At 66.6% G+C, this 57,142-nt stretch carries 49 protein-coding genes (2 of these 49 running past the window's edge); 29 read left to right on the top strand and 20 right to left on the bottom strand.

What is annotated here, in order from left to right; genetic code table 11:
• On the top strand, window positions 1–412 hold the 3' portion of the coding sequence (locus tag LFT44_RS16960; RefSeq protein WP_236799583.1) for a hypothetical protein. Its footprint begins 257 nt before the window's first position; the window shows 412 of its 669 coding nt (coding positions 258–669); its start codon lies beyond the left edge, outside the window; the stop codon is at window positions 410–412.
• On the opposite strand, the gene LFT44_RS16955 is transcribed toward LFT44_RS16960, so the two are convergent.
• The 5 genes from LFT44_RS16955 to acs all read right to left on the bottom strand — a co-directional run bounded on the left by LFT44_RS16955 (window position 409) and on the right by acs (window position 6,757).
• Entirely contained in the window at window positions 409–1,194 is a 786-nt protein-coding gene (locus LFT44_RS16955) for a DeoR/GlpR family DNA-binding transcription regulator (protein ID WP_236799582.1), read from the bottom strand. The two genes, LFT44_RS16960 and LFT44_RS16955, sit on opposite strands and share 4 nt — an antisense overlap.
• 59 nt (window positions 1,195–1,253) lie before the next feature.
• On the bottom strand, window positions 1,254–2,168 hold the full coding sequence (locus tag LFT44_RS16950) for a carbohydrate ABC transporter permease (protein ID WP_236799581.1): 915 nt from the start codon (window positions 2,166–2,168) through the stop codon (window positions 1,254–1,256).
• Window positions 2,165–3,133, bottom strand: a complete 969-nt coding sequence (locus LFT44_RS16945) for a carbohydrate ABC transporter permease (RefSeq protein ID WP_236799580.1) — start codon at window positions 3,131–3,133, stop codon at window positions 2,165–2,167. Before LFT44_RS16945 ends, LFT44_RS16950 begins: the two co-directional genes overlap by 4 nt.
• Before the next feature lie 83 nt (window positions 3,134–3,216).
• Window positions 3,217–4,527, bottom strand: coding sequence for an ABC transporter substrate-binding protein (locus LFT44_RS16940; protein WP_236799579.1), 1,311 nt, complete (start codon window positions 4,525–4,527; stop codon window positions 3,217–3,219).
• Between the two features lie 208 nt (window positions 4,528–4,735).
• Window positions 4,736–6,757 carry an acetate--CoA ligase gene (acs, locus tag LFT44_RS16935; protein ID WP_236802937.1) on the bottom strand — a complete coding sequence of 674 codons (2,022 nt, stop codon included), beginning with the start codon at window positions 6,755–6,757 and terminating at the stop codon, window positions 4,736–4,738.
• A gap of 407 nt (window positions 6,758–7,164) precedes the next feature.
• Here acs and LFT44_RS16930 point away from each other — a divergent pair, with 407 nt between their 5' ends.
• Genes LFT44_RS16930 through LFT44_RS16920 form a run of 3 tightly spaced genes read left to right on the top strand, consistent with a single transcriptional unit; the run spans window position 7,165 to window position 10,135 of the window.
• On the top strand, window positions 7,165–8,622 hold the full coding sequence (locus LFT44_RS16930; RefSeq protein WP_236799578.1) for a hypothetical protein: 1,458 nt from the start codon (window positions 7,165–7,167) through the stop codon (window positions 8,620–8,622).
• 44 nt (window positions 8,623–8,666) lie between these two features.
• Entirely contained in the window at window positions 8,667–9,461 is a 795-nt protein-coding gene (gene nth, locus LFT44_RS16925) for an endonuclease III (protein ID WP_236802936.1), read from the top strand.
• Window positions 9,458–10,135 carry an NUDIX hydrolase gene (locus tag LFT44_RS16920; protein ID WP_236799577.1) on the top strand — a complete coding sequence of 226 codons (678 nt, stop codon included), beginning with the start codon at window positions 9,458–9,460 and terminating at the stop codon, window positions 10,133–10,135. Before nth ends, LFT44_RS16920 begins: the two co-directional genes overlap by 4 nt.
• Window positions 10,136–10,137: 2 nt before the next feature.
• Here LFT44_RS16920 and LFT44_RS16915 read toward each other — a convergent pair whose 3' ends face one another.
• Complete coding sequence (locus LFT44_RS16915; RefSeq protein WP_142132665.1) at window positions 10,138–10,326, bottom strand: YegP family protein; 189 nt, start codon at window positions 10,324–10,326, stop codon at window positions 10,138–10,140.
• A 158-nt stretch (window positions 10,327–10,484) separates the two neighbouring features.
• Window positions 10,485–12,221, bottom strand: coding sequence for a bifunctional 3'-5' exonuclease/DNA polymerase (locus LFT44_RS16910; RefSeq protein ID WP_236802935.1), 1,737 nt, complete (start codon window positions 12,219–12,221; stop codon window positions 10,485–10,487).
• Window positions 12,222–12,321: 100 nt separating this feature from the next.
• On the opposite strand from LFT44_RS16910, the gene ssd reads away from it, so the two are divergent.
• From ssd to LFT44_RS16875, 7 genes are all read left to right on the top strand, one after another.
• Window positions 12,322–13,632, top strand: a complete 1,311-nt coding sequence (gene ssd / locus LFT44_RS16905; protein ID WP_336885533.1) for a septum site-determining protein Ssd — start codon at window positions 12,322–12,324, stop codon at window positions 13,630–13,632.
• Complete coding sequence (locus tag LFT44_RS16900; RefSeq protein ID WP_373462127.1) at window positions 13,629–14,933, top strand: TadA family conjugal transfer-associated ATPase; 1,305 nt, start codon at window positions 13,629–13,631, stop codon at window positions 14,931–14,933. The genes ssd and LFT44_RS16900 overlap by 4 nt, the downstream gene beginning before the upstream one ends.
• On the top strand, window positions 14,930–15,730 hold the full coding sequence (locus LFT44_RS16895; protein ID WP_236799576.1) for a type II secretion system F family protein: 801 nt from the start codon (window positions 14,930–14,932) through the stop codon (window positions 15,728–15,730). The genes LFT44_RS16900 and LFT44_RS16895 overlap by 4 nt, the downstream gene beginning before the upstream one ends.
• Complete coding sequence (locus tag LFT44_RS16890) at window positions 15,727–16,326, top strand: type II secretion system F family protein (protein WP_236799575.1); 600 nt, start codon at window positions 15,727–15,729, stop codon at window positions 16,324–16,326. The genes LFT44_RS16895 and LFT44_RS16890 overlap by 4 nt, the downstream gene beginning before the upstream one ends.
• A 228-nt stretch (window positions 16,327–16,554) precedes the next feature.
• Window positions 16,555–17,070 carry a DUF4244 domain-containing protein gene (locus tag LFT44_RS16885; protein WP_236799574.1) on the top strand — a complete coding sequence of 172 codons (516 nt, stop codon included), beginning with the start codon at window positions 16,555–16,557 and terminating at the stop codon, window positions 17,068–17,070.
• A gap of 176 nt (window positions 17,071–17,246) precedes the next feature.
• Window positions 17,247–17,654, top strand: a complete 408-nt coding sequence (locus tag LFT44_RS16880) for a TadE family type IV pilus minor pilin (RefSeq protein ID WP_236799573.1) — start codon at window positions 17,247–17,249, stop codon at window positions 17,652–17,654.
• 299 nt (window positions 17,655–17,953) lie between these two features.
• Window positions 17,954–18,244 (top strand): Rv3654c family TadE-like protein, encoded by a 291-nt coding sequence (locus tag LFT44_RS16875; protein ID WP_336885532.1) that lies wholly within the window; start codon window positions 17,954–17,956, stop codon window positions 18,242–18,244.
• Between the two features lie 20 nt (window positions 18,245–18,264).
• On the opposite strand, the gene LFT44_RS16870 is transcribed toward LFT44_RS16875, so the two are convergent.
• Both LFT44_RS16870 and LFT44_RS16865 read right to left on the bottom strand, forming a co-directional pair.
• Entirely contained in the window at window positions 18,265–20,640 is a 2,376-nt protein-coding gene (locus LFT44_RS16870; protein WP_236799572.1) for a DEAD/DEAH box helicase, read from the bottom strand.
• A 71-nt stretch (window positions 20,641–20,711) separates the two neighbouring features.
• Window positions 20,712–21,404 (bottom strand): GNAT family N-acetyltransferase, encoded by a 693-nt coding sequence (locus tag LFT44_RS16865; protein ID WP_236799571.1) that lies wholly within the window; start codon window positions 21,402–21,404, stop codon window positions 20,712–20,714.
• A 142-nt stretch (window positions 21,405–21,546) separates the two neighbouring features.
• On the opposite strand from LFT44_RS16865, the gene trhO reads away from it, so the two are divergent.
• Complete coding sequence (trhO, locus tag LFT44_RS16860; protein ID WP_142132672.1) at window positions 21,547–22,443, top strand: oxygen-dependent tRNA uridine(34) hydroxylase TrhO; 897 nt, start codon at window positions 21,547–21,549, stop codon at window positions 22,441–22,443.
• A 9-nt stretch (window positions 22,444–22,452) separates the two neighbouring features.
• On the opposite strand, the gene LFT44_RS16855 is transcribed toward trhO, so the two are convergent.
• Both LFT44_RS16855 and LFT44_RS16850 read right to left on the bottom strand, forming a co-directional pair.
• On the bottom strand, window positions 22,453–23,013 hold the full coding sequence (locus LFT44_RS16855; RefSeq protein WP_235009390.1) for a hypothetical protein: 561 nt from the start codon (window positions 23,011–23,013) through the stop codon (window positions 22,453–22,455).
• Between the two features lie 50 nt (window positions 23,014–23,063).
• Complete coding sequence (locus LFT44_RS16850; RefSeq protein ID WP_236799570.1) at window positions 23,064–23,561, bottom strand: hypothetical protein; 498 nt, start codon at window positions 23,559–23,561, stop codon at window positions 23,064–23,066.
• Window positions 23,562–23,604: 43 nt separating this feature from the next.
• Here LFT44_RS16850 and LFT44_RS16845 point away from each other — a divergent pair, with 43 nt between their 5' ends.
• The 5 genes from LFT44_RS16845 (at window position 23,605) to proC (ending at window position 30,700) form a co-directional block, all read left to right on the top strand.
• Window positions 23,605–25,260, top strand: coding sequence for a N5-glutamine methyltransferase family protein (locus LFT44_RS16845; RefSeq protein WP_236799569.1), 1,656 nt, complete (start codon window positions 23,605–23,607; stop codon window positions 25,258–25,260).
• A 129-nt stretch (window positions 25,261–25,389) separates the two neighbouring features.
• The gene (gene topA / locus LFT44_RS16840; protein ID WP_236799568.1) at window positions 25,390–28,116 is read left to right on the top strand and encodes a type I DNA topoisomerase; all 2,727 of its coding nucleotides are present in this window, start codon (window positions 25,390–25,392) and stop codon (window positions 28,114–28,116) included.
• A 57-nt stretch (window positions 28,117–28,173) separates the two neighbouring features.
• On the top strand, window positions 28,174–28,593 hold the full coding sequence (locus LFT44_RS16835) for an SseB family protein (protein ID WP_236799567.1): 420 nt from the start codon (window positions 28,174–28,176) through the stop codon (window positions 28,591–28,593).
• Window positions 28,594–28,600: 7 nt separating this feature from the next.
• Window positions 28,601–29,590 (top strand): Ppx/GppA phosphatase family protein, encoded by a 990-nt coding sequence (locus LFT44_RS16830; protein WP_236799566.1) that lies wholly within the window; start codon window positions 28,601–28,603, stop codon window positions 29,588–29,590.
• Between the two features lie 276 nt (window positions 29,591–29,866).
• Window positions 29,867–30,700, top strand: a complete 834-nt coding sequence (gene proC, locus LFT44_RS16825; protein ID WP_142132678.1) for a pyrroline-5-carboxylate reductase — start codon at window positions 29,867–29,869, stop codon at window positions 30,698–30,700.
• Here proC and LFT44_RS16820 read toward each other — a convergent pair.
• Both LFT44_RS16820 and LFT44_RS16815 read right to left on the bottom strand, forming a co-directional pair.
• Window positions 30,697–31,383 carry a potassium channel family protein gene (locus LFT44_RS16820; RefSeq protein WP_142132679.1) on the bottom strand — a complete coding sequence of 229 codons (687 nt, stop codon included), beginning with the start codon at window positions 31,381–31,383 and terminating at the stop codon, window positions 30,697–30,699. The genes proC and LFT44_RS16820 overlap by 4 nt on opposite strands.
• A complete protein-coding gene (locus tag LFT44_RS16815) occupies window positions 31,376–32,809 on the bottom strand; it encodes a TrkH family potassium uptake protein (RefSeq protein WP_236799565.1) in 1,434 nt (477 codons plus the stop codon). Before LFT44_RS16815 ends, LFT44_RS16820 begins: the two co-directional genes overlap by 8 nt.
• A 104-nt stretch (window positions 32,810–32,913) precedes the next feature.
• Here LFT44_RS16815 and LFT44_RS16810 point away from each other — a divergent pair, with 104 nt between their 5' ends.
• Together LFT44_RS16810 and LFT44_RS16805 are read left to right on the top strand one after the other, a co-directional pair.
• Window positions 32,914–34,125, top strand: a complete 1,212-nt coding sequence (locus LFT44_RS16810) for an acetoin utilization protein AcuC (protein WP_236799564.1) — start codon at window positions 32,914–32,916, stop codon at window positions 34,123–34,125.
• A 66-nt stretch (window positions 34,126–34,191) separates the two neighbouring features.
• Window positions 34,192–34,788 (top strand): ArsR/SmtB family transcription factor, encoded by a 597-nt coding sequence (locus LFT44_RS16805; RefSeq protein ID WP_236799563.1) that lies wholly within the window; start codon window positions 34,192–34,194, stop codon window positions 34,786–34,788.
• A 4-nt stretch (window positions 34,789–34,792) separates the two neighbouring features.
• On the opposite strand, the gene LFT44_RS16800 is transcribed toward LFT44_RS16805, so the two are convergent.
• Together LFT44_RS16800 and LFT44_RS16795 are read right to left on the bottom strand one after the other, a co-directional pair.
• Window positions 34,793–36,130, bottom strand: a complete 1,338-nt coding sequence (locus tag LFT44_RS16800; RefSeq protein WP_142132683.1) for an alpha-hydroxy acid oxidase — start codon at window positions 36,128–36,130, stop codon at window positions 34,793–34,795.
• An 87-nt stretch (window positions 36,131–36,217) separates the two neighbouring features.
• Window positions 36,218–37,252, bottom strand: coding sequence for a LacI family DNA-binding transcriptional regulator (locus LFT44_RS16795; protein ID WP_236799562.1), 1,035 nt, complete (start codon window positions 37,250–37,252; stop codon window positions 36,218–36,220).
• Window positions 37,253–37,600: 348 nt separating this feature from the next.
• On the opposite strand from LFT44_RS16795, the gene LFT44_RS16790 reads away from it, so the two are divergent.
• From LFT44_RS16790 to LFT44_RS16770, 5 genes are read left to right on the top strand one after another with little or no spacing between them, the layout of a single operon-like run.
• On the top strand, window positions 37,601–39,040 hold the full coding sequence (locus LFT44_RS16790) for a Gfo/Idh/MocA family protein (RefSeq protein ID WP_236799561.1): 1,440 nt from the start codon (window positions 37,601–37,603) through the stop codon (window positions 39,038–39,040).
• Between the two features lie 9 nt (window positions 39,041–39,049).
• A complete protein-coding gene (locus LFT44_RS16785) occupies window positions 39,050–40,009 on the top strand; it encodes an NAD-dependent epimerase/dehydratase family protein (RefSeq protein ID WP_236799560.1) in 960 nt (319 codons plus the stop codon).
• The gene (locus LFT44_RS16780; RefSeq protein ID WP_236799559.1) at window positions 40,006–40,911 is read left to right on the top strand and encodes a 5-dehydro-4-deoxyglucarate dehydratase; all 906 of its coding nucleotides are present in this window, start codon (window positions 40,006–40,008) and stop codon (window positions 40,909–40,911) included. Before LFT44_RS16785 ends, LFT44_RS16780 begins: the two co-directional genes overlap by 4 nt.
• Window positions 40,911–42,017: a mandelate racemase/muconate lactonizing enzyme family protein gene (locus LFT44_RS16775; protein ID WP_236799558.1), complete on the top strand. Its 1,107-nt coding sequence runs from the start codon at window positions 40,911–40,913 to the stop codon at window positions 42,015–42,017. Before LFT44_RS16780 ends, LFT44_RS16775 begins: the two co-directional genes overlap by 1 nt.
• 42 nt (window positions 42,018–42,059) lie before the next feature.
• Complete coding sequence (locus LFT44_RS16770) at window positions 42,060–43,511, top strand: aldehyde dehydrogenase (NADP(+)) (protein ID WP_236799557.1); 1,452 nt, start codon at window positions 42,060–42,062, stop codon at window positions 43,509–43,511.
• 64 nt (window positions 43,512–43,575) lie between these two features.
• Here the strand turns inward: LFT44_RS16770 and LFT44_RS16765 are convergent, their stop codons facing one another.
• Genes LFT44_RS16765 through LFT44_RS16750 form a run of 4 tightly spaced genes read right to left on the bottom strand, consistent with a single transcriptional unit; the run spans window position 43,576 to window position 49,245 of the window.
• Window positions 43,576–44,691, bottom strand: a complete 1,116-nt coding sequence (locus LFT44_RS16765) for a M24 family metallopeptidase (protein ID WP_236799556.1) — start codon at window positions 44,689–44,691, stop codon at window positions 43,576–43,578.
• Window positions 44,688–46,727, bottom strand: a complete 2,040-nt coding sequence (locus LFT44_RS16760) for a DUF6807 family protein (protein WP_236799555.1) — start codon at window positions 46,725–46,727, stop codon at window positions 44,688–44,690. Before LFT44_RS16760 ends, LFT44_RS16765 begins: the two co-directional genes overlap by 4 nt.
• 43 nt (window positions 46,728–46,770) lie before the next feature.
• On the bottom strand, window positions 46,771–47,892 hold the full coding sequence (locus tag LFT44_RS16755) for an acetylxylan esterase (RefSeq protein WP_236799554.1): 1,122 nt from the start codon (window positions 47,890–47,892) through the stop codon (window positions 46,771–46,773).
• A 57-nt stretch (window positions 47,893–47,949) separates the two neighbouring features.
• Window positions 47,950–49,245 carry an ABC transporter substrate-binding protein gene (locus tag LFT44_RS16750; protein ID WP_236799553.1) on the bottom strand — a complete coding sequence of 432 codons (1,296 nt, stop codon included), beginning with the start codon at window positions 49,243–49,245 and terminating at the stop codon, window positions 47,950–47,952.
• 292 nt (window positions 49,246–49,537) lie between these two features.
• On the opposite strand from LFT44_RS16750, the gene LFT44_RS16745 reads away from it, so the two are divergent.
• The 3 genes from LFT44_RS16745 (at window position 49,538) to LFT44_RS16735 (ending at window position 53,034) form a co-directional block, all read left to right on the top strand.
• Window positions 49,538–50,482, top strand: coding sequence for a carbohydrate ABC transporter permease (locus tag LFT44_RS16745; protein WP_236799552.1), 945 nt, complete (start codon window positions 49,538–49,540; stop codon window positions 50,480–50,482).
• Complete coding sequence (locus LFT44_RS16740; protein ID WP_236799551.1) at window positions 50,472–51,416, top strand: carbohydrate ABC transporter permease; 945 nt, start codon at window positions 50,472–50,474, stop codon at window positions 51,414–51,416. Before LFT44_RS16745 ends, LFT44_RS16740 begins: the two co-directional genes overlap by 11 nt.
• 244 nt (window positions 51,417–51,660) lie before the next feature.
• A complete protein-coding gene (locus LFT44_RS16735; protein ID WP_236799550.1) occupies window positions 51,661–53,034 on the top strand; it encodes an ABC transporter substrate-binding protein in 1,374 nt (457 codons plus the stop codon).
• Window positions 53,035–53,194: 160 nt separating this feature from the next.
• On the opposite strand, the gene LFT44_RS16730 is transcribed toward LFT44_RS16735, so the two are convergent.
• Window positions 53,195–55,210, bottom strand: coding sequence for a beta-galactosidase (locus LFT44_RS16730; RefSeq protein ID WP_236799549.1), 2,016 nt, complete (start codon window positions 55,208–55,210; stop codon window positions 53,195–53,197).
• Between the two features lie 174 nt (window positions 55,211–55,384).
• On the opposite strand from LFT44_RS16730, the gene LFT44_RS16725 reads away from it, so the two are divergent.
• Together LFT44_RS16725 and LFT44_RS16720 are read left to right on the top strand one after the other, a co-directional pair.
• Window positions 55,385–56,674: an ABC transporter substrate-binding protein gene (locus LFT44_RS16725; RefSeq protein ID WP_236799548.1), complete on the top strand. Its 1,290-nt coding sequence runs from the start codon at window positions 55,385–55,387 to the stop codon at window positions 56,672–56,674.
• 51 nt (window positions 56,675–56,725) lie between these two features.
• A protein-coding gene (locus tag LFT44_RS16720) for a carbohydrate ABC transporter permease (RefSeq protein ID WP_236799547.1) crosses the window boundary here: on the top strand, window positions 56,726–57,142 show its start. The gene runs 537 nt beyond the window's last position; 417 of the gene's 954 nt are visible here — the first part of the coding sequence; its start codon is at window positions 56,726–56,728; its stop codon lies off the right edge, out of view.

Below are 57,142 nucleotides of genomic sequence, written 5' to 3'. Positions count from 1 at the left end.
GCCCTGGGAATCGGAGTCGGTCTACTTCGAAGGCCCGGACCGGATGATTTTGGAATTAATCTCCCGGCAGCAGTTGGACAACGCTTCCTCCGCGCCGTTTTCCGGCGCAAGCCTCTTATGTATCAGCGAAGTAGGGCTTGCCGTGCCGGATGTCGCACGCTCCATACAGGAGATAGGGGATGCGTTCGGGATTCAGTCTTTCGCCGGCGACGGGCAAAGCTTCCATGCGATGGGGAACCATGACGGGCTCCTCATTCTCGTGCCCGCCGGCCGGCGCTGGTTCCCAACCTCCGATGCCCTGTCGTCGTTCGGACAGCTCACTGTGGACATCGCGGGCACGCCCCGTTCCGGGACCTTTGATTCCGGGGTGGGATGGCGGCTCAGATCAAGCGAAGCCGTGAAGAAGCCCTAGGCAGGGACCACCCGCAGTTTGGCCCGTTCGCCGAGTACCCGGCGCGCCTCGGTGCTGAGCCCGACGTCGCTGATGACCTCGTCCACGTCATCCAAGGCGGCGATGGAGCTGATCCCCAGCATGCCCCACTTGGTGTGGTCAGCCAGCACCACTGTTTTCCGCGCAGCCGCCACGAACGCACGGTCCGTTTCGGCCTCCAGCAGGTTGGGCGTGGTGAACCCGGCATCGGCATCCATCCCGTGGACGCCCAGGAACAGGACATCCAGGTGCAGTTGCTTGAGTGCGCCCGTTGCGATTGGGCCCACCAGGGCGTCCGACGGCGTGCGCTCGCCGCCCACGAGAATGACGGTTGACGGCTGGCGGGCTGAGCCGGAGGAAGCAGCGTGGTGGAAGAGGTCTGCGATCCTCACCGAGTTGGTCACCACGGTGATCCGGGGGCCATCGACCAGTTCCTTGGCGAGCGCCCATGTAGTGGTTCCGGCACTTAGGCCAACAGCCATCCCTTCCTGGACCAAAGCGGCTGCCTCTACGGCTATGGCGCGCTTTTCCAGCGTCAACTGCGTGGACTTCAGTTCAAACCCGGGTTCATGGGTGCTGGCATCGCCGGGAAGCTTGGCCCCGCCGTGGATGCGCTCCAGCTTCCCGCCTTCTTCCAGCAACTCGATGTCCCGGCGGACGGTCATCAGTGAAACACCCAGCTGCTGGGCCAGGTCCGAGACACGGACAACCCGTTCGCGCCGGACAACGTCCACGATGGCCTGGTGGCGTGCGGCAGGGAGCATGGGGGTCCTTTCGTGCTGCTCGAGCCGGAAAGCTATGTTCCGTCTTGTTCCATAATGGTCTATCCCTTGCTGGAACCGAGAGTCAGCCCCGCAACAAACTGCCGCTGGAGGAGCAGGTAGATGATCAACGTGGGGATAACGGTGATCACCGCTCCTGCCGCCAGGAGGTTGTAGTTGTTCAGGAACTGGCCCTGCAGGTTGTTGATGGCGGTGGTGATGGGGAGCCGGTTGCCGCTCTGGATGAACAGGAGGGGCCAGAAGTAGTCGTTGTAGATGAAGATGACTTCCAGGGTGCCCAGCGCGGCGAACGCCGGGCGGCACAGCGGCAGGATGATCTCGCGGTACTGCCGCCAGATGCTGGCACCGTCCACCAATGCCGCCTCGGTGAGGTCGGCGGAAAGGGCCTTCATGTAATTCGAGAGCACGAAGGTGCAGAACCCCATCTGGAACGCCGTGTCCACCGCGATGACGATGATGTAGGTGTTGAGCATGTTGCCGGAATCGCTGAAGGAGTAGGGCACCTGGAAGTGCTTGGCCATCTCGAACAGGGGCGCAGCGAGAACCTGTGGGGGCAGCAGGTTTCCCGCGGTGAACATGATCAGCAGGGTGATGTTGAATTTCCAGCTGACGCGGCTGACGGCGAAGGCCATGAGCGAGGCGAGGAACAGGGTCAGCAGGACCGCAGGCACGGTGATGATGACGGAATTCCAGAAGTAGGTGGCAAAACCTCCCTGCGTCCAGGCCTGGACGAAGTTGTCGAAGTTGAACTCGCCGGCAACGCTGAAATATCCGTGCTCGTTGGTGGACGCCACCGGCCGCAGTGCGGTGAAGACGGACCAGCCCAAGGGAACCAGCCAGACGGCGGCCATCACCACCAGGAAGATGTGCGTCCCGTAATGGCGCTTGGGGCGGCTTCCGGACCGGCCGGTGGCTTCTGCGGAAGACCCGTTGGCGCGGGCTGTGGCGATGCTCATGCTTGGTTCTCCTTGCCAAAAGTGCGGCTGAGGTAGAAGACGATGGGAACGAGTGAAATGACCAGCAGCACCACAGCGAGGGCGGAGCCGACGCCGATCACCTGGCCTTCGCCCACGAGGTTCTGGATCACCAGGGCGCTGAGCATTTCCAGGCCGTTGGTGCCGCGGTTGATCACATAGACGACGTCGAAGGCGCGGAGGGACTCGATGATGGTGATCACGACAATCACGATGTTGATGGGCCGCATGGCCGGGAAAACCACCCGGAAGAAGGTCTGCACGGCGGAGGCGCCGTCAATGGCTGCGGCCTCCTTGAGGCTGGGGTCCACGCCCTTCAGGCCTGCCAGGTAGAGCAACATGACGTAGCCGGCGTGGCGCCACGTGGCCGCAATCATGGCCGCCCAGATATTGACCGACGAATCGCCGAACCAGTCAACGGCCTGCGGCGTGCCGGCAGTGCCCAGGAGGAAGTTGAGCAGGCCGTTGTCCCGCTGGTAGAAGAGCTGCCAGATGATGCCGATCAGGGCTAGCGACAGCATGACGGGTGCGAAGAAGATGCTTTGGTAGATCTTGCTTCCGCGGATGTTCTGGTCCAGCAGCACCGCGAGCAGCAGGCCCAGGGGCGTGGCGATGAGGGCCAAAAACAGCAGCCACAGCATGTTGTGTTGAACAGCCGGCCAGAACGGGGGGTAGTCCTGGGCGATGAACTGGTAGTTTGCGGTGCCCGCCGGGCGGATGTCCGCAAGGTCCAGGCCGTTCCACCGGGTGAAGCTGAGCCCCACCGACATCAGCATGGGCAGCCAAACCATCGCCAGTTCGATCAGCGTGGGGATGCCCACCATCAGGGACAGGACCACTTTGTCGCGTCCGGACAGGCGGCGGACGCGGCCGCCTTTGGCCCGGCGGACAGGTGCGGCCGGCTCCCGCGCCTCCGGCGGAATCAGTTCTCGTGCGGTGCTGCTCATGGCGTGTCTTTCCTTGCTGTTGGATGCAGGAGGCAGGACGACGGCGGGAGCCCCGTGCCGCCGTCGTCCTTCCTTTGGCGGGGCTACTGCGCTGCGTAGAGGTTCTTGGCCTGGGCCTCAAGGTTCTTGACGTCCACGCTGCCGTCCTTGATGAAGCTCTGCAGCGCCGGGATCATCACGTTGTTGGCCATGGCCGGCAACGCGTCGCGGTCGAAGAACTGGCTGATGTATTTGGCGTTCTTGATGGTGTCTGCGCATGTCTTGTTGAGGGGTGTGAACTTCGAGGTGTCTGCACCCTTTGCGGTGGCGATGTTCGAGTTATCGACCTTGGCATAGGCGTCCTGGGCCTCGGGCGTGCCCATGAATGCCATGAAGTCGCGGGCCGCCTTGTTGTCCCCGCCTTTCTTGGACAGCAGCAGGCCGTCAATGGGGGCTTCGACTGCGTCCCGGCCCTCCATGGCGATCTCCGGGAAGGGGAAGAAGTCGATGTCCGACAGCACCGCCGGGTCGGTGAACTGCTGGGTGACGAAGGAGCCCAGCAGGTACATGCCGGTCTTCTTGGCTTCCAGCGCCTTGGCCGCGTCCTGCCATGTTTGGCCGAGGGCGGCGGGATCCTGGAAGGGCAGTAGCGCCTTCCAGGTGTCGAAGACGGACGTTACTTTCTGCTGGTCCCAGGATTCCTTGTGTGCGCAGAGGTCCACATGGAACTGGTAGCCGTTGAGCCGCATATTGATGTAGTCGAAGGTGCCCATGGCGGGCCAACCGTCCTTGTCGGCAAAACCGATGGGAATGATGCCGTCTGCCTGCATTTTCGTTGCCAGGGCCTTGAGCGCATCAAAGGTGGCCGGCACCTGGTACCCCTTCTCCGCCCACAGGCTCTTCCGGTAGAAGAAGCCCCATGGGTAGTTGTAGTTGGGGACGAAGTACATCTTGCCGTCCGGCCCCGTGGATGCCTTCTTCAGGGCATCGGAGTAGTTGCCGCCAATGGTCTGCCAGACATCATCAATGGGTGCGAGGAGGCCCTTGCCCGCGTAGTACTGCATCCGGTAGCCGGCGAACCAGGTGAAGGCGTCGTCGGGAGAGCCCTGCAGGTAGGAATTGATCTTGTTCTGGAAGTCGTTGTGGGGCACCACGTTGGTGGTGACCTTTTTGCCGGTCTTGGCTGTGAAGGCATCGGTGACCGCCTGGTACGCCCGCTTGGGGACGTCGTCCGAGGAACCTGAACCGAACGTGAGGCCGGAAGAGTCGGAACCTGTGCCGGACGGAGCGCTTCCGCCGGTGCAGGCCGCGAGGAACGGGATGCCGGCCAGGCCCATTGCGCCAACACCGACGGTCTTGAGGATGGTCCGCCTGCTGGGGAAAGCAGTTGCCGACGCATCAAACTGTGAAGCCATGGTCTCTCCCTTGAGTTCTAGCCGCATGTGAGGCACCTCACATTAGCTCCGACTATAACTTCGCAAAACAGAACATGGAACAACGGTAAATAACACTTTGGGTGTCGATGCCATTTGAATCGTCACAACACCGAAATGGCCCTGCTTCCCTGTAATAGCAGGGAAGCAGGGCCATCCTGCAGCATGGTGGACAGGTACTAAGCCTGTGTTACTTTCTGAGCGACTGGGCGATCTGCTGCATGATCGTCGGGTCGGACAGGGTAGTGGCGTCACCCGGGTCGCGGCCCTCTGCGACGTCCTTGAGGAGGCGGCGCATGATCTTCCCGGAGCGGGTCTTGGGCAGTTCGGGCACCACCAGGATGTTCTTGGGCTTGGCGATGGGTCCGATCTCCTTCCCCACATGGTTGCGCAGTTCCAGGACGGTGGCGTCGCCGTTGTTCACGGCGTCACCGCGGAGGATGACGAACGCGACGACGGCCTGGCCGGTGGTTTCGTCCGTGGCACCCACGACGGCGGCCTCCGCCACGGCGGGGTGGCTCACCAGTGCCGATTCGATCTCAGTGGTGGAGAGCCGGTGCCCGGAGACGTTCATGACGTCGTCCACGCGCCCGAGCAGCCAGATGTCGCCGTCCTCGTCCTTCTTGGCACCGTCCCCGGCAAAGTACATGTTCTCGAACCGCGACCAGTAGGTGTCCTTGAACCGCTCCGGGTCGCCCCAGATGCCGCGGAGCATGGAGGGCCACGGCTCCCGGATCACCAGGAAGCCGCCGTGCCCGTTGGGGACCGATTCGCCCATTTCGTCGACCACGTCCACGGCGATGCCGGGCAACGGCACCTGCGCCGATCCGGGCTTGGTGGCCGTGACGCCGGGCAGCGGGGCGATCATCTGGGCGCCGGTTTCGGTCTGCCACCAGGTGTCCACGATGGGGGCTTTGTCGCCGCCGATGACCTTGCGGTACCACATCCAGGCCTCGGGGTTGATCGGTTCGCCCACCGAGCCCAGCACGCGGAGCGAGGAGAGATCATACTTCGCCGGAATCTCCGAGCCCCACTTCATGAAGGTGCGGATGGCGGTGGGGGCGGTGTAGAGGATGGAGACCTTGTACTTTTCCACGATCTCCCACCAGCGGCCCTGGTGCGGGGAGTCCGGGGTGCCTTCGTACATCACCTGGGTGGCGCCGTTGATGAGCGGCGCATAGGCGACGTAGGAGTGCCCGGTGACCCAGCCGACGTCGGCCGTGCACCAGTACACGTCCGTTTCCGGGTGCAGGTCAAAGACCGCCCTGTGGGTGTAGGCGGTCTGCGTGAGGTAGCCGCCGGTGGTGTGCAGGATGCCCTTGGGTTTGCCGGTGGTACCGGAGGTGTAAAGGATGTACAGCGGGTGCTCGGAGTCATGGCCCACGGCGCTGTGCTCGGCGGACGCGGTCTCCACGGTGTCGGCCCACCAGTGGTCCCGGCCTTCCTTCCAATCCACGTCCTGGCCGTTGCGCTTGACCACCACCACGTTCTGCACCGTGTGGCCATCGTGCGCCAGGGCGTCATCCACGGCCGACTTCAGCGGGCTCGGCTTGCCACGGCGGTAGGTGCCGTCTGCGGTGACAACGAGCTTGGCCTCGGCGTCGTCGATCCGGGAACGCAGGGCCTCGGCGGAGAAACCGCCGAACACCACCGAGTGGACCGCGCCGATCCGGGCGCAGGCCAGCAGCGTGATGACGGCCTCCGGGATCATGGGAAGGTATACCGCCACCCGGTCGCCCTTGGCCACGCCCAGGGATTCGAAGGCGTTTGCTGCCTTCTTCACCTCTTCAGTCAGCTGCGCGTAGGTATACGTCCGGGTGTCCCCGGGCTCGCCCTCGAAGTAGATGGCAACCCGGTCGCCTTTGCCGGCTTCGACGTGCCGGTCCAGGGCGTTGTAGGCGGCGTTAAGCTCACCGCCGACAAACCACTTGGCGAACGGTGGATCGGACCAGTCCAGTGCCTGGGTGAAGTCCTTGCTCCAGGTCAGCAGCTCCCGTGCCTTCTTGGCCCAGAAGGCGGGCCGGTCAGTACTGGCTTCGTCGTACTCTGCTGCGGTGACAACGGCGTCCGCTGCGAATTCCGGGCTGGGCGGGAAGGCCCGCGTCTCGCTCAGCAGGTTTTCGAAGGCGTCGCCCTGGTGGCCCTGCTGGCCTGCCGGCTGGTCGGAACCGGACGGAACGGTGGCGGTGGAGCTGGGAGTGTCCTGGGACATGTGAACCTCATCATTCATCGATCTTTGCCGCGCGGGATACCGCCACCGCAGGGCCCGCCGCTCGCACGGCGCTGGGCTCCAGCCGGGACGGACATACCGCAAAGAGCTGTTCCGAAACCAAGCCTAGTGCTTGCCGCCCATCCTCTGTGCGCCCCGTCACAGAAGTGCCAGCGAGCGGCATTTTTTAAGCGGTGAATGGCGTCTTGATCGCTCCGGCGGCGCTCCCGAAGGCTCGCCTCAGCTAGTGATCAGCTTGGCTGTTGACTAGGCTGAGATGGAATTGTGACTTCACTTCGGACCACTCCGGCAACGTGCTGATCGCGCAGCGCCGGGCCGGAACCGCATGTCAAGACGGCACAGTTTTCGGGGCCTCAAGGACCCGGTGCCGCCACGCTAAGGAGAGCAGAATGAACCAGCAGAGCTTCGGCCAGCGAAGGGCCCCGGACACCGATGCGGGGCCCGGAGGCTCCGGAACAACGGCCGGGGGACCGGGGCAGCCAGCTGCTGCCGGCGGTGCCGCCAAGGGACCGGCTGCAGGACAAAAGGCCGGTGCCGGAAAGCTGGATCCCCAGGCCAACCAGGCCGTGCTCGGTCCGTTCACCGTGCGCGACCTGGCCGTCTTCGCCGGTACCCTGATCCTCTTTGTGGCGTCCCTGCTGCCCCTGTTCGGTACCCGGTACAACCTGTGGAACCTGAACAACCTGTTCTTCCTGGGATTGGGCATCATCCTGCCGCTGATCACCAGTGCCCTCTTTGCCGCCCGCCGCCTGGCCCCTGCCACGAAAATCCGGGTTGGTTCGCTCTCGATCGACCAGTTCGCGTCCGTGGTGGCCTCCTTCGCGGTTGCCTTCTTCTTCCTGTCGGTTGCCGGCGGCTACGTGGCCAGCCTGTTGGTGGGACTGATCGGTTCGCTCGTCCTCTTCGCCGCCACGGTGCTGGGCCGCTTCCTGCCGTACCTCTCGGGCGACTTCAAGGACCGGCCCGAGGCACCGGCGCACCTCGTGGCACGCGAAGCCGCGGTCCCGGTACGCAAGCCGCGCGCCCCCAAAGCACCCAAGCCGGAAGTCGGCCCCAGCCAGTCAAAGGGCGGCCTTAAGGGCGCCGGCATCTTCGGCGGGGCGGGTGCAGGCTCTTCCGCCGTCCAGCCCGGTTCCTCCGCCCAGCCCGGGTCCGTTAACCAGCCGGTGCCCTCTGCCCAGCCGGCCGGTCCTGAGCCTGTCCGGTCAAACCACACGCCTGCCACCGCTGCAGTCCCCGTTGCCACAGCAGGAGGATCGGCCGCTGCGGCTGCCGGTGCCGGGAGCAGCAGCACCCCGGCTTCCACCCCGGATGCCGGCGCGGCCACTTCCGGCGCCGCAGCCGCCGGCGCGGCACCTGCCAGCGCTGAAGGCGCTGCCTCCCCGACGCCCGTCTCAACCGCCCCGGAAGTCTCCGACCGGATCCCTGAAGTGGAAGCCGGTCCGCCCACCCAGGCAGCGGACGTCGTCCGCCCTGCCTCTGCGCCGGCCGCCGAGGAGACCCAGTACGCAGACGTCCCCGCAGCCAATGCTCCGCAAGCGGCCTACGAGCCGCCGGCCGCCACCGCCGTCCATCAGCAGGTCCGCGCCGAGCAGCCCATCGGCGCAACCGTGGACCCGGCCAGCCGCCATGACGAAAATGACGGCCAGCCGATCCACGAGGCCTTCTGGTTTGCGGTTGCGCAGCACCGCACAGCCTTCGATCCCCGCACTGGCGCCCCTGCCTTCGTGATCGAACCCGGCGGCTGGGTGCTGGCACTCGAGGACCGCGGCCACGAGTTCCTGGTCCAGCACACCGACGGGCGGCTGGGCGTCCTGCGCGACCTCAGCAACATCGAGCGCGGCTGACGCCGGTGGCCGGGGTCCGCACCAAAGCCGGCCAGGCCGCCGGGATGCCGGTGGTCTCGTCCGAATCAGTCCTGGCACTGAAGCGGCGGGCACGGCGCATCCACCGGGCCCTGGCCGAGAAATACCCTTACGCCCACGCGGAACTCGACTTCAGGAACCCGTTCGAACTGCTGGTGGCTACCGTCCTGTCCGCCCAGACAACCGACGTCACGGTCAATCAGGTCACCAAAGTGCTGTTCGCGCGCTACCCCAACGCGCGTTCGCTGGCCGAGGCGGATCCTGCCGAGCTTGAAACGATCCTCAAGCCCACCGGGTTCTTCCGCGCGAAAGCAAGGAATGTCCTTGCCCTGTGTACCCGCCTGGTGGACGACTTTGACGGCGAGGTCCCGGGCCGGAGGGAGGACCTGGTCACGCTGCCGGGGGTGGGGCGGAAAACGGCCAATGTGGTGCTCGCGAACGCCTTTGGTGTTCCGGGGATCTCGGTTGACACGCACTTCGCCCGCCTCGCCAAGCGGTTCGGGTGGACCCAGTCCGAGGACCCCGTGCAGATTGAACAGGACGTGGCCGAACTGTTCGAGCGCAAGGACTGGACCATGCTGTCCCACCGGGTCATCTTCCATGGCCGCCGCGTCTGCCATGCCCGCAGGCCCGCCTGCGGTGCCTGCCCCGTCGCCAACTGGTGCCCCAGTTACGGGCTGGGCGAGACTGATCCCGACAAAGCAGCCAAGCTCCTCAAATACGAACTTGCGCCCGGCAGCGAGGAATTGCTGGCGCAGTACCTGGCAGAGGAACACCGGGCCGCGGAAATCCGGATGGCCTCCCAGCTGAGGACACCGTGAGCGCACGCGAAGACCTGGCTGAGCTGATCAGGAGGGCGGAATCCGGAACGGCCGGGCCTCCCCACCCCCGCTGGGCCGCGCTCACGGTGGATGCCGCACATGCCCGCAGGGCCGCTGTCCTGATGCTTTTCGGTGTCCTTGACGACGTCCCGGCGGAGTCCGGCAAGCCATTGGCGCCGGCTGACCTGGACGTTTTGCTCCTCGAACGCGCCCACACCCTGGGGTCGCATCCAGGGCAGGTTGCGTTCCCCGGCGGCGGCATCGACAGGGGAGAAACCGCAGTGGCCGCGGCACTCCGCGAAGCAGAGGAGGAGACCGGACTGGACTCAGGCGGGGTTGAGGTCCTGGGCACGCTCCAGGAGCTTGGCCTGGCACACAGCAACTTCCTGGTGACGCCGGTGCTCGGGTGGTGGCATTCCCCGTCTCCGGTCCGGGTGGTGGACTACGCCGAATCCGCGCAGGTTTTCCGCGTTCCCGTCCGCGACCTGCTGGATCCGGACAACCGGGTCATGGCCACCGTGCACCGGGCAGGCCGCACCTTTGACAGTCCTGCCTTCACCGTCAACGGCGTAGTGGTGTGGGGCTTCACCGGCATTGTGCTGAGCGGCCTCTTCGACCAACTCGGCTGGTCGGTTCCGTGGGACCGGAACCGGCTGCATCCCATGGGAGTCTAGTTTCAGGCCTGCTGGCGCAAGTCCACCACGATTCCCGTGGCGGCGTTCTCACGCATGGCATTGATGCCATCGCGGAGCAGGCTCAGGGACCGAAAGGTTGGCGACACCGCAACCACATTGCCCTCGGCGTCGGTGAGCCGCAACCGGTACGACTCGTCGCCTGCACGGTGGATTTCAAATCTTCCCGCCATGGACGGGGACCTCCCTGGTATGCGTCATTGCATCAGCGTGCGGACCGATCTGCTTCAGTCGCCGCTACGACTGTAACGTCAGTCACCGGACCCGCATAGCTACCGCCGGGTAGATTACTTTGCGTCTCGAACGCAAGCTGTTGACGCGCCGGGGACTGTTATTTCGCGAGGTCGTAGGAGTCAACCACGGCGAGGCTGACCGGAAACTCCACAGGGATAGGACCGAACAACAGTTCCTTCGCAGCCCTGGCCGACTCCTCGATCGCCCTGATGCAGGCGTCGACGCCGTCCGCGGGCGCATGCACCATCACCTCATCGTGCAGGAAGAAGACCAGCTCAGCCAGGACAGCACCGCCACCTCCACCGGTGCCTGGCGTCCGCAAGGTGCGCAGCCGCCGTCGTAATTCCGCCAGCCAGCACGCCGCCCAATCCGCCGCCGACCCCTGGACCACGAAGTTCCTGGTGAAGCGCCCCCGGCTCCGGGCAATGGACTCCGCCCGGCGCTGCTCCTCCGCTGTTGCCGATCGCTGGCTTAGGAACCACCGTTCCGAAGGCGGGGGGCTGCTCCGGCCCAGCCGCGTGGTCACCGTCCCGCCGGCTTCGCCCGCCCTTGCTGCCCTCTCCACGAAGTCCACGGCGCGCGGATAGGTGCGCGCCAGCTGCGGCATGAGCCGACCTGCCTCACCCGAGGTGGCCCCGTACATGGCGCCCAGCAATGCCATCTTTGCCTTGGCCCGGTCGCCGCCGAAACCCTTGGCAGCGATGCCGGCATAAAGGTCCTGGTCCCGAGCCGCCTCCGCCATGGTGGAATCCTGGGCAAGGGCCACCAGGACGCGCGGTTCCAGCTGCGATGCGTCCGCAACGATGAGCTTGTGGCCTGGATCGGCGTGCACCGCGCCGCGGACCTGGCGCGGGATCTGGAGCGCGCCGCCGCCCCGGGACGCCCAACGCCCCGACACCACGCCGCCCACCACATACTCCGGTCGGAACCGGCCGCCGTCCACCCAGGCGTCCAGCCAGGACCAGCCGTTGGCGGTGTGCAGGCGGGAGAGTTTCTTGTACTCCAGCAATGGTTCGATAGCCGCGTGTGTGTACTCCCTGAGCTCCCACTTGCGGGTGCTTTTCACTTCGATCCCGTTGCGGTGGAGGGCACGCATCAGGTCCTGCGGCGAATCCGGGTTGAGCCCGGGAGCCTGGAGCAGGGAGCGCAGTTCCGCGGCCAGCGCTTCAAGCTTTTGCGGCCGCTGGCCGGCCGGCGGGCGCGGACCGAGATGGCTGACGAGGATCTGTTCGTGCAGGTCCTCCCGCCAGGGAACGCCTGCGTGCTGCATCTCAGCAGCCACCATGGCGGCAGCCGACTCCGCCGCGAGCAGCAGCTGAAGGCGCTTACGGCGGTTATCCTCCGTGTCCACCTCCGCCAGTGCGCCCTGCTGGGCAGCGTATTCGGTCCGAAGGTCCTCAAGGGCAACGCCCGGCGGCGGGCCGGTCGCGGGATCATCGAACAGTGCACCCTGGTCGGCCGGGGGACGGGGCGGCAGCAGCGCTTTCGGGGGAAGCACGGGATCCTCCACCGGGGTTCGGTCGGTGTTCCTGGCGTAGTCCGTGTGGGCGCTGAACTGGGAAAAGGCCAGGATGTTGCCGCAGAGTGTGAGGTCATAGCAGCGTTCCACTTCCACGCCGGAGGCGAGCAGCTGCGGGTACCAGTCCTGGGTCCGGTGCCAGATCCAGCGGGGCGGCAGGCCGCCCGGGCGCGTGGCTTCGAGTTCGCGGACGACGGCGGCGAGGTCGCTGAGTGCCACCACTTGGGGTTCGGGGTTGGCCGGCTGGGCATGCCCGGCCTGGGTCAGTTCCTGGAGGGCCGCGCCGCGGGGGTGGGCGGCGAGCAGCAGGTACATGCTCCCATTGTGCCCTGTCTGGAGATGACGCAGTTCCGGGTTGTCCACATACAGGATGTGCTCCCTTACCTGGGCGATGGTGCAGGAACAAAGTGGTTCCATGAGCAGGCACCAGTTGAACGCAGCGCCATCCGGGCAGGAAAAGACGGGAGCTTCCTCCTGGCCGCCAACGGATCCGGCCTCAGCACCACCGGGGAGTCCCTTGGCGCCCGGGGATCCCTTGTCCGTCGGGACGGGGGAACGTGGTGCCCCATGGCTTCCGGATGGCGCCGGTCACTATGGGGCCGGGCCATATGGTGCCGCCCGGCACGACGCATCGCTCGCCGATCCGGTGCCGGGTGCGTCAGTGGCGGTGGGTCCGGGCGAGGTACTGCTGGTCACCTCCTCCGGCGTCCTCCGCGCCGAAGTGGAGCGCATTGTGGCAGCCGCCGGCGCCCAGTTGCGCGTCGTCGAGGACGCGGTGGAGGGCGGGCCCTACTGGGATTCTGCATCGGCCGTCCTGGTGGGAAGCGACATTAGGGAACTGCCGCCCCGGCGGAGTACGCCCGCGGTCATGGTGGGCCTTGACGGCGAGGGGGACAGCCTTTGGCATCTTGCGGCTGCTCTGGGTGCCGAACGTGTTGCAGTGCTGCCTGACGCCGCAGCCTGGCTGGCGGACCATCTCAGCCGGTCGCGCTCGCCGGGTCCGGGCGGCCTGGTCCTCGGTGTTATCGGCGGCTGTGGTGGCGCCGGGGCCACTACCGCCGCCATCTGGATAGCGCAGGCCGCGGCAGGGCTGGGCGCCAGGGTTCTGTTGGTTGACGGCGACCCTTGGGGAGGAGGACTGGAACTGGCGCTTGCCGCCGAGGAGAGTCCCGGTCTGCGCTGGCCGGACCTCGCCGAGGCCAGGGGAAGCATTGACCCGCTGCAGCTCTCAGATTCCCTCCCGGTCGCCGGCGGCTTTTCCTTCCTGTCCTGGCCTGCCACCCGGGAACCGCCCGCTGCAGTCGCCGCCGCTGCCGCAGCCGGGGTTCTCGACGCCGCGCGGCGGGGATACGAACTGGTTGTCGTCGACGTGGGACGCGGTGCCGAGCCGCTCCACACAGTGGCATGGGACTGCGACCGCATCTTGCTGGTGGTGCGGGCCCAGCTGAAGGCGGCGGTGGCGGCCGTACGCCTGCTGCAGGAGCTTCCCCCGGTGGAGGGGGCCCTCCTGGTACGGGGGCGGACCGGCGCGGCGCTCGACAGTTCCCTGATCGCTGAGGCCGTGGGGCTGCCGGTGCAGGGCCGTATCCCCGAACTGCGTGCTGTCGCCGGGGCTATGGAATCCGGGCGGCTTTTGGACCTGGGTAAGCGGCGGAATGTGCGGCACTTCGGCGGAACCGTGCTCGACTGGCTCGGAGAGGATCTGCAGGCGGAGGACATGGCGTGAGGCGGGCATGGGGTACTCCGATAACGTCGGCCCCGGAAACGGGCAGGACCCCAGGGGCGGGCGGCCTCGGGGAACGGCGCAGCGCCCGGATCCTGGCAGCGAACCAGGCTGGACGCGCCGGGCGCGGCAGGGACACCGCCGGCACCGGCAGGGCCGTGGATTCCGGGCTGCTGGAATCCGTCCGCGAGTCGATGATGGCTGAGGCCGGAGCGGTGACGCCGTCCCGAGTGGCCGCGGCGGTCCAGGCCACGGGCAAATTGTTAGGTACCGCCGGATCGCTCGCAGCCGTGGAGCGGATCAGCGCCGAGCTCAATGGGCTGGGGCCGCTGCAGGAGCTGACGCGCGACCCCGGCGTCACAGACATCTTCGTCAACGCTCCCGACTCCGTCTGGGTGGACCGGGGGCGGGGCATCGAACGCGTTGCCGTCCTGTTCGACGGAGAGGCACAGCTGCGGGCACTGGCCTGCAGGCTCGTGGCTGCAGGCGGTCGCCGCCTCGATGACGGTTCACCCTGTGTCGATGTCAGGCTTGCCGGCGGTTACCGTGTCCATGCCGTGTTGCCGCCGGTATCCACGTCCGGGACGCTGCTGAGCGTCCGGATCCGGAGGGAACGTGTCTTCACCATGGCGGAGCTGGGCTCCGGCGGCATGTTCGTGCCGGGAGTGCGTGCGGTGCTGGAGAGGGTTGTCGCGCAAAGGTTGAGTTTCCTTATCAGCGGGGCTACGGGCTCCGGCAAGACGACCCTGCTGTCCACCCTGCTCGGCCTGTGTTCCGTGGAAGAGCGTTTGGTCCTGATCGAGGACGCGTCCGAACTGAACCCTGTCCACCCACACGTCGTCGCGCTCGAATCACGCCACGGAAACCTTGAAGGCGGCGGCGCGGTGGACTTGGGGGAACTGGTTCGCCAGGCGCTGCGGATGCGCCCGGACAGGCTGGTGGTGGGGGAGTGCCGGGGCGCTGAAGTACGTGAGCTCCTCACCGCGATGAACACCGGGCACAGCGGGGGCGGAGGCACCATTCACGCAAACACGGCAGCAGCCGTACCCGCCAGGCTCAACGCCCTCGGCGCGCTCGCAGGGCTCGGCCCCGAGGCGGTGCGGCTCCAGGCCGCCAGCGCGCTGGATGTGGTCATCCACGTCGGCAGGACGCAGCGGGGAAGGGAAGTCCTGTGCATTGGACTCATCAATGACGGCCCGGAAGGACTGACGGTGGTGCCGGCCGTTGGACAATCGGGGACTCCGGGCCCTGCATGGCCGGCGCTGGCAGCCCGGCTGGGGATGGACCCCGAGGGCGCGTTGTGACTCCTCTCTTCACCCTGGTGCTGTGCGCTGCTGTGCTGTTGCTCCTCAAGCCGCCCCTGGATGCTGCCTCCAGGCTGCGGGCAGCAACCAGGAGCAGTCCCAAATCGCCCGCGCTTCCAAGGATTCGGAAACTGCCGTGGGCCAGGGCGGCCGGCGGAAACGCCAAAACGACGAGACAGCCCGGCCTGACCCTGGTGGTGCAGCAGCTTGCGGCGCTGCTCAGGGGTGGACGAACACCTGGGCGTCTGTGGGACGAACTCTGGACGGTCTACGGCGTCCCCAACGGGAACGGGCAGCCGCATTGGGGGCCACTCCACGCCGGCTCGGCGCTCTCAGAGGGATCAGCTGCCGTACTCGCGTCCGCGCGGGCGGCTGCCGCAACGGGAGCTCCCGTAGCCGAAGCCATCCGGCGGGCACTGCCCACAGCCTTCAAGGGCAGGGACAGGGAGGCCCGGACCTGGTCCCAGCTCGCTGCCTGCTTCGACATCGCAGAAGCCAGCGGATGTCCGCTCGCCGACGTGCTGGCGCGCTTTGCGGCCCAGCTCGAAGCGGAGGATGACGCAGACGCGGCGCGGCAAACAGCCCTCGCCGGGCCCAAGGCAACCGTCCGGCTACTGACCTGGCTTCCATTGATGGGTCTTGGACTGGGTGCGGCCCTGGGGGTGGACCCACTGGCCACCCTGCTGGGAACACCTCCAGGACTGGCGGCACTGTTGGGCGGAGCAGTCCTCACGGTTGCGGGGAGGGCCTGGTCCGCGCGACTTGTAGCGGCCGCCGCCGGGTCAGGAACTCCATGAGCACGGGTTTGGGCCCGGGCCTCGCGCTCTTCCTGCTGCTCGCGGCCGGCGCCTGGCTCGCCTGTTCCAGCCATGACCGTTCCCGCCAACGGCTTCGCCGCCTGGCTCCTCCAGTGCCGGGTGCAAAGGCCACCGCTGGGCCCGGAAGCAGTCACGGCAGGGGCCTGAACGATACGGCGATGATGCTTGAACTCGTTGCAGCGATGCTCGACGCCGGGGCCGGGATTGGGCGATCGCTCGAGCTGGTGGCCGCCTCGGCGGCACCGGAGTACCGGGACTCGCTGCGGCCCGTGGTTTCGGCACTGGCCATCGGCGCCGACTGGGAGACCGCCTGGCGCAGCTCCGCCGTCCGCAGCACCGGGATCCTGGAGCTCCGTGATGCCCTGGCGTTCGCAGCCCTCACCGGCGCTCCGTCCTCCGCGATCCTTTATGCCCAGGCCGCAAGGCTTCGCCGCGAGCGGTTCCGGGCCGCGGAAAAGCGTGCTGCCTCGCTTGGGGTAAAGCTGGTGGTTCCGCTGGGCCTGTGCTCGCTTCCTGCCTTCATTTGCCTTGGAGTCGTGCCGGTGCTGCTGGCCCTGGTGCCGTCAGGCTCGTAGCGGGCGAGTGCCGTCAGGCTCCCAGCAGGCCAGTGTCGTCCGGCTACCAGAGTCGATGGTTCCGGCCTGCTTCACGTGCAGTCATTCGTGGGCATCTCTTCCTCCACACAGGGAGAGATGCCCGGCTTTTCCACTTAGCGAACCGCTTCCCTTACCGGCTACAGGTACGCGGGGAAGAGTCAAAGGCAGCCGGCAAAGCCACCGGCAAAACAACCGAAAGGAAACCATATGTCCACCAACCACCGCCGTCGTCAGTACTCCGCCAGCTACTCCGCCGGGACCTCTGCGCTCGCCGCTTCCGGACTGCGGCCAGGGCCGCTGCAGTCCGGTCGAGGTGAGGGCCGCCTTCGTAACTCCGGCGGCACCCAATACCCTTCCAGCCCTGCACCGCTCGTGGACGCACCTTCCAGGAAGGCATCGGCCCCAACAGTTTCAGCCCCGACCACGTCCGTCCCTCTGCCAGGCAACGTGGTGGAGCTCTACCCCAATTCAGTGGGGCATGGTTTTGTTGGTCCCCGCTCGGTGGATAGCCGCCCAGTCGTGTCCGGTCCAGCCCGCGCCTCGTCGAAGTCCCCGCGCACCGCAACGCTGATGTTTTCCGAAGCCGGAATGGCAACTGCGGAGTATGCCATCGCCACCCTGGCCGCGGTTGGGTTTGCCGGGCTGCTTGTGTTCATCCTCCGCAGCGATGAAGTTCGGGGTTTCCTGCTCAACCTCATTCGCACCGCCTTGGCGCTGCCGTGACACCAACACCTGCCGTGACTCTCCTTCGTTCCGGCCGACCGCTTCCAACTAGCACCGGCAGCGTGGACTGCAGCCGAGTCGTCAGCAGCCCGGTGTCCGGGGTCGCAGTCGCGTGTTGCCGCATCACCGGCACTAAAGCAGCCAGCGGGAACGGCGGTGGGCATGGAGGCAGGGCATTGAACGCAGTAGTCAACGCACGCGGTGCGGTAACGGCAGAGTTTGCCGTGGCACTTCCTGCCGTGCTGGCGCTGCTGGCCATGCTGCTTGCCGGTGCCGCCGCGGGCATGACGCAGCTGCGTATCGAAGAGGGAGCCCGGGCCGGTGCCAGGGCTTTGGCGAGAGGCGATGACCCGGCAGCGGTGGAACGGACAGTCCGGACGCTTGCCGGCGGCTCGGCGGCGGCATCCGTCTCTGCTGACGGCGGATGGTTCAGTATCACCGTGACGGACCGGGTATCAGGACCTTTAGGATCCGCCATCCCCTGGACCCTCACCGCCCGTGCCACAACGCGCAGTGAAACAGCGGGGACCCGAGTGGGCGGTGGCGTTGGCGGTGGCCTGACCGAGGGCGCAGGGCTCAAATGATGGAGCAAGCCAAGCTACGCCCTGTGGGTAACGCAGGTAACCCGGCCAGTCCGTGCGACAGCGCTCTAACGGGGCAGTGCGGAGGCGGCCCGGCCAGTCCGTGCGACAGCGCTCTAACGGGGCAGTGCGGAGGCGGCCCGGCCAGGCGGTGCAACAGCCCTTCAACCAGGCGGTGCCGCAGGGCCCAGGCCAGTCGGGACCGCCCTGTTCCCAGGCCTGCTACCGGCCGTTGGCGGTGGGGGTTCGACGATAGGAGTGAGCGCGGTTCGGGGACCGTCCTGGCTGCAGGGCTGGCACTTGTGGTCATAACGGCAATGGCGGTCATGCTGCTGCTGGCCCAGTCAGCGGTACTTGCAAGCCGTGCGGCATCGGCCGCAGACCTGGCCGCGCTTGCAGCGGCGGACGCACTTCGCGGCATCAGCAGTGGCGAGCCCTGCACGGTTGCCGCCGAGGTGGCAGCCCGCCACGCGGCAACGGTCCTCGGCTGCACCGAGGGGGCGGGACAAACCATTGAGGTGCGGACCGAGCTTGCGGAGCGCTCACTGTTGGGCGCGGCCACCGGTCGTGCCCGGGCCGGACCTCCACCATAGGAATCGCGGCCTTGCGGGAGTCAGTTCCGGGCTTCCTGTTCCACCGGCACCGCTTCCGTGGCGTCCTTGAGCAGGACATCCAGCAGGGTCACCGCGGCAGCCTTGTCCAGCGGGTTGTTCTTGTTTCCGCACTTTGGCGACTGGACGCAGGACGGGCAGCCAGCCTCGCACTCGCAGGCCTTGATGGCGTCGCGGGTCGCTGCCAGCCACACCATGGCTTTGTCGAATCCCCGTTCGGCAAAGCCAGCCCCGCCGGGGTGCCCGTCGTACACGAAGATGGTGGGCACTCCGGTGTCGGCGTGCAGGGCAGTGGAGACCCCGCCGATGTCCCAGCGGTCGCTGGATGCAACGAGGGGCAGGAGCCCGATTGCTGCGTGCTCCGCTGCGTGCAGGGCACCGGGAAACTGCGCTTCAATCAGTCCGGCCCCGGTCAGCGAACGGTTGTCCACCACAAACCAGACCGCCTTGGTGAAGAGCTCGCGTGCACCCAGCTCAAGCGGCTCCTCCCCGAGGACCTCGTTGGAAATCAGGGCTTTGCGCTGGAAGGAGACAACTTGCGTGGTGACCTTCACATCGCCAAAGTGGACCGTGACATCGCCCCACTGCATGGTCCGCACGGTGTCCAGGACCTCGATCTGGGTCACATCCCGTGCAGTGGTGTAGTAGTCGGGATTTGCCCGGCGCACCATGACGCAGTGGTCGTCCTCGTTCAGGTCCTCCACCACGTAGGTGTCGCCCTGGTGGACGTACACCGCGCCAGTGTGCGCCTGGTAGTGGGTCTGCGGCGAGTCCATCGTTCCCAGGAGGGAACCGGTCTCGGCATCGACGATGCTGACCGGCCCGCCACCGTCGGCCCGGAGATTGACCATGGCGGCGGCGCTCTGCGAGTGGGTCCAGAACCAGCCCGCGGGCCGCCGCCGGAGGTAGCCCTGTGCCACCAACCGGTCCAGGAGCATTTCGGCGGTTCGGCCGAAGAGGTCGAGCTCGGCAGGTCCCAGCGGAAGTTCCGCTGCCGCCGCGCACAGGTGCGGTCCGAGCACGTAAGGGTTGGAAGGGTCAAAGACGGTGGCCTCGACCGATACGTCGAAGATGGCTTCGGGGTGGTTCACCAGGAACGTGTCCAGCGGATCGTCGCTGGCCACAAACGCCGCAATGGCGTCCTGGCCCGCGCGGCCGGCCCTGCCTATCTGCTGGAACAGCGATGCGCGCGTGCCCGGCCAGCCGGCCACCAGGACGGCGTCAAGGCCGGAGATGTCGATGCCCAGCTCCAGGGCGGATGTGCTGGAAACGCCCAGCAGCTGCCCTGAACGCAGGGCTTTTTCCACAGCACGCCGTTCCTCCGGCAGGTATCCGGAACGGTAGGCCGCCACCCGCTGGGGAAGGCTGGGATCCACCTCGTCAAGGAGGCGTTTGGTGATGGCGGAGATGGTCTCGGCCCCGCGCCGGGACTTGATGAAGGCAATGGTGCGGATCCGGGCTGACACCAGGTTGGCCAGCAGGTCCGAAGTCTCCGCAACAGCGGTCCGCCGCTCCTTGGCTCCGTTCTCACCCCGGACTTCGGTCAGCGCCGGTTCCCACAATGCCACGGTGGTGGCCCCGTGAGGCGAACAGTCGCTGGACACCGCCTTTACGGGGGCGCCGATGAGGCGGGAGAAGGAGACATCGGGCTCCGAAGCGGTGGCGGAGGCCGCAATGAACACGGGCTCCGGGAACGCCGTTCCTGCCCCGTAATAGGCGCAGATCCTGCGGAGCCGCCGCATCAGGTTGGCCACATGCGATCCGAACACGCCGCGGTAGCTGTGGGCCTCATCCACGATTACATAGCGCAGCCGGCGGAAAAACCCTGCCCACCAGGCGTGGTTGGGAAGGATGCCAAAGTGCAGCATGTCCGGGTTGGCCAGGATGAAGTTGGCGTGGTCCCGGATCCACCGGCGCGCGGCCGGATCAGTATCGCCGTCGTAGGTTTCGGCCCGGACGGTGGGCAGTTTGAGGGCACGGATGGCGTTCAACTGGTCGGCTGCCAGGGCCTTGGTGGGGGAGAGGTAGAGGGTGACGGCGCCGTCGTCGTGGATTTTTCCCGGGTCCGCGAGCACCTGCAGCTCGGACCGGTGGATCGCGTCTAGCGCCGGCAGCTGGTACGCCAGGGACTTTCCGGATGCGGTTCCGGTAGCCACCACGACGTGCTGGCCCGAGTGGGCTGCGTTGGCCGCATCCACCTGATGCAGGTATGGCTCCCGGATGCCGAGGGAGCCGTATGCCTCAGCGATGTCCGGATGCAGCCACTCAGGCCATGGTGCGTGGACCGCCTCCCGCGCGGGGATGGTATGGACATGACGAAGCTGCTCCGGGTCCGGGCCGCGGCCCAGCAAAGGAATCAGGGAGTCATGGGGGTTCACCCCACCATTCTTTCATCCGGCGCCTAACGCACGGCCAGCGGTTCGCCCACGGAAAAACCGGGCAGCCAGCTTCAGCTCAGCGAGAGGTCCGCGCCCTCGTGGGACGCCGAGAGCATCAGGACCCGCGCTACCGTGGTCCAGCCGAGGTGTGAGTAGAGCTTCTGCCCGTCTACCGAAGCCAGCAGGAGGCCGGTCCGCACGTCGTGGCCGAAGGCCTGGGCCGCCAGGGCGCGCATGATGAAGCTGCCCAAGCCCCTGCGCTGGAACCGGGGTTCGGTGATGATCTTGTCGAACACTGCGGTGTCACCCACTACGAACACCCTGCCGCTCGCCGCTAGGGCATCTCCGGAACGGACCTCGGCATAGTGGACGCCATCCTGCTCGAAGGTGGACAGGCTCAGCTCATCGTCGGAAAGCCAGGGGTCCTCGGCGTCCTGGGTCTCCATGTCCACGATCATCATCGTTTGCGTGTCAGAGGTGACATTCAGCCCGTGCCGGGCAGCCAGGTCCGCATACCGGGAGGGGTCGTTGGTGAGGACGGTGAGCAGGCGGGCCGGGGATTCGGCCGTCCTGGCGGCCAGTGCTGCGAACTCATCCGCCGTGGGTTCGGAGGCGAAGACTTCCCACTCCCCACTTGTGTCGGACCGGAGCACGGAGGGGAAGCGGCCCTCCGTGGAGGTCCGGTAGCCGCGACATCCCGCCCAGCCGGCAACCCACACTTCGAGCAGGCCAGTGATGTCTTCAACCAGGGTTTCCGGACTCATGGGATGAACAATATTCCAGCCCGATCGCCAGCAACAGGGGGTGTGGAAGTGCTTATGCAATTGTGATGAGCACCAGGGCTGGGTTATGCGGGGCAGGCAGGGGCAGGCAGGGACAGACAGCCCAGCCGGTACCCTTAAATACGTGGCTTTGAACAAGATTGTGCTCTTTTACGGCTTTACCCCCATCGCCGATCCCGATGCGGTGCGGCTCTGGCAGCGCGCGCTGTGCGAGAAGCTGGGCCTGACCGGCCGCATCCTCATCTCCAAGGACGGGATCAATGCCACGGTGGGCGGGGAAATCCGCGCTGTTAAGCAGTACGTCAAAACCACCCGGGAATACCCCGGCTTCCGCGGCATCGACGTGAAGTGGTCCGACGGCGGCGCGGAGGACTTCCCGCGGCTCAGCGTGAAGGTGCGGGACGAGATCGTCTCCTTCGGTGCTCCCGGAGAACTCAAGGTGGACGCGGACGGAGTGGTCGGCGGCGGGAAGCACCTCAAGCCCGAGCAGCTGCACGAGCTCGTCGAGGCCCGGAAGCAGGACGGCGAGGACGTGGTCTTCTTCGACGGACGGAACGCGTTCGAAGCGCAAATTGGCCGGTTCAAGGACGCGGTGGTCCCGGACGTGGCCACCACCCATGACTTCATCAAGGAGCTGGACTCCGGCAAGTACGACGCCCTGAAGGACAAACCGGTGGTCACCTACTGCACCGGAGGCATCCGCTGCGAGGTGCTCTCCAGCCTGATGGTGAACCGCGGCTTTAAAGAGGTGTACCAGCTGGACGGCGGCATCGTCCGGTACGGCGAAGCATTCAAGGACCAGGGACTTTGGGAAGGCTCGCTCTACGTCTTCGACAAGCGGATGCACCTGGAGTTCAGCGAGGACGCCAAGACCATCGGTGCGTGCGCCCGCTGCTCCGCACCCACCAACAAGTTCGAGAACTGCTCCAACCCCAGCTGCCGGACCCTGACGCTGTACTGCGCCGAGTGTGCGGCCAGCCCCGAAACCCTCCGCTGCCCGGACGGCTGCGCAGCGGCGTAGCAGACGCGTTCAAAGCCGGCGCACGCGGAAGGCGTAGTTGGCAGGCGTCCTGGCCTCCACCCGGACCGTGAGGACGCTGTCCGTTGACAGGTAGATGACGTTTTCGCGGTTGATGCCACACCGCAGGGCCAAGTCCACCAAGGTGAGGGTTTCGGTGCGCACCGTAAAGGTCACCCGGCGCTGGCTCCGGCAGGCGATGGCCAGGATGTAGGTTCCGGTCTCAAGTACCGGTGACGAAACATGCCGTACCTCCCCGGCGCCCAGGAGCCCGGCATCGGCCTGGACCACGGGACCGGCGCTCTCCGGCAGTGCCCGCGACACCCAGTCGCCAAGCTCGGCGTCGCTGACCGGGTCCTGCTGCAGCGGGTCGCGGGTGAAGGCCGGCGCCGGGGCGACGGTAGCGGTACCCTGCGCGCTTCCGGCGCGGTCGTCGTACGTATATTCACAGGCCGCCAGCGCACCTGCCGCAAGCACAAGTCCAAGGGCGACGGCGGCCGCCGGCTTCGGTGCCAGGGGCGCCCGTGCTGTCCCTCGGGTAAGGGGCGCGGAGTTTCTCCGCACGCTGGGCATAGTCCGACCTTATGCCCGCAACGGGCGGCGGGCCAGAGCCGGAGGAGGGGCTATTGCGCGGGCACCAGCCGGTAGGCGTAGAGCAGCGGAGCGTCCACGCTGGAGGTGCTGATTTCCACCCGTCCGGCGGCTGGAAGGGTGATCCTGGTGGATTCCTGCCGGCCATTGCACGCTGCCCCGGCTTCCGCCACGGCCTTGCCGTCCAGCGACACGGCGAAGAATGCCTTGCCCGTGCCGTCGCACACCGCCGCGAGGGTGTAGCTGCCGGCGGGCACCCTTGCGGCTTCCTGCACGATGCGGTCCCGGGTGAGGATCTTCCCCGAGTCCTGCAGCACCACGTTGGCCGGAGATGATGGCAGGGCAGTAGCCCGCCACTTCGGAACGTCGGCATTTTCCACCGAGTTCACCGGCGAACATCCCGCCAGGGCCAGGCCGAGTACCGCGGCAGCCGCCGGCCCCCGCAGCCAGCGCCGGACACTCGAGCCTCCCATGGGGGCAAACGAGGCGGCCGTGCGGGCACACGGAACGGGGGAAAGGCGGGAAGGCATGGCTCCACCGTACCCCGCAGCCATGCCGGACTAAACTTGAGCGGTGCCTAAATCCCCTTACGAGTTCACCGCCGGCAACACCCCCGACGCTCCCCGCAGCGACCTCCCCGGCCTGCTGGCCGCGCTTGCTGCGGACCTGCGCCGCCTGGACTACACGCTCGACGGCGTTGCCCGGCTCCTGGGCCCCACGGCCTCGGCGGCGTTGAACCGGGACCAGACCATTCCCGCACTGCTCGCTGCCGAGCAGGCTGTAAGGGAGGACAACAGCGTGGTGCCGCTTGCCGCCATCGTCCGCCTCTGGCTCCTCGCCGAGCCACAGGAGCGGGAAACGCTCGACGCTGCGCTGCCGGATACCGGCGTGGAAGGCCTCCTGGAACTGGGGCTGGTGCAGCCCGTCCCCGGCTCGGCGCTGCTCACTGCGAAGGCAGACCTGCGGCCGTACGGCTGGGACAAGAATGATGACGGCAGCGGCGGAGCGGAGCTGTGGGTTGCCAGCGATCTTGCCGCCCATCAGCAGGCGGGCGTGCTGAGGCACGACCACGTCCTGGGCATCGGGCAGGCGTCCACCACCTTAGTCCAGACCACCATCCGCCGCCACACCGAGCGCGCACTGGACCTGGGCACGGGCTGCGGCATCCAGGCCTTCCACCTGCTGCACCACTGCCAGCATGTCACCGCCACTGACATCTCCGAGCGGGCCCTGGCCTACGCGCGGTTCAACATCCTGCTGAATGCTGAGGCGCTTTCGGTGGACCCGGACCGGCTCGAGGACCGGGTGAGCCTGCGCCTGGGTTCCCTGTTGGAGCCGGTCGCGGGCGAGGAGTTCGGGCTGGTGGTCTCCAACCCGCCGTTCGTTATCACCCCGCGCAGCGCGGGCGAGGATGCCGCGGACCAGTTCACCTACCGCGACGGCGGCCTGCCGGGAGATGAGATTGTTGCGTCCCTGGTGACGGACCTGCCCGGCATCCTGGCGCCCGGCGGCTGGGCCCAGATGCTGGGGAACTGGGAAGTCCCAGCGGATGACGCCTGGGACGAACGGCCCAGGTCCTGGGTGCAGCCGGGCACGGACGCCTGGTTCATTCAGCGCGAGCAAGTCAGCCCGGAACAATACGCCGAAACCTGGCTGCAGGACGCCTCGGAATCCCGCGACCGGCAGCACTACCGGGAGGCGTACGCGGCCTACCTTGCGGATTTCGCCTCCAGGAATGTGGCCGGGATCGGCTTCGGCATGGTGTGGCAGCGCCGCCCTGCCAGCGGTGCGCCGGCCGCCATCAGCCGCTTCGAGGAACTCACCTACCCCATCGAGCAGCCCATCGGCCCCCACCTGGGTGCCGCCGTCGACCGTTGTGACTGGCTCGCTGCGCATGATCTTGGCAACACGCATCTGCTGGTGGCGGACGACGTTACCGAGGAACGCCACCAGCGCCCCGGCGCCGAGCACCCAGGCGTGATCCTGCTCCGGCAGGGTGCCGGGCTGCGCCGCACGAACCTGATGAGCACCGAGCTGGCCGGGTTCGTGTCAGCGTGCGACGGCGACCTTACCGCCGGGCAGATTGCCGGCGCTTTGGAGGCCCTCCTGGGCGGGGGTTTTGGCGGCGAGGAAGCCTTCGACGCCGGGTCCTTCCAAGGTGCGCTGCTCGCGGACGTCGCCAATCTGGTCCGCGACGGCTTCCTCATCCCGGCCGGGATCCCTGCCTGACGGGACGCCCCCGTAAGCCCGCAATGGAGCCCCGTCTTTTCCACATGAATGCGCACGATTCCCCAAAATATGGTGAACTAGGCGAACATGGGCTCATCTGCCCCAGCAACCTTTTTCTGTAGGAGCACCGTGCCAAGCAAGGCCAAAACCGGCAAGAAACTCGTGATCGTGGAGTCTCCGGCCAAGAGCAAGACCATCGCCAAGTACCTGGGCGAGGGCTTCATCGTGGAGGCCTCCATCGGTCACATCCGGGACCTGCCGCAGCCGTCCGAACTGCCTGCAGAGCTGAAAAAGACCTCAGTGGGCAAGTTCGCCGTCGACATTGACCACGATTTCAAGCCCTACTACGTGGTGTCCCCGGACAAGAAGAAAAAGGTCACCGAGCTCAAGGCCGCCCTCAAGGACGCCGACGAACTTTATCTCGCAACAGATGGGGACCGCGAGGGCGAAGCCATCGCGTGGCACCTGCTGGAAGTGCTCAAGCCCAAGGTCCCGGTGTACCGGATGACGTTCGGCGAAATCACCAAGGAAGCCATCCAGCGTGCCATGGGCAACCTGCGCGACGTGGACCAGGACCTGGTGGACGCCCAGGAAACCCGCCGCGTCCTGGACCGCCTCTACGGTTACGAGATCTCGCCCGTGCTGTGGCGCAAGGTGGCCCGCGGCCTCTCCGCCGGGCGCGTGCAGTCCGTGGTCACCCGCATGGTGGTGGACCGCGAACGCGAGCGGATGGCCTTCAAGGCTGCCTCCTACTGGGACCTGACCGGCCAGTTCGGCGCGGAATCCGGCTCGTTCAAGGCCAAGCTTGCCGCCGTGGACGGCGCCAAGGTGGCGACGGGCCGCGACTTCAACGACAACGGTGAGCTCACCTCCCGGAACGTGGCCCACCTCAACGAGGAACTGGCAACGTCCCTGGCGGCCGGACTGCAGAACGCGGACTTCCGTGTCCGCTCAGTGGACACCAAGCCGTACACGCGCCGTCCCGCTGCGCCGTTCACCACCTCCACGCTGCAGCAGGAGGCCGGCCGCAAGCTGCGCTTCTCCTCGAAGAGCACCATGCAGATCGCCCAGCGGCTGTATGAAAACGGCTACATCACTTATATGCGTACCGACTCCTCGGCACTGAGCGACGAGGCCGTCACCGCCGCCCGCCGGCAGGCGTCCGAGCTGTACGGTCCGGAATACGTGCCGCAGTCCCCGCGTGTGTACTCGAACAAGGCCGCCAACGCGCAGGAAGCGCACGAGGCCATCCGTCCCGCCGGTGACTCCTTCCGCACGCCTGCCCAGGTGGCGAAACAGCTGTCCGGGGACGAGTTCCGCCTGTACGAACTCATCTGGAAGCGCACCGTCGCCTCCCAGATGGGCGATGCCAAGGGTTCGACGGCCACCATCCGCCTGGGTGCCGTGTCCACCGACGGGCGGGACGCCGAGTTCTCCGCCTCCGGCACCGTGATCACGTTCCCCGGCTTCCTCGCCGCCTATGAGGAAGGCAAGGACGAGACCCGCGGCGACGACGACTCCGACGAAGCCCGCCGGCTGCCCAACGTGGCCAAGGACGACTCCCTCACCGCAACGGACATCCAGGCCGTGGGCCACGAGACCTCCCCGCCGCCGCGTTACACCGAAGCATCCCTCACCGCGGAACTGGAGAAGAAGGGCATCGGCCGCCCGTCCACCTACGCTTCCACCATTTCCACCATCCAGGACCGCGGCTACGTCCGGAAACAGGGCTCGGCCTTGGTTCCCAGCTGGATCGCCTTCTCGGTTATCCGCCTGCTGGAGCAGCACTTCTCCGACTACGTGGATTACGAGTTCACCGCCGACATGGAAGGCGACCTGGACAAGATCGCCAACGGACAGGAAGCCGGGGCCTCCTGGCTGCGGCACTTCTACTTCGGCGAGGATTCAGACCCCGGCCTGTTGAGTATCGTCAACAACCTGGGCGAGATCGACGCCAGGGAAATCAACTCAATCCCCATCACGGACGAGATCACGCTTCGGGTGGGCAAGTTCGGCCCGTACCTGGAAAGCTCGGCCGCCGTGGTGGACCCGAAGACCGGCGAAATCGTGGAATCGGCCCGCGCCAACGTTCCTGAGGACCTGGCGCCCGACGAGCTGACCGCTGCCAAGGCCATCGAGCTGATGGAGACGGCGGCCCCGGAGGAGCGCGTGCTCGGCACCGATCCGCACACGGGCCACACGGTGGTGGCCAAGAATGGCCGCTACGGCGCCTACGTCACCGAGATCATTCCCGAGATGACGGATGACGAACTGGCCAAGCAGCCTGTGGAGTACTACAAGAACGGCAAGCCCAAGCCGCCCAAGAAGCCGGTCAAGGCCAAGCCGCGCACGGGCTCGCTGTTCAAGTCCATGACCGTCGAGTCCGTGACCCTGGACGAGGCACTGCAGCTCATGAGCCTTCCCCGTGCACTGGGGGAGGACGCCGAAGGCAACCTCATCACGGTCCAGAACGGCCGGTTCGGCCCGTACCTGAAGAAGGGCACCGACTCCCGTTCCATCGGCTCCGAAGAGGAAATCTTCACCATCACCCTGGAACAGGCCCTGGAGATCTACTCCCAGCCCAAGCAGCGTGGCGCCCGTGCCGCGGTGCCGCCGCTGGCCGAGTTCGGCCCGGACCCGGTGTCGGAAAAGAACATCGTGGTGAAGGAGGGCCGGTTCGGGCCCTACATCACCGACGGCATCACCAACATCACGGTTCCGCGCGCCACCTCCCTTGAGGAGCTCACGCGGGAGCAGGCAGTGGAACTGCTGGCCGAGAAGCGCGCCAAGGGGCCGGTCAAGCGCACCGCCACCCGCAAGGCGCCTGCCAAGAAGAAGGCAACGGCCAAGAAGTAGCCCGTACCAGCATTTGGCCGGATTGCGGTGGAGAGTCCAACGTGATCGAGTAGGTGTATGACTGAACAGCAGGGAATCGACGACACCAATCCGCTCAACGACCTTGAGGAGAAGCTCTCCACTGGCGGGCAGCCTGACGCGAACCCCGTGGACGTCATCCTGTCGTTCCTCAACAGCGAGGTCTACATCATCAGCTCGGACACGGTGGAAGGCGTGGACTCCCAGGTGGAGCCGCTGGTCCTGGCCAACGCCGATGGCGACCCCGTCCTCGCCGTTTTCTCGCACCCCAGCAGGGTGGACCAGCAGTACCTGGAAGCGGCCCCGAACGTGCTGGGCACGCAGGGGGCAGCCATCATCGCCAACCTCGGCGATGAGCTGGGCATGGTGATCAACCCCGGAGCCGCCTACGGCTTTGAGATCAACCCCGAGGGCGTGGCCAACATCCGGCGCGACTTCAAGCGCGCTGACGAGCAATAATGTCCCCATGCGTCTAGGCGTCCTCGATATTGGTTCCAATACTGTCCACCTGCTCCTGGTGGATGCCCACCCCGGCGCGCAGCCGGTCCCGTTCGCATCGCACAAGCGGCCGCTGTCCCTGGTCCAGTACCTCGAACCGGACGGCAGCATCAGCGACGAAGGCCAGCATGAGCTGACCGAGTTCGTGCTGGAAGCATGGGAATTCGCTGCCCGGCACAAGGCCGAGGACCTGCTGGCCTTCTGTACGTCTGCCATACGCGAGGCCACCAACGGCCCCGAGGTCCTGGCCCGGGTCAAGCACGAAACCACGGTGACCCTGCAGGAGCTCACGGGCAGCGAGGAAGCGTCCATGACGTTCTTCGCCGTCCGGCGCTGGCACGGGTGGGGTGCCGGCCCCATCCTGAACCTGGACATCGGCGGCGGTTCCTTCGAAATGGCCTTCGGCCAGGACGAATTGCCCGAGGTGGCCACCTCCGTGCCGCTGGGCGCCAGCAGGCTCACCAGGGACTGGCTTGCCGGCGACCCGCCGTCGGCAAAGAGCGTCAAGGAACTCCGCCGCTATATCAGGGCCACGCTCAAGCCAGCGGTCCGCGAGTTCGACGGCCTGGGCCGGGCAAACGTGGTGGCCGGTACGTCCAAGACCTTCCGTTCCCTGGCCCGGATCGCCGGTGCCGCCCCCAGCGCTGAAGGCCCCTACGTCAAACGCGAACTGCACGCCTCGGACCTGGGCATCTGGACCCAGCGGATCTCGGCCATGAGCTCGGAAGACAGGCTGCATCTTCCCGGCGTGTCCGAGGCACGGGCCCACCAGCTGCTTGCCGGCGCTTTGGTGGCTGAGGCCGCCCTGGAGATGTTCAAGTTCAAGAAGCTGCGCATCTGCCCGTGGGCCCTGCGTGAAGGGCTCATCCTGCGGCGCCTGGACCAGCTGGTGTTTTCCGGCCCGCTCCAGCCGGCGCCCCACGTGGCCGCCGCGCAGTCGGTGGATGCACCCGTCTAGACGCCGGGCGCCTTGCTGCCTGCCGCCGTCGTACTCCCCGGCGAAGCCCTGGCTGTTGAAAGCCCGCGGTTAAAAGCGGAAGCACCGGGGCGGGCAACAGGAAAATGGGGGAAAACCTGTTGCCACGCCGCCGGTGCCCTGGCAGGCATCCCCATGCCTGCCGCATCACTCGCACCCTCAATGAGGTAATAACTACGTTAGGACCGTAAGTTGTGTGCTGCCTGCGGTGAAGATGGGAGTTGCCTGTGAATGCCTGCCTCCTGCAATGATGGAGGCATGAGCAACCGAATCGCATTCCTTGGCTGTGGATCCATGAACGAAGCCATTCTTGGCGGCCTGCTGAAGGCAGGAACGGACCCCGGGGATGTGGTGGCCACCGTCCGCCGCGCTGAGCGCGCCTCGGAACTGGCCGAACGGTACCACGGCATCACTGCCATCGCGGGCGAGGAAGAGCCCGACAACAACAGGCAGGCCGCCAAGGGATCCGCCGTCGTCATCCTTGGCGTCAAGCCGGTGGGCATCGCGGACCTGGCCCGGGAGATCAGCCCCGCCCTGTCACCGGACACCGTGGTGGTCAGCGTGGCCGCGGCCGTGTCGATCGCCCAGCTTGAGGCCGCATTGCCGGCCGGGCAGCCGGTGATCCGGACCATGCCCAACACCCCGGCAAAGCTGGGCCGCGGCGTCGTCTCCGTGTCGCCGGGAACGCACTGCACCCCCGAGCAGCTTCAGTTGGTCAAGGACATCCTGAAGGGTGCCGGGACCGTCGTTGAGGTCCCTGAGGAGCAGGTGGATGCGCTCTCTGCCATCAGCGGATCCGGGCCGGCCTACGCCTTCTACCTTGCAGAAGCCATGGCCAACGCGGGCGAAAAGCTGGGCCTGGACCGTGAACTGTCCCTGCTGCTTGCGCGCGAAACGGTGGCTGGGGCAGGCCTCATGCTGGCCGAGCCCGGGGCAAACCCCGCAGCGTTGCGCAAGGCGGTCACCAGCCCCAACGGCACCACGGAACGCGCCATTGCCACCTTCGACGAACAGGGCATCCCGGCCATCATCGCCGCCGGCGCCAGGGCGGCCGCCGACCGCGCAGCCGAAATCACCAAGCAGCTCGGCTAGGGGCGCGCTGCGAACCTCTCCAGCAGGTCCACGTGGCCGGAAACGATCAGCATGTCCCGCGAGGACACCTTGGTCTCGGGCCGCGCATAGGTGAAGTCCTCACCCGGGGACTTCACACCCACAATGGTGACGCCGTACTTGGACCGGACCTTTGACTCGTCCAGGGTGAAACCCACGGTTTCGCGCGGCGGGTACATTTTGACGATGGCGAAGTCGTCGTCGAACTCGATGAAGTCCAGCATCCGGCCGGACACCAGGTGTGCGGCGCGCACGCCGGCGTCAGCCTCCGGGTAGATGACGTGGTTGGCGCCGATCCGGGTCAGGATCTTGCCATGCGAGGGCGTGATGGCCTTGACCCAGAGGTGCTCGATGCCCAGGTCCACCAGGTTGACGGTGATCAGCACCGAGGACTCGATGGAGGTGCCCACGCCGACGACGGCGGAACTGAACTCCTGGGCGCCGAGCTGGCGCAGCGCATCGATATTGGTGGCGTCGGCCTCCACCACGTGGGTCAGGAGGGGTGCCCACTTCTGCACCAGGTTCCGGTCCCGCTCGATGGCCAGCACTTCCCGGCCCTGCTTGACCAGTTGCTCTGCGGTGGATGATCCGAAGCGGCCCAGCCCGATCACCAGGACCGGGGAGTTGTGGGCGGGGCGCCGGGGGGCGTCTGTGGAACTAGCCAATGATCGGCCTCTCTTCGGGGTAGTGGTACAACTGGCTGCGCTGGCGCAGGGCCAGCGCGGCGGCGAGGGTTACGGTGCCCACACGGCCTGCGAACATCAGCACCGTGAGGACGTAGACCCCGGCGGGCGGCACCTCGGCGCTCAGGTTGGTGCTGAGACCCACCGTGGCGAACGCCGAGATGGTTTCGAACAATACGCGGTCCAGCGACTGGCCGCTGATGTGCAGCAGCAGGAACGCGGACACGGACACCAGGGTGGCGCCGGCAACGATCACGGAGATGGCCACGCGCATGCTGCCCTGCGGGATGGTCCGGCCGTATACCTTGACGTCGGCATCGCCCCGGGCCTCGGCGATGATGGCCAGGAACATCACCGCGATGGTGGTCACCTTGATGCCGCCGGCCGTTGACGCCGAACCGCCGCCGGCGAACATCAGGGCGTCGGTCAGCAGCATGGTGGTGGAGTCCATCTGGTTCTGGTCCACCAGGTTGAACCCCCCGGAGCGCATCATCACGGAGGCGAACAGCGCGTGCGTGATCTTGTCGCCCACGCCCATGGAACCGATGGTCCGGACGTTGTCCCACTCCATCAGTGCCCAGAGGAATGCCCCAGCCACCAGGAGGATCAGGGACACCTGGATGGTGAGCTTGGTGTGGAGGTTCCACTTCTTCCAGTTCAGGCCGTTCTGCTGCAGGACCATCACTACGGGGAACCCCAGGCTGCCCAGGAAGACCCCCACCATGAGCGGGATGAGGATCCACAGGTCCGTCTCATAGGGCACGATGCCGTCCGAGTGCGGGGTAAATCCGGCGTTGTTGAACGACGAAATGGAATAGAAAATGCCGTGCCAGACGGACTGCCAGAAGGGCTCGCCCAGGGCGAGGAACCGCGGGATCAGCGCCAGCGCCAGGATGCCCTCGATCACCACCGATGTGGTGATGACGATCCGGAGCAGGGTACCCACCTCGCCCAGGCGCCCGGCGTTGTTCATGGACTCGGCGGCAATGATCTTGCCGCGCACACCCAGCCGCTTGCTCACCATCAGGGCCAGCAAGGACGCCAGCGTCAAGGTTCCCAGGCCTCCGATGAAGATGCCCACCAGGATCACCAGTTGCCCGAAGAAGGACCAGTGGACCGCCGTCGACACCACCGTCAGGCCTGTGACGCACACAGCCGAGACTGCGGTGAACAGGGCCTCGTCGAGGGGGGTGGGCGTTCCGTTGGCCGAAGACACCGGCAGGGACAGCAGGAAGGTGAATACGAGGCATACGGCGGCGAAGGCCGTTAGCGCCAGCCGTGCCGGGGTGGTGTTGGCGATGTCGTCAATGAAGTCGCGCAGCCGCGTCAGGATCCAGAGGCCCTCCCGCTCCTGTGCCGGGGGGTGCCAGATGGCCGGGGTCCGGGGCCTTGACTGGCTCTGCGTCATGTGTGGCTTTTCCTCGGTTGAAACGGCTTCCTTCAGTAGTAAACCACTAAAGCCGGCGTCCTGGCCGGGCGGACGGCAGGCTGGGCTCGGGTAGCCTGTGATTGATGACATACCTGCCCGGCCTCAGCCAACCCGCGCCGCCAACGGTGGTGGCGTGGAGTCCTGACATGACAGCCTACAACTTCGGCCCGGGCCACCCCATGGCGCCGGAGCGAATGGAGCTGACGGCGCGCTTGGCCCGGAGCCTCGGTATCTTCGACCTGGAGCACGTTGACGTGGCGGCACCTGAGGTGGCAACTGACGCGGAACTGGAGTCCGTCCATTCATCCGACTATGTGGCGGCAGTCCGCCGGGTCAGCGCGGACCCGTCCCGGCCGGACGAGTCCCGCGGGCTGGGAACCGAAGACGATCCGGCCTTTGCCGGCATGCATGAAGCCGCGGCGCGCCTTGCCGGAGGGTCCCTGCTCGCAGCGCAGCGGGTGCTGGAAGGTTCTGCCGTACATGCCGTGAACTTCGGCGGCGGCATGCACCATGCCGCCCGGGAGCGGGCCAGCGGGTTCTGCATCTACAACGACGCCGCCATTGCCGTGCAGAAGCTGCTCGACGGCGGCGTACGCAAAGTGGCGTACGTCGATGTGGACGCACACCACGGCGACGGCACCCAGAACATTTTTTGGGACGACCCCCGGGTCCTTACCGTTTCGCTGCATGAGACCGGCCTGACGCTCTTTCCCGGAACAGGGTTCGCCAACGAAATCGGCGGCCCGGCAGCCGAGGGGACGGCGGTGAATGTCGCGCTGCCGGCCGGCACCTCCGACGCCGGATGGCTGCGCGCCTTCTACGCCGTGGTGCCGCAGTTGGTGGCCGCCTTCGAACCGGACGTGATCGTGAGCCAGCACGGCTGCGACTCCCACCGCAGCGACCCCCTCACGCACCTCAACCTGAGTGTGGACGGACAGCGCGAGGCAGCGAACGCCGTCGGGCATCTGGCCGAGCGGTACTGCGGCGGCCGCTGGATCGCCACCGGCGGCGGCGGGTACAACGTGCTGGACGTGGTGCCGCGGGCGTGGAGCCACCTGGTGGCCATCGCCGCGGGGCGGCCCGTGCCGCTGCGGACGCCCGTGCCACAGGTTTGGCGGCAGTACGTGGTGGAGAAGTTCGGCAGGGAAGCGCCCGCCCTCATGGGGGACGACGTGGAGCTGTGGTGGCGTTCCTGGGAGGTGGGCTTCGACCCGAATGACGCGGTGGACCGCACGGTCATGGCCACCCGCAAGGCGGTGTTCCCGCTGCACGGCCTGGATCCCTGGTTCGACTAGCCGGCTCCACCAGCGGCAGCCGAAATAGTGATGCCTTTCGGCGTATATGTCGTTAGGGTGGGAGGCATGGTGACAGACGACGTATTTGCCGTCATAGCGGAATCCACGCGGCGGGACATCCTGGTGGCCCTCCGTGCAGGAGACAAAGCCGTGGGGGAACTGGTGGAGGAACTGGCGGCCAGCCAGCCCACCATTTCCAAGCACCTGAAAGTCCTCCGTGAAGCGCAGCTGGTCAGCATGCGCGCGCAGGGCCAGAAGCGGTACTACGCCTTGAACCGGGGTCCGCTGGAGGGCATCGCCACCTGGCTGGAAACGTTCGACGTCGGCACCCGCACCACAGCCGCCGCCGCACCAGCCGGCCAGGACCAGACAGTCCCCGCCCACCTGAGGGAGGGCGTCGCCGCTGTGGCGGCGTCGCTGCCGCCTGCCCCAAGGCCCCTGGAAACCGCGCAGCCGGCCGGGGAGGAAGCCCCGGCCCCTGTCCTGGTGCGGGAAGGCGCCGAGCTGAGCCCCGCCGTCGTGATTCCCGGCGGCACCACCGCGCCGCTGAGCGACGACAGCGTTCCGCAGCAAATCGGACGCACCGTTGGCCGCGCCGCCACCAAGGCGGCCGACCTGCTGGCGAACCTTCCCAACCTGCCCAAGTTTGGGCGTAAGAAGTAGGGAGCTACTGTCCCAACAGCCGCACGTGGTCCGGGGTGAGGTCGGAAACCCGGCTGACGCCCAGCAGGGCCATGGTGCGGACCATGTCCTTTTCGAGGATCTGCAGGGTGCGGTCCACACCGGCGCGGCCGCCCGCCATCAGGCCGTAAAGGTACGCGCGGCCGATCAGAGTGAAATCGGCGCCCAGGGCCAGCGCGGCCACAATGTCCGCGCCGCTCATGATGCCGGTGTCCAGGATGATGGCGGCATCGCTGTTGTCACTGGCGAAGGCCTGCTTGACCTCGGGCAGCAGGTGGAACGGGATGGGCGCGCGGTCCAGCTGGCGGCCGCCGTGGTTGGAGAGGATCACCCCGTCGGCGCCGTGGTCCACAACGCGGCGGGCGTCCTCCACGGTCTGGATGCCCTTGACCACCAGGTTGCCCTTCCACGTTTCGCGCAGCCAGTCCAGGTCCTCGAACGTGAGCGTGGGATCGAACATGGAATTGATCAGGTCCGCCACGGTGCCCGTATAGCGTGACAGCGAGGCGAAGGTGAGCGGCTCGTGGGTGAGGAAGTTGAACCACCAGGCCGGCCGGTAGGACGCGTCCAGGACGGTCTTGAGGGTCAGGGCCGGCGGGATGGTCATGCCGTTGCGGACGTCGCGGAGGCGGGCGCCGGCCACGGCGGTGTCCACGGTGACCATGAGGGTGTCGTTGCCGGCCTTGGCGGCGCGCTCGATGAGCTCCAGCGAGCGATCCCGGTCCGTCCACAGGTACAGCTGGAACCAGTTGCGGCCGTTGGGGGCCGCCTCGGCGACGTCCTCCAGGGAGGCGGTGCCCATGGTGGAGAGGGTGTAGGGGATACCTGCGGCCTCCGCCGCCTGGGAGCCGGCATATTCACCCTCGGACTGCATCATCCGGGTGAAACCGGTGGGAGCGATGCCCACGGGCAGGCGTGAAGGCTTGCCCAGGATGTTGGTGCTGAGGTCGATGCTGGATACGTTCCGCAGGATGCCCGGCCGGAACTCGATGTCCAGGAACGCCTGCCGGGCGCGGCGGAGGGTAATTTCCGCTTCGGCTGCCCCGTCCGTGTAGTCGAAGGGCGCCTTGGGCGTGCGGCGCTTGGCGATGTCGCGGAGCTCCCAGATGGTGCTGGCCCGCTTCAGCCGCGCCTCCTTGCTGAACTCCGGCTTCTTGAACTGCATCAGCGGGGCCAGGTCGGAGTACTTGGGGACCCGCCGTTTCAGGGCTGGGGGCAGGGCGGACGACGACGGAGCCTTGGCAGGTGCCGGCGCTGCGGGGATGTCCGTGGCGTCCGGCGCCGGGGTGGCCTCCGGATTGTTGGGCTGGATGGTGTGCGTCATGGCTCCTCCTATGGGGTTGGGTAGCTTCGGGTGGCGGCAGCAGCGGCAGTGCGGCCCGGCCGGACTGCGGCAGGCTGTCGTCCTGGGTCAGCCGTGGACCGTGCTGCGCGGTGCCTTGGCCGGTCCCGTGCTGGCCCTGACTTCCAGGCGGGGCTGGTAGCGGCTGCCGGAGGTTCCGTCGCCTTCCTGGCGGATCAGCGCCCTCAGTTGGTGCCATGCCTGCTCGCCCAGTTCGCTGATGGGGACGGCGCCGGTGGTGAGCGCCGGCGTCGTATACCTGGCGAAGGGGATGTCGTCGAAGCCGGTCACGGAGATGTCGCCGGGGACGTCCAGGCCCCGCTCGTGCAGGCCGCTCATCAAGCCCATCGCCACCAGGTCGTTGAAGGCCAGGATGCCGGTGGCTCCGCTGGCCAGGACGGCGTCCACCGCTTCATGGCCGGTGTCGAAGTCCGAGCCGCCCTCCAGCATGGTCACTTCAACCTCCGGGTGGGCGGCCTTGAAGGTTTCCAGGCCCCTGAGCCGCATCTCGTTGGAGGCACTGCGGGGCGGCCCTGCGAGGAACGCCAGGCGGGTGTGGCCCAGTTCCACCAGGTGCCCGGCGATGTCCTGCACGCCCTGGCCGTAGTCCACCACCAGGCTGGGCACGCCAGGGGTGGCCGTGGTGCGGTTGATCAACACCAGTGGGTGCAGGGAGGGGGCAATCTCTTCCAGTTCCGCATCCGACATGCGCGGGGCGCACAGGACCAGCCCGTCACACCGCCGGCGGGCTTCGCCGGCCAGGATGGACTCTTCGCTGGAGACTTCGAACGAGTCGGCGATAAGGACGCGGTAGCCGTCCTGGGCTGCCGCCCGGCTGAGGCCGCGGAGGATCTCCTGGAAGGTGGGGTTGGCCAGGTCCGGCACCACGATGCCGATGGTGTCCGTCTTGCCGAGCGCCAGGCTGCGGCCCACCGGGTTGGGCTGGTACTTCAGTTCAGCGGCGGCGGCACGGACCCTGGCTGCAATGTCCGGATCTACGGTGAAGTTCCCGTTCATGACGCGGGAGACGGTGGCATGGGAAACTCCCGCCTTCACGGCGACATCCGCGATGCCGATCCGGCCGCTTGCCGATTTCCTGACCATGGGGGACCCCTTCTTTTACGCCGCCCGGCCGCGTCCTCCGGAACAGTCAGTGACCTGGAGGGCGCAGGCCGGAAGGCAGGTGCTTTGAAGGACAGCATATACGGCTTTGGGAAAGCGATTTCTTTCTTTTCCCGCTGTTTTCCGACCCTTCGCGGAGCGATCCGAAGCTGATGGCTAGAAAGCGCTTTCTTACAATGCCTAAAGTGGTTGACGTACCCGCTGGCGGATTGATACAACTGCTATAGCGAAGCGAGAAAACGCTTTCTCGTCCGGTGCCCGCGGGCACCGCGTCGAACGTCAACGGCCACTCCCAAGGCCGGGTAATGAGCTTTTCGAAAGGGACCCATCATGGTCAACACCGCCGAGACCACTTCGGCCGCAGCTGCCTCCCGGCCCGGCACCGCCGCCGGAACCGCCACCACCGCCGGGGACGGCCGGAAGGCCCGCATTGCCCTGATCGGCACCGGCGGGCGGTCCGAGATGTACATCCGCGCCATTTTCGGCAAGCATGCGGACACTGCCGAACTGGTGGCATTCTCCGACGTGAACCCCGGGCGGGTGGAGTTCTACCAGAAGCTCATCCAGGAACTCGGCGCCCCGGGCCCGGTGGCCGCCTTCGAGCCCGGCGACCTCACCGCCTTCATCCAGGCCAACAACATCGACCGCATCATTGTCACCACGCCGGACTACACCCACGCCGACTACATCGTGGAGGGCCTGCGCGCCGGGGCTGACGTGGTGGTTGAAAAGCCCCTGACCATCGACGCCGAAAGCTGCCGCCGGATCGTCCAGGCCGTCCACGAGACCGGCCGGAACGTGGTGGTCACCTTCAACTACCGCTACTCGCCGCGCAACAGCGCCCTGAAGGAAATCATCCAGAGCGGTGTGATCGGCAAGGTCACCTCCGTCGACTTCAGCTGGGTTCTGGACACGGTCCACGGCGCCGACTACTTCCGCCGCTGGCACCGGGAGAAGAAGAACTCCGGCGGCCTGCTCATCCACAAGGCCTCCCACCACTTCGACCTGGTGAACTGGTGGATCGATGATGTCCCGGAGCGGATCTTCGCCTCCGGCGGCCTGAAGTTCTACGGCGACAAGAACGCCGCCGAGCGCGGGCTGGGCCCACGCCCCGAACGTGGAACGCCAGACGCCGATGCCCCCGCAGGCGACAAGGATCCCTTCGCACTGGACCTCAGGGAGGATGAGCGGCTCAAGGCCCTCTTCCTGGACAACGAACACTACGACGGCTACCGCCGCGACCAGGACGTCTTCACCAGCGGCATCACCATCGAGGACAACCTGGCCCTGGTGGTGGAGTACCAGGGCGGCCCGCGCCTGAGCTACTCCCTGAACGCGCACAGCCCTTGGGAGGGGTACCGGGTGGCGGTCAACGGCACCGAGGGCCGGGCCGAGCTCGAAGTGGTGGAACGCGCCGCCGTCCTGCACAGCGCGGACCAGAAGACGGTAGTGGACCCCAGCGCCACACCGGTCGAGGAAGAGGACGCCGTACGCCGCAACGGCGAGCGCCTGGTGGTGCAGCGCCACTGGGAGGCTGCCTACGAGGTGCCCATTATCAATGGTGAGGGCGGCCATGGCGGCGGTGACGAGCTGCTGCTGTCCGACCTGTTCAACGGACCGGGCGAGGATCCGCTGGGCCGACCTTCCGGCTACCTGGACGGACTGCGTTCGGTGTCCGTGGGCATCGCCGGCAACCGCTCCCTCGAAACATCCCTGCCCGTGCGCGTCGAGGACCTGGACCTCGGCGTCGACCTTCGCCGCGGCAAGTAGGAAAAGGCCATGAGCAGGATATTTGTCACCGGCGGCTCGGGCCGCCTGGGCCGCAGCGTTGTGGCAGGGCTCGCCCAGGCCGGCCACGAGGTAGTCTCGGTGGACCGCGACGCCGTACCCGCTGAACTGCTGCCCGCCGGCGTCGTCCAGGAAACCGCCGACCTGCTGGCCCCGGGTGAGGCGCTGCGCCTGATCGGGGCAGCAAAGCCCGACGCCGTCATCCACCTTGCAGCGATCGCCGTTCCGTTCAGCGCACCGGAGGACGTCATCTTCGGCACGAACACCCGGCTCGCCTTCGCGGTGATCAGCGCGGCGACGGAGGTGGGGGTCCCCAAGATCGTCACGGCCAGCAGCCCCACCGTGCTCGGTTACGGATGCCCTGCAGGATGGCTGCCGCCGTCGTTCCCGCTGGACGAACGCACCCCGGCCAAGCCCTGGAACGCCTACGCCCTGTCCAAGCTCATCGCCGAACAGACCGTACAGATGTTTGCCGCAGCGCAGGGGGAGAGGATCCGGTATGCGGCCTTCCGGCCGTGCTTCGTGATCTCGCCCGAGGAATGGGAAGGCGCCCCCACGCAGCAGGGCCACACCCTCGCCGAGCGCCTGGCGGACCCTGCACTCTCCGCCCCGGCCCTGTTCAACTACGTGGATGCGCGGGACGTGGCGGACTTCCTGGACCTGCTGCTTCAGAAGATGGAAGACATCCCCAACGGGGAAACCTTTTTCGTGGGCGCGGCGGACGCACTTGCCACTGCACCCCTTGCGGAACTGATGCCGAAATTCCTGCCCGGAAGCGAAGCACTCAGCGCCGCCCTCACCGGCACCAGCCCCGCATTCTCCATCGCCAAAGCCCAGGAACTGCTCGGCTGGCAACCCAAGCGCACGTGGCGCACCGAACTCAAACCCACCCTCAACGACGAGGCCTCCACGCTGGTCACTGCCGGCGGCGGAGCCAAGGAGACATCATGAAATTCGACGGCGTTCTCTTCTTCCCCGTCACCCCGTTCACGGCCGAAGGTGCCGTTGACGTGGAGCTGCTCAAGGAACACATCAGCTCCCGGCTCCCCTTTGGGCCCGGCGGCGTGTTTCCCGCCTGCGGCACAGGTGAATTCCACGCCTTGAGCATTGACGAGGTCCGCACCGTGGTGGCGGCCGCCGTCGACGTCGTCGCGGGCAAGGTTCCCGTGGTGGCCGGTGCAGGCGGGCCCTTGGGCCACGCACTCGCCGCCGCCCGTGCCGCTGAGGAGGCCGGCGCAGACGCCCTCCTGGTCCTCCCGCCCTACCTGGTCACGGGCCCGACGGACGGCCTGGTGGCCTACATTGAGGCTGTGGCCAACGCCAGCAGCCTGCCGGTCATCGTGTACCACCGCGGCAACGCGAAGTTCACCGCCGCGTCCATGGTCAAACTTGCGGCCAATCCCAAGGTGATCGGCTTCAAGGACGGCCTGGGCGACGTGGGCCTGGCCCAGGAGATCGTGACCGCCGTCCGCGCCACCGGCCGGACAGACTTCGCCTTCTTCAACGGCCTGCTCACCGCCGAACTGACCCAGGGCGCCTACCGCGGCCTGGGCATCCCGCTCTACTCCTCCGCAGCCTTCGCCATGGCCCCTGAGATCGCCAAGGCCTACTACGATGCCTACGTTTCAGGCGACGAGGACCGGCGCAGCGCCCTGCTCGAGGGTTTCTACGCACCCCTGGTCCGCCTGCGCGACCAGACCCCGGGGTTCGGCGTTTCCCTAATCAAGGCGGGACTGCGGTTGGCCGGGCTGCCCGTCGGTTCGGTGCGCCCGCCGCTGGTGGACCCCACGGAGGAACAGCTGGTGGAGCTCAAGGCCATCCTGGCCAAGGGCCACGAGCTGGCCGGCAGCTGATGACGGCGCCTACGGCCGAATCCGTCCGCACCGTTCCCCGCATCACCGGGCTGGCCACGCGGCTCCTCACCGTTCCACTGCGGCGGCACTGGGGTACGGAGGCACCGGAGAACCACGTGATCGCCACCGAGCTTTCCACGGACGACGGCGGCACCGGCTTTGGCTTTTCCTGGACACCCACCATCGGTCCCCAGGCAGTCAAGGCGCTGCTTGATTACGACATCGCACCTTTCGTCACCGGCCTGCCGGCCACGCCCGAGGCCGTGTGGGACGCGGTGTGGAAGCGGCTGCACGAAGCCGGTGGCGGTGGGCTCACCACCATTGCCATGGCCGGGGTGGACCTCGCGCTGTGGGACCTGCAGGCGCGCCGTGCCGGAACATCGGTCCCCGGTTTGCTGGGCCAGCGCCAGGACTCCGCCGAGGTCTACGGCTCCGGGGTGAACCTGCACTACACCCTGGACGAGCTGGTGGCGCAGGCCGAACGCTGGGTCGCCGCGGGCCACCAGGCGGTCAAGATCAAGGTAGGCAAACCGGACATCCGCGAGGACGTCGAACGCCTTGCCGCAGTGCGCTCCGTCCTGGGCCCGGACCGCAGGCTCATGATCGATGCCAACCAACGGTGGGACCTGCCCACCACCTTCCGCGCCCTGGATGTCCTGGCCGAATTCGGGCTGGAGTGGCTGGAGGAGCCCATCCGCGCGGACGACCTCTGGGCCTACCGGCGGCTGCGGAAACATTCACCGGTGCCCATCGCCCTCGGCGAAAACCTGCACACCATCTACCGGTTCCGCGATTTCATTGAGGCGGAAGCGGTGGACATCATCCAGCCCAACATCATCCGGGTAGGCGGGATCACCCCGTTCCGGCGGATCGTGGAGCTGGCACGGACCCACAGCATCAAGGTGATGCCGCACCTGCTGCCGGAACTGTCCGGACAGCTGGCGCTGACCCTGGCGGAGCCCACCCTGGTGGAGGACGTCGAAGATGCGTCCTTCGAACAGCTGGGCATCCTCGACGAACCATCGCCGGTGCGGTTCAGCAACAGCCGGGTGACGCTCGCGGACCACGCCGGGCTGGGTTTCCGCTTCAAGGACAGGCTGCAATGATGAATTTCCAGACGACCTCTATTGGATGAACAGGTTCCTGACGTGACAACTGCAACGCTTTCCCTCACCGAACTCACTGCCGCCGCCACGGCCGCAGCAAAAATCGCCGCGGCTGCCTCCGACGCCGAACGCGCCGGCTGGTTGAACGCGGTGGCAGACGCCCTGGACGCCAACGCTGCCGAGCTGGTAGACATCGCGGACGCCGAAACCAGCCTGGGGGCCACCCGCCTGACGGGCGAGGTGGCGCGAACCACCGGCCAGCTGCGCCTGTTTGCCCGCGTGATCACCGAAGGCTCCTACCTGGAAGCCATCATCGACCACGCGGAGCCGGCCGCCACCCCGCCCCGGCCGGACCTCCGCCGGATCCTCAAGCCCATCGGTCCGGTAGCGGTTTTCTCGGCGTCCAACTTCCCGTTCGCCTTCTCCGTGGCCGGCGGAGACACTGCCTCGGCGCTCGCCGTCGGCTGTTCAGTGATCGTCAAGGCACACTCCGGCCACCTGCGGCTCTCCGAACGGACGGCGGAAATCGTGGCGGAGGCGCTTCGCCGCGCCGGGGCACCGGAGGGCCTGTTCGCCCTGGTCCACGGCCGCGAAGTGGGAACAGCCCTGGTCCAGGATCCTGCCGTCAAGGCCGTGGGGTTCACCGGGTCCATCCCCGGCGGCCGTGCCCTGTTCGACCTTGCCACCTCCCGCCCCGACCCCATCCCGTTCTACGGGGAACTGGGCAGCCTCAACCCCGTGGTCATCACAGCGGAAGCGCTGCAGGCACGCTCAGCGGAACTCGCCGCCGGACTTGCCGGGTCCTTCACCCTGGGCGCCGGGCAGTTCTGCACCAAGCCGGGCCTGGTGTTAATCCCCGCGGGAACCGACTTCGCCTCGGAGGTGGCAGAAGCGAGCAAGGACAAGCCGGCCCTGGGCATGCTGACCAGCCGTATCGCTGAGGCCTACCCGGACGGGCTCCGCAGTTTCGCGTCCGTTGACGGCGTGGACGTGGTGGGCGGCAGCGTGGACCAGGACGCCGTGGCCAACGGCGCCGCTCCGGTGGTCTTTTCCACCATTGCCGCCAACGTCCTGGAAAACCCGGAGCAGCTGCTGGAGGAATGCTTCGGACCCACCACCATCCTCATCGAGTACAAGGACCGGGAGGAGCTGGCTGCCGTCCTGGCCAAGGTCCCGGGAAGCCTCACGGCAACGCTCCACAGCGAGCAGGGTGAGGATATCGAGGCCCTGGTGGAGCAGCTCTCCGGGCTGGCCGGACGCGTCCTGTTCGAAGGCTGGCCCACGGGCGTGGCCGTGAACTGGGCCCAGCAGCACGGCGGCCCCTACCCCGCCACCACGTCGCTGTTCACCTCGGTGGGTGCGACGGCGGTCCGCAGGTTCCAGCGCCCCGTGGCCTACCAGGACGCCCCGGAAAGCGTGCTGCACCCGGCACTGCGCGAGGACAACCCGCTGCGCATCCCGCGCCGGGTGGACGGGGAACTGCAGCTTCCGTAGCTCACAAAGAAAACCCCGGAGCCTTTCGGCTCCGGGGTTTTTTGCTGCCCGGGAAACTCGTTTACTACAGCTGCAGCGTCACCGGCCGCTCCAGCCCGTTGACGGTGCTTATGGGCCAGCGCGGGTCCACCGTCAGGACGCGGAGGCCGGACTCCGTCAGCTGGACGGTGTCTTCGATCTTGACGCCGGGGCCTGACGGGTTCCAGGTGAAGGCCTGGTCCAGCACCACAGTGTCGGTCACCGCAGACGTCACCCTGGGATCACGCCCCGCGTACCCGGCCGGTCCGCCCTGGTGATGCTGCTCCCACTGGTCCGCCCCGAAGCCGTGCCGGGCGTACGCTGCCTGGATTTCGGCAAAGATCCTGTCCAGGCGCGCCCCGGGAACCGTGGCGTCGAAGATGTCCGCTTCCACGGCCGCGATACGGGCCTCGGCGTCGCGCTCTTTCGGGGTGCCGGCGTCGAACCTGATCCAGCGGGTGATGTTGGCCACCAGGCCGTCCCGGCGGGCGCACACCACGGCCATGGCACGACGGCCCAGCGGGGCGTGGGTGGCCAAAGGGTGCCGGAAATCGCTGCGGGAGCTGCCGTTGCACAGGAGTACCAGCGGCTCCGCGCCGGCCCCCACCACGCGGGCGGCCAGCGCCGAGACGAGTTCGAACTCGGTGGTCTCCGGGCGCGCTGCGGAAAGAACGTCCGTCATCATGGCCGCCAGCTCGGCGCTGAGCTGGGAGTACCGCGCGCTCTCGGCCGGGAGGAGCTGCTGGCGGGCAGCGCTCAGTTGCGCTGTGACGTCCGCTTCCGCGAGCGGCGGCCGGGTACTGCCTCCGACGGCGGCGGCGGCCTGGTGCAGGTTGCCGTACCAGGGCACGGTGTGCAGGTTGACCTGGGCTGGAAGCTCTTCGGCCGCGATCCGCCCGGCCTCATTGTTGAAGGTGACCAGGTGGTCGCCGTCGCGGTCCACCAGGAGGGCTGCGATGGGGTCGCCGGCCAGGCTGATGTGCACGCGGCTGCCGTCCAAGTACCACGTCAGGGCAGTGTTGGAGGTCAGGAGCAGGGAGTCCCGCCCGGCAGCGTCCAGGATGTCCAGGACGCGGCGGCGCTTGATGGTGCGGTCCGTCCTTGAGCCCGGCGGCCGCCGTGCCTCCTTCGGGGGAGCGGCTGTGGTTGTTGTTTGCGTCATGACGGGTCCCCCTGTTGGTTAATTAGCGCTTCTACGTCGGCGGTGGCCAGGATTCCGTCGGCCACGAAAACGGTAATGTGCCGCCGTACCGGGTTTCCCGGCCCGGCCAAGACGGGACTGTCCCAGGCGAGCGACTGTCCCACGCCGGGGTAGCCCTCCACACGGAGAAACCACGGGTCCGTGCAGCCTTCCGGGGCGACGAACACCAAGGTGGCCGGCCCGCCGTCGAACCTTCCGGACCAAGCGAGCCAGCGCGTGACGCTGCCGTGGGTCTTTGACTCGCCGCTGCCGGCCTGCGTCCACACCGCCGCTTCCCCGCACGCCGGGAGGCGCCAGAAGAAGCCGCCATAGCCGCCCTCGAAGCGGCCGTTGGAGCCCGGGCTGCCCAGGCTGACGGGCTTGTCCCCCGCGGGGGACAGGGCAAAGTCCACGGACAACCGCCAGATGGAAGGCGCGACGGCGGACCACGTCCAGGTGCGTTCCTCCACCAGGACGGGGGAGCCGTCGGGGCCGTTCCACTCCAGGGTCTCCTGGAGCCTGCCCTTTTGCCCGCTGCTGTCGTCGGTCTGCTGTGAAGCGGTGGCCGTGATGCTGCCGTGGTCCGGGCGCCAGATGTACTGCCCGGCCTCCCGCGTATAGGTGCGTCCGCCCCAGAAATTGACGCCGTCCACGTCCTGCAATGCCACCCCAACACCCAGATGCCACACGTGGTCCAGCGGCATGTGGTCCGTGACCACCGTGCCGCCGAGGGTCCGGACAGGGTGCAGGTAGGGGCGCGGGGAGGATACGGCGCGGATATGGCTGCCGTCCTGGTAGTCGGCCACCGGCCGGCCATCCAAGGCCAGCGCCCGGACCGGCGGGAGGGCCCGGGCCCACGGGACGCCAAGTTCGGCGAACGTTGCCTGTGACTTGATGGCGCGCCCGATCAGGTCGCTGATGCCCTGGATCACGGGGTGGGCGTCGTCGCCGTCGCCCTCCCAGGAGATGGATGCAGCATCCATCGGGGCCGGCGCGGGGGAGGTGCGGATGGCTTCCAGCACTGCGGTGAAGGCGCCGGTGTCCTGCAGGGCGCACAGCAGGGGCGTCCCGGTGGCGCGGGCGTCCAGCAGGTTCTCCAGCAGGTCGGTGCGGCCGTACGTTTCCCGGCGCTCGCCGTCGGCGCTGCTGATCACCACCTCATCCCGCGTGTAGTAGAGGATGATGTCGCCCAGGGTTCCATGCACAGTGACGGTGGGATCGAGCTGCTCGGGTGCGCACAATGTGAGGGCGCACAGCAGGGTGTTCCCACCGGCGGTGCGGATCCGGAGCACCGAGGTGTCGTCGCTCTCGGTCTGGTTGGCCCGGTAGAGGTCGGTTTCCACGGAGGCGACGTCGGAGAGCGTGTGGGCGCCGGCCAGGGACAGGCCCGTGGCAACGGCGTGGGCCAGCGCATTCGTGGCCACGCCATCCACCACGTCGGTGCCGTCCAGGCTGCGCTTCCCTGCCCAGCGTGAGCGCTTGAAGTAGGCCTTGGTCCGCAGCCACTGGCCTGTGGCGCTGATGCCCAGGACGGTGCCGATCTCCCCGGCAGCAACTTTGTCACGGATGGCGGGCAGGGCGTGGGAGCCCAGGCTTTGGAAGCCCACCTGGACCAGGCGTCCCTTCTCCTGTGCGGCGGCAAGGACCTGATCGTACTGCGCCAGGGAGGCCACCGGCGGCTTCTCCACATAGACGTCCATCCCGGCGGACAGTGCGGCGAGGGCCAGCGGCGCGTGGGTTTGGATGGGGGTGGCAAGAATGACGACGTCGGCACCCGACTGTGCGGCCAGCAGCGAGTCCAGATCGGGGAAGACGGCAACCGTATCGGCCAGGGTGCCGGCCTGCGGCGGAAGGGGATCGGCCACTGCCACCAGTTGCAGGGCACCGGCTGCCTCGAGCCGGGCCAGGTTGGCGAGGTGGCGCTCGCCGAAGCCGTGCACGCCCACCAGCGCAACCCGGGGGATGGCTGCGGACGCGGGCTGCTGTTGGGTGGGTTCCGCTGAGTGCTGTGTGGTCACGTAAGTCCTTGTGCTGTTGGAACTTGTGCTGTTGGAAAGGGGGTCAAGAGGCCAGCGTCTTGGCCAGGAAATCGAGGGCCTCGTCCTGCATGGCCGCCGTGCACACGTGCCCGCCCGGCCAGAAGCTGCCGGTGTAGGTGTCCGTGCCGGTGTGCATTGATTCCAGCAGTCGGTCCGCCTGGCGCATCCCGTCCTCCGGGAACAGCTCATCCGCCAGGGCGTACTGCACCAGGAACCGGGCCGTTTCAGCCCGGCAGGTGAGCTCCGGCCAATCGCCCAGTTTCCACAGGCCGGGAGTCTGCAGCAGCCAGGAGTGCGCGTCCAGGTAGGCGGGGAAGAGCGACTCGAAGGTGGTCATCATGCAGGTGACCACAGCGGCCCGGACGCGCGGGCTGAGGGCGGCGAGGGCAAGGGAGCGGCCGCCGCCGCCCGAGAAGCCGATGCAGCCCAGCCTGTCCTGGTCGACGTCCGGGAGTGATGCCAGGATGTCCAGGGCGGCAAGGTCGTCATGCGCCACCATGCCGGCCAGGCTGGTGCCCAGCAGGCCGGCTGCCTTGGCAACGGTGTCTTCATGAAAGCCGGCAGCGGCGTTGTATTCCTCCGCCTCGGAAGGCACTACGCCGTCCTCCCGCCACTGCGCCCGCCTCGCCGCTGTTGCGGAGGCCGTCCGCCATGGGGGAGTTTCGAGGTTGAACCTGCGGCTGCCCCACGCGAATGTGTCGTGGGCCAGGACGGCAAATCCCCGGCGGGCGATGTCGGTGGCCAGGGCGCGGCCGTCATAGCGTCCTGCGCGGGCAGCGGCAGCCGACGGGTGGTTGTCCGGGAGTTCCACCAGCCGGTCGGCCCCGCCGAACTTGTTCCCGCCGTGGCAGTGCAGTGCCAGGACGCCCGGCAGCGGACCAAGACTCCCGGCCGGCTTCACCAGCCAGCCCGTAGTCCGTGGACCGAAGCCCAACTGCCAGCTGAGCTGGGAGGTGGTGGCGCCCTCGTACGTTTCCTCCCAGTGCACCGTTACCTCAGGAAGTGTACCGCGGTCCGGGACGCCCAGCGCGTCCGCCAGCTCCTGCGCCGCAGCGCTGGAGGCTGCGTGGAGCGGATGCTCCCGGACGTAGTCGGGCCAGTCCTCATAGCCGGCAATGGCGCTGGGCCGTGCTGTTGGAGTCACGTGGCTGGCCTCCTTACTGCCGTGGTTCCGGGTGCTGGGCGGGTTTGGTTGCTGGGGTCAGGCGAGGTTCTGGTTGACCTCGGAGATCATGCCCTTGGCAGCATCGCGCGGAGAGATCTTTCCGAAGAGTACATCCGTGTTGTAACGGTTCAAAACCTCCATGGTCGCCGATGATCCTGCCGGGAACGGCTTGGGAGCTTCGATCTTCATGGCGGCAATGCGGTCCAGGTAGGCGGCCTCCTTCTGCTGGGTTTCCTTCAGCATAGGAGTGATGCCGGCCTTGAGTTCAGTGTTGGCGGGCATTCCCCGGTCACTCTTGATCTTGGATGCTGCGTCCATGTTGTTGACCAGGTAGTTGATGAAGAGGGCAGCTTCCTTGGACTGTGGCGACTTGGACGAGATGGCGTATTCCATGGAGGAGCGCAGCCACGCGCCGGGTGTCTTGCTTTCGCCCGGGAGCTTCACCATGACCAGCGGCGAGCCGGAGTAGGAGGTCATCTGGTTGCTCCAGGAAATCTTCATCCCTTGTTTGCCTTGCCCCATCAGGGTCATTTCGGGCTGCGCGGAACCGTCCTCCACGGTCTGCGAGGCAGACGGGGCGCCGCCGGTCTCCGTCAGCTTCTTGTTGAGCTCGAACCAGCGGGTCAGGGTGTCCTCGCTGATGCCCATCTTCTTTCCGTCGTCTGTGTAGAGGGCTTTCCCGTTTTGGCGGGCCCAGACGGCCAGGAAGGAATCGTTGGCCATGGGCGTGGTGCCGAACGTTCCGGCCGGCGACTTTTGCGTGATTTCGGCAGCGATCCTGGCGTAGTCGTCCCAGGTCCAGGTCTCGTCATCCGGCATGGCAACACCGGCGGCCTCGAAGACCTTGGGGTCGAGGACCATGGACATCGAGTTGACGCCCGCGGTGATGGTGTACTGCTTGCCGTCGATCTTGCCCAGGTCCACGGTGCCTTCCGCGAACTTGGACGTATCGATCTGGTCCTTGACCTTGTCCAGGTCCAGCAGGACTCCGCGGCTGGCGTACTCGCTGGGATAGGCGCCGCTCATGGCAATGACGTCCGGCATGGTCCCGCCCGCAATCTGGGTGGCCATCTTGTCCCAGTAGGAGCTGAATTCGGTGTTCTCGCCCTGGACCTTGATGGTGGGGTTCGCGGCCTCGAACGCCTTGATCACTTCCATGGTGGTTTTGGCCCTGGAATCGTTGCCCCACCAGGCGAACCGGATGGTGACGGGATCTTCTGCCGTCCCCACTTTTCCTGCCTGCGGACTGCTGCCGCAGCCGGTGAGGGCCAGCGCGGCCGCGGCGAAGGCGCCGGTGATGCCCAGGACGGATTTCTTGAGACCAAACTTCATTGTTGTGCCCCTTGGCGGGTTGATTGTGCTCGAGTGACGGCGGTAACAGAAAGCGTTTTCTCAAAAACTAACAAAGGGCTATACAGGAGTCAAGAAAGCGTTTACTTTGGTACGGAGCCGCAATTCATACGGCCCCCGCGGCGCCGGAACCGCTTCAGCTCTCACGGGCAGGAGCCGGGCCGGGCCTGGGTGCCGGATACCCCATCGCCCTGCGATGAAACAACGTGGAGGCCACGATGACCAAAGGAGACCACATGGCCGCAAAACACATCCCCAGGACGGAGCAGCTTCCGTGAGCGCCATCAGCGAACTCAGCTCCATCACCCGGCGGAAGGGCAAAGCCACCGCTGCCGAAAAGAAGGCCAACCGGCGGGACAACAAGGCCGCCTACATCTTCCTGCTGCCGTGGCTGGTGGGCCTGGTGGCCATCACCATCGGCCCCATGCTGATGTCCCTGTACCTGTCCTTTACGGACTACAACCTGCTCCAGCCGCCGGAATGGACCGGGCTGCACAACTTCACCCGAATGCTCAGCGACGCCCGGCTCCACAACTCACTGCGCGTGACGTTTACCTATGTCTTCGTGGGCGTTCCGCTGCAGCTGGCTGTGGCGCTGTTGATCGCCCTCGTCCTGGACAAGGGGCTTCGCGGCCTTCCGTTCTACCGCTCGGTGTTCTACTTGCCGTCGCTCCTGGGCGGCTCCGTGGCCGTTGCCATCCTGTGGAAGCAGATCTTCGGCACCACCGGCCTGGTCAACCAGGTCCTGGCCATGTTCGGCATCCAGGGTCCGGGCTGGATCTCGGATCCCAGCACGGCGCTGGGATCGATCATCCTGCTGCACGTCTGGACCTTCGGCGCCCCCATGATCATCTTCCTGGCGGGCCTGCGGCAGATCCCAAACATGTACTACGAGGCCGCCAAGGTTGACGGCGCCACCACGCTGCAGCAGTTCTGGCGGATCACCCTGCCGATGCTGAGTCCGATCATCTTCTTCAACCTGGTGCTGCAGATCATCGGTTCATTCCAGTCGTTCACCCAGGCGTTCATTGTCTCGGGCGGCAACGGCGGCCCATCCGACTCCACCATGTTCTTCACGCTGTACCTCTACCAAAAGGGCTTCGGCCAGTTCGACATGGGCTACGCGTCGGCCATGGCATGGGTACTGCTGCTCATCATCGGTGTCTTCACCGCCATCAACTTCATCGCTTCTAAGTATTGGGTTTTCTATGACGACTAAGCTTGAGACGCTGCCCACCCCGGAGAGGAAGTCCGCCGGCGCCGGCAAGCCCAACAACCGCAAGCCCAGGGTCCGTGAGTCCCGGGGAACACTGGCCTTCAGCCGCGCGCAGCGAGGCAAATCGCTGATGAAGCACGGCATCCTCATCCTTGCCGGCGCCCTGATGATCTACCCGCTCCTGTGGATGGTGGTGTCCTCGCTCCGCCCCAATGAGATGATCTTCCGCGAGCCCGGCCTGTGGCTGAACAGCCTGGAAATGAGCAACTACACCTCGGGGTGGTCGGCCCTGACGCACCCGTTCGGCCACTACATGCTGAACTCGGCCATTGTGGTGATCGGCTCGATCCTGGGAAACCTGGTGTCGTGCTCCATGGCCGCCTACGCCTTCGCCCGGCTCCAGTTCACGGGCAAGCGGCTGTTTTTCGGCATCATGCTGCTGACCATCATGCTGCCGTTCCACGTGGTGATCGTTCCGCAGTACATCCTGTTTTCGCAGATCGGCTGGGTGAACACGTTCTGGCCGCTGCTGGTGCCGAAGCTGCTGGCGACGGACGCGTTCTTCGTCTTCCTGATGGTGCAGTTCATCCGCGGAACCCCCCGCGAACTCGATGAAGCAGCACGCATCGACGGCGCCGGCCATCCCCGCATCTTCCTGCGGGTCATCCTGCCGCTCATGGTGCCGGCATTGGCCACCACCACCATCTTCACCTTCATCTGGACCTGGAACGACTTCTTCGGGGCCCTGATCTACCTCACGGACCCCGATATGTTCACCGTCCCGGTGGCGCTGCGGGCCTTCGTTGATTCGCAGTCGGCCACAAGCTGGGGATCCCTGTTCGCCATGTCCATCGTCTCCCTGCTGCCGGTCTTCCTGGTGTTCCTCTTTGGCCAGCGGTTCCTGATCAAGGGCATCGCCACCACCGGCATCAAGTAACCCAGCCCTCCAACTTCCATATCCCTGAACGGCCCGTCCTTGCGGCGGGCCGTTCGTCCGTCCACGCCGTTCGAAATCTTTCAAGATCACGACTCAGGCTTCTTGTATTACAAGTTGTGGACTTGTAGCATTAGATCTAGAAAGCGCTTTCATAACGCATCCGCTCGGCCCTATCGCTGAGTCGGAACCGAGTCCCCACTTGGAACACCACCCGCACCTGGATCAAAGAAGATCGGAGTACACAGTGCCGCTTTTTCCCCGTCCTGCAGCTGCTGCAAAGCAGCGGGCAGGGGCACCCACTTCAGGCGCACTGCGCCACGGCCGCCAAGGCCGAACCCGTAAAGCCGGCGCCGTTGCGGCTGCAGTTGCCGCCGTTATGGCCCTCAGTGCCTGCGGCGGGGGAGCAGCCCCCCAGAACGCGGACGGTACTGTCGAGCTCCGCTTCTCCTGGTGGGGCGGCGACAAGCGCGCCCAGCTCACCCAGGAAGCCATCAACCAGTTCGAAGCAGAGAACCCCAAGATCAAGATCAAGCCGGAGTTCGGCGACTGGAGCGGATACTGGGACAAGCTGGCCACCCAGGTGGCGGCCAATGATGCTCCGGACATCATCCAGATGGACGAAAAGTACATCACCGAATATTCCAGCCGCGGGGCACTCCTGGACCTTTCCAAGTACGAGATCGACACTTCCAAACTGGACGAGGCTGCACTCAACGCCGGCAAGGGCGAGAAGGGCCTGACGGGCATTGCCGCCGGCATCAACGCCGCCACCATCCTGGCCAACCCGGCCGTCTTCCAGGCCGCCGGTGTCCCGCTTCCGGACGACACGAAGTGGACCTGGGAGGACTTCGGCAAGATCGCCGCCGACATCACCGCCAAGTCCCCCAAGGGAACCTACGGTGCGGCCGCCTATGGAACCGACGAGGCCTCCCTTGGCGTGTGGCTCAGGCAGAACGGCAAGTCCCTGTACACGTCGGACGGCAAGCTGGGCTTCGAGCCCGGGGACATCGCCGAATGGTGGGCCTTCCTGAAGAAGCTCAGCCAGGAGAAGGCCGTGCCTTCAGCCTCCGAGGTGGTGGAGGCCGAGGCCGCTCCGCTTGACCAGAGCGGGCTGGCGACCGGCAGGAACGGCATGGCCTTCTGGTGGTCCAACCAGGCCCCTGCCTTGGAAAAGGCCAGCGGCGGAGACCTGAAGATCCTGCGCTTCCCCACCAAGACGGGGTCCGCCGCCGACGCCGAGCTCTGGTACAAGGCGTCGCAGTTCTGGTCTGCTTCCTCCCGGACCAGGCACCCCCAGGAAACAGCAAAGTTCATTAACTTCCTGACCAACAACGTCAAAGCCGGCGAGGCGCTCCTGGCGGACCGCGGCGTCTACCCGAACTCGGAGGTCCGGGCAGCCATCCAGTCCAAGCTCACCCCTGCCGACGTCAAGGTGGTCAAGTTCATCGATCAAATCAAAGATGAGCTCGGGGAGGCCCCGGCGCCGCCGCCGAAGGGCGCCGGCGCCATCCAGGAAATCATCAAGCGGTACACGTCGGAAGTCCTCTTCGAACGGCTGTCCCCGGAGGACGCCGGGAAGAAGGCAACGGATGAAATGAAATCAGCTATCAGCAGCTAGTCGGCAGGGCTGACTAAGGTGAGTCCTCCAAAACGGGGCACTTTGACACGGACTCGCCGGCCGTCGTCGTGGTTTGCACGAAAATAGTGCCCAAAGTGCCCCGCGACGGTGGGGAGGCGGCACCGGGGGAGGTGCCGCCCTCGGACTTCTGTCCGCGCGCCTACGCCTCCGCGATCACGGCCACGCTGCCGGCCGGAACGGTGCCGCCGAAAGACTCCCCCGTCAGGAGATCAGTTCCCGTGGCCGAGACGGAGACATCCGCCCGGGTGTGGTTGATGGCGAACAGGAAACTCTGTCCGTCGGCCGAACGCCTCCGCACCAGCTCCACGCCGGGATCGGCCACGGCCGCGGGGGAGACCAGGGACTCCGCCAGCAGTTTGTCCAGGAGGGCGTCGATCCCGTGGCGGTCCGGGAAGGTGGCAAGGTACCAGGCGGCACCGGACCCCACGCTCCGACGGGTCAGGGCGGGCGCACCCTCCAGCGGGTACTCGGTAAAGGTCTGCAGGGCCTCGGCGCCGGCCAGGTGGACATCTTCGCTCCAGATGGACGAAACAGTGCCGTCGCTCAGCTTCAGCTGCGCTCCGGCCAGCAGGGGGTGGAACTCCTCCACCCGAACCCCCAGGAGTTCCCGGAACGCCCCCGGGTAGCCGCCCAAACGGATGTGGTCCTCCATGTCCACAATTCCGCTGAAGTAGCTGACCAGGACCGTGGCACCGGCGTCCGCGGCAGCGGTGATGTTGGCAGCGTGGTCGTCGGACACGGCATACAGGGTGCACGCCAGCACCAGGTCGTACCCCTCAAGGGCATCAGAGGGGTGCACCATGTCGACCGAAATGCCGCGCAGGAACAGGCCGCGGTGGAAGGCCCGCAGCAGGTCCAGGTACTTGACGTCCACGCTGGGCTTCGAATCGATTTCGCTGGCCCACCACGCCTCGTAGTCAAAGACAATGGCCGCACGCGACTGGACCCGCGAACCCCGCACCGGCTCCAGCCGTTTCAGTGCGGCGCCGAGTTCCACCACTTCCCGCCACACGCGGGTGTCCCGTCCGCCGTGTGGCACCATCGCCGAGTGGAACTTCTCCGAGCCCGCAAAGCTCTGCCGCCACTGGAAGAACATGACGGCGTCGGCCCCGCGGGCCACGTGGGCCAGGGAATTGCGCAACATCTCGCCGGGCATCTTGGGCTGGTTGCGCGGCTGCCAGTTCACAGCCGACGTCGAATGTTCCATCAGGATCCACGGGTCACCGCCCGCAATGCCCCGGGTGAGGTCCGCGCTGAACGCCAGTTCGACGTGCCGTTCCGGGTCCGCGGCGACAAGGTAGTGGTCGTTGGCGATGACGTCCAGGTCCTTGGCCCAGTCGAAGTAGTCCATGGACTTGGTGGCACTGGAGGCCATCAGGTTGGTGGTGCACGGGATGTCCGGGGTGACTTCGCGCAGGACTGCCACCAGCTTCCGGTAGTAGTCCATCAGTGCCCAGGAGTTGAAGCGCTGGAAGTCCAGCTGCTGGCCCGGGTTCAGCGTGGTTGGGGCGATGGCGGGCGGCAGGATTTCTTCGAAGGAGCCATAGTTCTGGGACCAGAATGCCGTGCCCCAGGAAGCATTGAGGGCCTCAATGCTTCCGTACCGGCGTTCCAGCCAGGCGCGGAAGGCTGCCGCGTCCTCCTCGCCGTAGAACTCCGAGACGTGGCAGCCCAACTCGTTGTCCACATGCCACAGCGCCAGGGCCGGGTGGTCCTTGTACCGTTCGGCCAGGACTCGGGTGATGCCTGTGGCATAGCGGCGGTAAACGGCCGACGACGGCGTGTAGTGCCGCCGGGAGCCCGGTCCCAGCACGGTCCCGTCAGCGGTGACCGGCAGGATCTCCGGATGCTTTCGGACCAGCCAGGCGGGGGGAGCAGCGGTGGCGGTGGCCAGCGCCACCTTCACGCCGATTCCGGCGAGGTTGTCCATGACGTCGTCCAGCCACCCGAAGTCGTACTTGCCCTCTGCCGGTTCGAGCAGTGCCCAGGAGAAGATTCCCACGCTGAGGAAGTTCACGCCGGCCTCCTGCATGAGTTCCAGGTCCTCCAGCCGGACGCTGACGGGCCACTGCTCCGGGTTGTAATCACCGCCGAAAGCGATGCCTTCGACTTTGCTCCAAACGCTCGACGGTCCAGGGGTTGCCTGTTCAGTCATGGGACTCCTTTGTCAGCTGGGTAGATGGAACGAACTAATGGTCAGACCTTTGGAAAACGCTTGCCCAATCCTGCGAATATCGCTATTGTATCGTTTCAGAAGCCGTGTAAGCCAGCTCACTACCGCCGTTGTAGACCGAGAAAAGGCAAACACCCATTGAGCAAGGAGGCTCCCGTGATCAACAGAAGGCATTTCCTCACAACCGTGGCCATTGGTACCGCATCCGCAGCAGCACTGTCGGCTTGTGGGAACGGATCCGGTTCGTCCGGCCAGGCCGGTTCCGCAGACAAGCCCGTCACCATCAACTACACCTGGTGGGGCAACGACGACCGCGCCGAGCGTACCCGCAAGGCCATTGCCCTGTTCGAGTCGAAGAACCCGGACATCAAGGTCAACGGAAACTTCACCGACTTCGCCGGATACTGGCAGAAGCGGGCCACCGAGGCCGCCGGCGGCGGGCTGCCGGACGTCATGCAGTGGGACCTGTCATATCTGCGCGACTACGGCCAGCGCAACCAGCTCCTGGACCTCAGCACGGTCAAGATCAACACGGACGCCTTCGAGAAGTCCCTCCTGCCTTCAGGCCAGATCAAGGGCAAGACCTACGGCATCCCCACCAGCACCAACGCCTTCGCCGTCTACTACGACCCCGCCAAGCTTGCCTCCCTGGGCATTGCCGAGCCCACCGGCAAGTGGACCTGGTCCGAATTCCAGTCATTCCTGAAGGAAGTTGGCGACAAGGGCAACGGCACCCTCTACGGGTCCACGGACTTCACCGGCGTGTGGTGGCAGTTCAACATCTGGCTCCGGCAGAAGAACATGCAGGCCTTCAACAGCGACGGGAAGCTGGGTTTCAGCAAGGACGACCTGAAAACCTGGTGGAACCTCAACTCGAAGCTTCGCGGGACCCAGGCCATCGTTCCGGAAGAGAGGGTGACCCAGCTCAAGCCCAAGTCGCCGTTCGGTTCGAACGTCAGTGCTGCCGAGGTTACCTGGGACAACTTCATGGCCGCCTACCTCGGGGACAGCGGCGCAAAGGAACTCAAGCTGGTGCCCGTGCCGTCGGATGACCCCAACAACCTGGGCCTGTTCCTCAAGCCTTCCATGCTGATGGTGGCAAGCGCCAAGACTAAGTTCAAGGATGCTGCCGCGCGCTTCATCGATTTCATGGTCAACGACCCCGAGGTGGGCCAGATCTTCAAGACCTCCCGCGGCGTCCCCGCATCCAAGACCCAGCGCGACGGTACCACCTTCGACGGCGCCGACAAGCTCGTGGTGGATTATGAGAAGTCCATCGAGCAGTACCTCAAGGATGCCCCGGAGCCGCCCATCGTCGGCTTCGGAACGCTGGAAGCTTCGTTCGGCCGGATCGCCTCCGACCTTAACTACGGCAAGGTCACCGTTGACGGTGCCGTCGACGCGTGGTTCAAGGAAGCCGAAGACGTCATCAAGCAGAACGCCTGATCCGGCTGCCATGCCCTCCCGCCCTGGTTCCACGACTGACGGAATGATCTCGTGACTTCAAGCCCAACCCTGAGCAGGCGTTCGGCGTCGTCCGCTCCCGTGCAGCTTCGCAAGTCGAAGCGCAACGGGGTGGACGCCCGTGCCGGCTACACGTTCCTGCTGCCCTGGCTGCTGGGATTCATCGCCCTGACGGTAGGGCCGATGATCTCCTCGCTGTACCTGTCCTTCACCAACTACAACCTGTTTGAGGCGCCCAAGTGGATCGGCCTGGACAACTACACCACCCTGTTCCAGGACGAACGGTTCCTGCAGTCCGTGGGCGTGACCTTGTCCTACGTGGTCTTCGGCACCCCGCTGAAGCTCGCGGCCGCGCTGGCGGTGGCCATGCTGCTGAACAGCAAGCGCCGCGGCCAGGGCTTCTACCGCTCGGCGTTCTACGCGCCGTCGCTGATCGGCGCGTCCGTGTCC

This window comes from Arthrobacter sp. FW306-05-C (assembly GCF_021801725.1).
GTDB lineage: Bacteria > Actinomycetota > Actinomycetes > Actinomycetales > Micrococcaceae > Arthrobacter.
The sequence above is the reverse complement of the archived record's forward strand: the minus strand, read 5'-3'. Positions and strand labels throughout refer to the sequence as shown.

Bases quoted from the DNA above. Each gene is read 5' to 3' on its own strand.
- LFT44_RS16955 (WP_236799582.1), bottom strand. From the start codon at position 1,194: ATGCTCCCTGCCGCACGCCACCAGGCCATCGTGGACGTTGTCCGGCGC.
- LFT44_RS16950 (WP_236799581.1), bottom strand. From the start codon at position 2,168: ATGAGCATCGCCACAGCCCGCGCCAACGGGTCTTCCGCAGAAGCCACC.
- LFT44_RS16945 (WP_236799580.1), bottom strand. From the start codon at position 3,133: ATGAGCAGCACCGCACGAGAACTGATTCCGCCGGAGGCGCGGGAGCCG.
- LFT44_RS16940 (WP_236799579.1), bottom strand. From the start codon at position 4,527: ATGGCTTCACAGTTTGATGCGTCGGCAACTGCTTTCCCCAGCAGGCGG.
- acs (WP_236802937.1), bottom strand. From the start codon at position 6,757: ATGTCCCAGGACACTCCCAGCTCCACCGCCACCGTTCCGTCCGGTTCC.
- LFT44_RS16930 (WP_236799578.1), top strand. From the start codon at position 7,165: ATGAACCAGCAGAGCTTCGGCCAGCGAAGGGCCCCGGACACCGATGCG.
- nth (WP_236802936.1), top strand. From the start codon at position 8,667: ATGCCGGTGGTCTCGTCCGAATCAGTCCTGGCACTGAAGCGGCGGGCA.
- LFT44_RS16915 (WP_142132665.1), bottom strand. From the start codon at position 10,326: ATGGCGGGAAGATTTGAAATCCACCGTGCAGGCGACGAGTCGTACCGG.
- LFT44_RS16910 (WP_236802935.1), bottom strand. From the start codon at position 12,221: ATGTACCTGCTGCTCGCCGCCCACCCCCGCGGCGCGGCCCTCCAGGAA.
- ssd (WP_336885533.1), top strand. From the start codon at position 12,322: ATGAGCAGGCACCAGTTGAACGCAGCGCCATCCGGGCAGGAAAAGACG.
- LFT44_RS16890 (WP_236799575.1), top strand. From the start codon at position 15,727: ATGAGCACGGGTTTGGGCCCGGGCCTCGCGCTCTTCCTGCTGCTCGCG.
- LFT44_RS16885 (WP_236799574.1), top strand. From the start codon at position 16,555: ATGTCCACCAACCACCGCCGTCGTCAGTACTCCGCCAGCTACTCCGCC.
- LFT44_RS16865 (WP_236799571.1), bottom strand. From the start codon at position 21,404: ATGAGTCCGGAAACCCTGGTTGAAGACATCACTGGCCTGCTCGAAGTG.
- LFT44_RS16855 (WP_235009390.1), bottom strand. From the start codon at position 23,013: ATGCCCAGCGTGCGGAGAAACTCCGCGCCCCTTACCCGAGGGACAGCA.
- LFT44_RS16850 (WP_236799570.1), bottom strand. From the start codon at position 23,561: ATGCCTTCCCGCCTTTCCCCCGTTCCGTGTGCCCGCACGGCCGCCTCG.
- LFT44_RS16835 (WP_236799567.1), top strand. From the start codon at position 28,174: ATGACTGAACAGCAGGGAATCGACGACACCAATCCGCTCAACGACCTT.
- LFT44_RS16830 (WP_236799566.1), top strand. From the start codon at position 28,601: ATGCGTCTAGGCGTCCTCGATATTGGTTCCAATACTGTCCACCTGCTC.
- proC (WP_142132678.1), top strand. From the start codon at position 29,867: ATGAGCAACCGAATCGCATTCCTTGGCTGTGGATCCATGAACGAAGCC.
- LFT44_RS16815 (WP_236799565.1), bottom strand. From the start codon at position 32,809: ATGACGCAGAGCCAGTCAAGGCCCCGGACCCCGGCCATCTGGCACCCC.
- LFT44_RS16810 (WP_236799564.1), top strand. From the start codon at position 32,914: ATGACATACCTGCCCGGCCTCAGCCAACCCGCGCCGCCAACGGTGGTG.
- LFT44_RS16805 (WP_236799563.1), top strand. From the start codon at position 34,192: ATGGTGACAGACGACGTATTTGCCGTCATAGCGGAATCCACGCGGCGG.
- LFT44_RS16800 (WP_142132683.1), bottom strand. From the start codon at position 36,130: ATGACGCACACCATCCAGCCCAACAATCCGGAGGCCACCCCGGCGCCG.
- LFT44_RS16795 (WP_236799562.1), bottom strand. From the start codon at position 37,252: ATGGTCAGGAAATCGGCAAGCGGCCGGATCGGCATCGCGGATGTCGCC.
- LFT44_RS16790 (WP_236799561.1), top strand. From the start codon at position 37,601: ATGGTCAACACCGCCGAGACCACTTCGGCCGCAGCTGCCTCCCGGCCC.
- LFT44_RS16785 (WP_236799560.1), top strand. From the start codon at position 39,050: ATGAGCAGGATATTTGTCACCGGCGGCTCGGGCCGCCTGGGCCGCAGC.
- LFT44_RS16780 (WP_236799559.1), top strand. From the start codon at position 40,006: ATGAAATTCGACGGCGTTCTCTTCTTCCCCGTCACCCCGTTCACGGCC.
- LFT44_RS16775 (WP_236799558.1), top strand. From the start codon at position 40,911: ATGACGGCGCCTACGGCCGAATCCGTCCGCACCGTTCCCCGCATCACC.
- LFT44_RS16765 (WP_236799556.1), bottom strand. From the start codon at position 44,691: ATGACGCAAACAACAACCACAGCCGCTCCCCCGAAGGAGGCACGGCGG.
- LFT44_RS16750 (WP_236799553.1), bottom strand. From the start codon at position 49,245: ATGAAGTTTGGTCTCAAGAAATCCGTCCTGGGCATCACCGGCGCCTTC.
- LFT44_RS16740 (WP_236799551.1), top strand. From the start codon at position 50,472: ATGACGACTAAGCTTGAGACGCTGCCCACCCCGGAGAGGAAGTCCGCC.
- LFT44_RS16730 (WP_236799549.1), bottom strand. From the start codon at position 55,210: ATGACTGAACAGGCAACCCCTGGACCGTCGAGCGTTTGGAGCAAAGTC.